The sequence below is a fragment of the Georgenia daeguensis genome (genome assembly GCF_039537705.1).
Lineage (GTDB): Bacteria > Actinomycetota > Actinomycetes > Actinomycetales > Actinomycetaceae > Georgenia > Georgenia daeguensis.
Genome location: NZ_BAABBA010000003.1, coordinates 113,095 through 169,669, shown reverse-complemented (window position 1 = coordinate 169,669; position 56,575 = coordinate 113,095). Strand labels below are relative to the sequence as shown.

At 71.6% G+C, this 56,575-nt stretch carries 52 protein-coding genes and 1 tRNA gene (2 of these 53 running past the window's edge); 24 read left to right on the top strand and 29 right to left on the bottom strand.

Annotated features, from left to right (window positions below):
* On the bottom strand, window positions 1–329 hold the 5' end (the start) of the coding sequence (hisF, locus tag ABD774_RS04135) for an imidazole glycerol phosphate synthase subunit HisF (RefSeq protein WP_345037981.1). 442 nt of this gene lie to the left of the window's left edge; only the first 329 of its 771 coding nucleotides appear in the window; it begins with the start codon at window positions 327–329; its stop codon lies beyond the left edge, outside the window.
* A 75-nt stretch (window positions 330–404) separates the two neighbouring features.
* Here hisF and ABD774_RS04130 point away from each other — a divergent pair, with 75 nt between their 5' ends.
* On the top strand, window positions 405–1,082 hold the full coding sequence (locus tag ABD774_RS04130; RefSeq protein WP_345037979.1) for a nucleoside/nucleotide kinase family protein: 678 nt from the start codon (window positions 405–407) through the stop codon (window positions 1,080–1,082).
* Window positions 1,083–1,220: 138 nt separating this feature from the next.
* On the opposite strand, the gene ABD774_RS04125 is transcribed toward ABD774_RS04130, so the two are convergent.
* The 8 genes from ABD774_RS04125 to ABD774_RS04090 form a co-directional block, all read right to left on the bottom strand.
* Window positions 1,221–2,204 carry an FKBP-type peptidyl-prolyl cis-trans isomerase gene (locus ABD774_RS04125; RefSeq protein WP_345037976.1) on the bottom strand — a complete coding sequence of 328 codons (984 nt, stop codon included), beginning with the start codon at window positions 2,202–2,204 and terminating at the stop codon, window positions 1,221–1,223.
* Between the two features lie 66 nt (window positions 2,205–2,270).
* Window positions 2,271–3,779, bottom strand: a complete 1,509-nt coding sequence (gene pafA, locus ABD774_RS04120) for a Pup--protein ligase (RefSeq protein WP_345037974.1) — start codon at window positions 3,777–3,779, stop codon at window positions 2,271–2,273.
* Window positions 3,776–3,967: a ubiquitin-like protein Pup gene (locus tag ABD774_RS04115; RefSeq protein ID WP_345037972.1), complete on the bottom strand. Its 192-nt coding sequence runs from the start codon at window positions 3,965–3,967 to the stop codon at window positions 3,776–3,778. The genes pafA and ABD774_RS04115 overlap by 4 nt, the downstream gene beginning before the upstream one ends.
* Before the next feature lie 93 nt (window positions 3,968–4,060).
* A complete protein-coding gene (locus ABD774_RS04110; RefSeq protein WP_345037970.1) occupies window positions 4,061–4,741 on the bottom strand; it encodes an SDR family NAD(P)-dependent oxidoreductase in 681 nt (226 codons plus the stop codon).
* Between the two features lie 72 nt (window positions 4,742–4,813).
* Window positions 4,814–6,451, bottom strand: coding sequence for a depupylase/deamidase Dop (dop, locus tag ABD774_RS04105; RefSeq protein WP_345037968.1), 1,638 nt, complete (start codon window positions 6,449–6,451; stop codon window positions 4,814–4,816).
* Window positions 6,452–6,467: 16 nt separating this feature from the next.
* Window positions 6,468–8,195: a proteasome ATPase gene (gene arc, locus ABD774_RS04100; protein ID WP_345037966.1), complete on the bottom strand. Its 1,728-nt coding sequence runs from the start codon at window positions 8,193–8,195 to the stop codon at window positions 6,468–6,470.
* A gap of 414 nt (window positions 8,196–8,609) precedes the next feature.
* Window positions 8,610–9,716 (bottom strand): tRNA (adenine-N1)-methyltransferase, encoded by a 1,107-nt coding sequence (locus ABD774_RS04095; RefSeq protein ID WP_486327268.1) that lies wholly within the window; start codon window positions 9,714–9,716, stop codon window positions 8,610–8,612.
* 56 nt (window positions 9,717–9,772) lie between these two features.
* Window positions 9,773–10,915, bottom strand: a complete 1,143-nt coding sequence (locus ABD774_RS04090) for a site-2 protease family protein (RefSeq protein ID WP_345037964.1) — start codon at window positions 10,913–10,915, stop codon at window positions 9,773–9,775.
* 102 nt (window positions 10,916–11,017) lie between these two features.
* On the opposite strand from ABD774_RS04090, the gene ABD774_RS04085 reads away from it, so the two are divergent.
* The gene (locus ABD774_RS04085; protein ID WP_345037961.1) at window positions 11,018–12,076 is read left to right on the top strand and encodes a RecB family exonuclease; all 1,059 of its coding nucleotides are present in this window, start codon (window positions 11,018–11,020) and stop codon (window positions 12,074–12,076) included.
* Between the two features lie 9 nt (window positions 12,077–12,085).
* Here ABD774_RS04085 and ABD774_RS04080 read toward each other — a convergent pair whose 3' ends face one another.
* Both ABD774_RS04080 and ABD774_RS04075 read right to left on the bottom strand, forming a co-directional pair.
* Complete coding sequence (locus ABD774_RS04080; RefSeq protein WP_345037959.1) at window positions 12,086–12,826, bottom strand: GAP family protein; 741 nt, start codon at window positions 12,824–12,826, stop codon at window positions 12,086–12,088.
* Window positions 12,827–12,958: 132 nt separating this feature from the next.
* Window positions 12,959–13,660 carry an HAD family hydrolase gene (locus tag ABD774_RS04075; protein WP_345038264.1) on the bottom strand — a complete coding sequence of 234 codons (702 nt, stop codon included), beginning with the start codon at window positions 13,658–13,660 and terminating at the stop codon, window positions 12,959–12,961.
* Between the two features lie 38 nt (window positions 13,661–13,698).
* On the opposite strand from ABD774_RS04075, the gene ABD774_RS04070 reads away from it, so the two are divergent.
* Window positions 13,699–14,637, top strand: coding sequence for a PAC2 family protein (locus tag ABD774_RS04070; RefSeq protein ID WP_345037957.1), 939 nt, complete (start codon window positions 13,699–13,701; stop codon window positions 14,635–14,637).
* A gap of 129 nt (window positions 14,638–14,766) precedes the next feature.
* Here ABD774_RS04070 and ABD774_RS04065 read toward each other — a convergent pair whose 3' ends face one another.
* Window positions 14,767–15,756: a Gfo/Idh/MocA family protein gene (locus ABD774_RS04065; protein ID WP_345037955.1), complete on the bottom strand. Its 990-nt coding sequence runs from the start codon at window positions 15,754–15,756 to the stop codon at window positions 14,767–14,769.
* 543 nt (window positions 15,757–16,299) lie between these two features.
* On the opposite strand from ABD774_RS04065, the gene ABD774_RS04060 reads away from it, so the two are divergent.
* Window positions 16,300–17,358 (top strand): YeeE/YedE family protein, encoded by a 1,059-nt coding sequence (locus tag ABD774_RS04060; RefSeq protein WP_345037953.1) that lies wholly within the window; start codon window positions 16,300–16,302, stop codon window positions 17,356–17,358.
* Window positions 17,359–17,399: 41 nt separating this feature from the next.
* A complete protein-coding gene (locus tag ABD774_RS04055) occupies window positions 17,400–17,624 on the top strand; it encodes a sulfurtransferase TusA family protein (protein WP_486327267.1) in 225 nt (74 codons plus the stop codon).
* 12 nt (window positions 17,625–17,636) lie between these two features.
* On the opposite strand, the gene mshC is transcribed toward ABD774_RS04055, so the two are convergent.
* Window positions 17,637–18,908 (bottom strand): cysteine--1-D-myo-inosityl 2-amino-2-deoxy-alpha-D-glucopyranoside ligase, encoded by a 1,272-nt coding sequence (gene mshC, locus ABD774_RS04050; RefSeq protein WP_345037950.1) that lies wholly within the window; start codon window positions 18,906–18,908, stop codon window positions 17,637–17,639.
* 110 nt (window positions 18,909–19,018) lie between these two features.
* A complete protein-coding gene (locus ABD774_RS04045; RefSeq protein ID WP_345037947.1) occupies window positions 19,019–19,903 on the bottom strand; it encodes an undecaprenyl-diphosphate phosphatase in 885 nt (294 codons plus the stop codon).
* Window positions 19,904–20,057: 154 nt separating this feature from the next.
* Between ABD774_RS04045 and ABD774_RS04040 the strand changes: the two genes are divergently transcribed.
* From ABD774_RS04040 to ABD774_RS04030, 3 genes are all read left to right on the top strand, one after another.
* Complete coding sequence (locus ABD774_RS04040; protein ID WP_345037945.1) at window positions 20,058–21,035, top strand: aldo/keto reductase; 978 nt, start codon at window positions 20,058–20,060, stop codon at window positions 21,033–21,035.
* A gap of 130 nt (window positions 21,036–21,165) precedes the next feature.
* Window positions 21,166–22,638, top strand: coding sequence for a serine hydrolase domain-containing protein (locus ABD774_RS04035; protein WP_345037943.1), 1,473 nt, complete (start codon window positions 21,166–21,168; stop codon window positions 22,636–22,638).
* Window positions 22,616–24,145, top strand: a complete 1,530-nt coding sequence (locus ABD774_RS04030) for a serine hydrolase domain-containing protein (RefSeq protein WP_345037941.1) — start codon at window positions 22,616–22,618, stop codon at window positions 24,143–24,145. The genes ABD774_RS04035 and ABD774_RS04030 overlap by 23 nt, the downstream gene beginning before the upstream one ends.
* Here the strand turns inward: ABD774_RS04030 and ABD774_RS04025 are convergent.
* Complete coding sequence (locus tag ABD774_RS04025; RefSeq protein ID WP_345037939.1) at window positions 24,058–24,336, bottom strand: DNA primase; 279 nt, start codon at window positions 24,334–24,336, stop codon at window positions 24,058–24,060. The two genes, ABD774_RS04030 and ABD774_RS04025, sit on opposite strands and share 88 nt — an antisense overlap.
* Window positions 24,337–24,440: 104 nt before the next feature.
* On the opposite strand from ABD774_RS04025, the gene ABD774_RS04020 reads away from it, so the two are divergent.
* The gene (locus ABD774_RS04020) at window positions 24,441–24,680 is read left to right on the top strand and encodes a DUF5703 family protein (RefSeq protein ID WP_345037938.1); all 240 of its coding nucleotides are present in this window, start codon (window positions 24,441–24,443) and stop codon (window positions 24,678–24,680) included.
* 22 nt (window positions 24,681–24,702) lie between these two features.
* Here the strand turns inward: ABD774_RS04020 and ABD774_RS04015 are convergent, their stop codons facing one another.
* Window positions 24,703–26,046, bottom strand: coding sequence for a M20/M25/M40 family metallo-hydrolase (locus ABD774_RS04015; RefSeq protein WP_345037937.1), 1,344 nt, complete (start codon window positions 26,044–26,046; stop codon window positions 24,703–24,705).
* Between the two features lie 183 nt (window positions 26,047–26,229).
* Between ABD774_RS04015 and ABD774_RS04010 the strand changes: the two genes are divergently transcribed.
* Together ABD774_RS04010 and ABD774_RS04005 are read left to right on the top strand one after the other, a co-directional pair.
* Window positions 26,230–27,660, top strand: coding sequence for a sensor histidine kinase (locus ABD774_RS04010; protein WP_345037935.1), 1,431 nt, complete (start codon window positions 26,230–26,232; stop codon window positions 27,658–27,660).
* Window positions 27,654–28,301 (top strand): response regulator, encoded by a 648-nt coding sequence (locus ABD774_RS04005; protein ID WP_345037932.1) that lies wholly within the window; start codon window positions 27,654–27,656, stop codon window positions 28,299–28,301. Before ABD774_RS04010 ends, ABD774_RS04005 begins: the two co-directional genes overlap by 7 nt.
* Before the next feature lie 139 nt (window positions 28,302–28,440).
* On the opposite strand, the gene ABD774_RS04000 is transcribed toward ABD774_RS04005, so the two are convergent.
* The 4 genes from ABD774_RS04000 to ABD774_RS03985 form a co-directional block, all read right to left on the bottom strand.
* Window positions 28,441–30,192, bottom strand: a complete 1,752-nt coding sequence (locus ABD774_RS04000; protein ID WP_345037930.1) for a PxKF domain-containing protein — start codon at window positions 30,190–30,192, stop codon at window positions 28,441–28,443.
* 134 nt (window positions 30,193–30,326) lie between these two features.
* Window positions 30,327–30,992: a hypothetical protein gene (locus ABD774_RS03995; protein WP_345037927.1), complete on the bottom strand. Its 666-nt coding sequence runs from the start codon at window positions 30,990–30,992 to the stop codon at window positions 30,327–30,329.
* A 55-nt stretch (window positions 30,993–31,047) separates the two neighbouring features.
* Window positions 31,048–33,165, bottom strand: coding sequence for a M3 family metallopeptidase (locus tag ABD774_RS03990; RefSeq protein ID WP_345037925.1), 2,118 nt, complete (start codon window positions 33,163–33,165; stop codon window positions 31,048–31,050).
* Between the two features lie 49 nt (window positions 33,166–33,214).
* Entirely contained in the window at window positions 33,215–34,294 is a 1,080-nt protein-coding gene (locus ABD774_RS03985; protein WP_345037923.1) for a GNAT family N-acetyltransferase, read from the bottom strand.
* A 78-nt stretch (window positions 34,295–34,372) separates the two neighbouring features.
* Between ABD774_RS03985 and ABD774_RS03980 the strand changes: the two genes are divergently transcribed.
* Window positions 34,373–35,233 carry an SDR family oxidoreductase gene (locus ABD774_RS03980; protein WP_345037921.1) on the top strand — a complete coding sequence of 287 codons (861 nt, stop codon included), beginning with the start codon at window positions 34,373–34,375 and terminating at the stop codon, window positions 35,231–35,233.
* A gap of 139 nt (window positions 35,234–35,372) precedes the next feature.
* Window positions 35,373–35,458 (top strand) — tRNA-Leu (locus ABD774_RS03975).
* Window positions 35,459–35,523: 65 nt separating this feature from the next.
* On the opposite strand, the gene ABD774_RS03970 is transcribed toward ABD774_RS03975, so the two are convergent.
* Window positions 35,524–36,174 (bottom strand): TetR/AcrR family transcriptional regulator, encoded by a 651-nt coding sequence (locus ABD774_RS03970; RefSeq protein WP_345037918.1) that lies wholly within the window; start codon window positions 36,172–36,174, stop codon window positions 35,524–35,526.
* A gap of 414 nt (window positions 36,175–36,588) precedes the next feature.
* Between ABD774_RS03970 and ABD774_RS03965 the strand changes: the two genes are divergently transcribed.
* The 9 genes from ABD774_RS03965 (at window position 36,589) to ABD774_RS03925 (ending at window position 44,334) form a co-directional block, all read left to right on the top strand.
* Window positions 36,589–36,828: a Flp family type IVb pilin gene (locus ABD774_RS03965; RefSeq protein ID WP_345037916.1), complete on the top strand. Its 240-nt coding sequence runs from the start codon at window positions 36,589–36,591 to the stop codon at window positions 36,826–36,828.
* A gap of 83 nt (window positions 36,829–36,911) precedes the next feature.
* Window positions 36,912–37,280 (top strand): TadE/TadG family type IV pilus assembly protein, encoded by a 369-nt coding sequence (locus ABD774_RS03960; RefSeq protein ID WP_345037913.1) that lies wholly within the window; start codon window positions 36,912–36,914, stop codon window positions 37,278–37,280.
* Entirely contained in the window at window positions 37,268–38,302 is a 1,035-nt protein-coding gene (locus tag ABD774_RS03955; protein WP_345037910.1) for a pilus assembly protein TadG-related protein, read from the top strand. The genes ABD774_RS03960 and ABD774_RS03955 overlap by 13 nt, the downstream gene beginning before the upstream one ends.
* Before the next feature lie 7 nt (window positions 38,303–38,309).
* Window positions 38,310–39,119 carry a Flp pilus assembly protein CpaB gene (gene cpaB, locus ABD774_RS03950; RefSeq protein ID WP_345037908.1) on the top strand — a complete coding sequence of 270 codons (810 nt, stop codon included), beginning with the start codon at window positions 38,310–38,312 and terminating at the stop codon, window positions 39,117–39,119.
* A complete protein-coding gene (locus ABD774_RS03945; protein ID WP_345037905.1) occupies window positions 39,116–40,312 on the top strand; it encodes a CpaE/TadZ family protein in 1,197 nt (398 codons plus the stop codon). Before cpaB ends, ABD774_RS03945 begins: the two co-directional genes overlap by 4 nt.
* On the top strand, window positions 40,312–41,823 hold the full coding sequence (locus tag ABD774_RS03940; RefSeq protein WP_345037903.1) for a TadA family conjugal transfer-associated ATPase: 1,512 nt from the start codon (window positions 40,312–40,314) through the stop codon (window positions 41,821–41,823). The genes ABD774_RS03945 and ABD774_RS03940 overlap by 1 nt, the downstream gene beginning before the upstream one ends.
* The gene (locus ABD774_RS03935) at window positions 41,820–42,764 is read left to right on the top strand and encodes a type II secretion system F family protein (RefSeq protein WP_345037901.1); all 945 of its coding nucleotides are present in this window, start codon (window positions 41,820–41,822) and stop codon (window positions 42,762–42,764) included. The genes ABD774_RS03940 and ABD774_RS03935 overlap by 4 nt, the downstream gene beginning before the upstream one ends.
* Before the next feature lie 26 nt (window positions 42,765–42,790).
* Window positions 42,791–43,687 (top strand): type II secretion system F family protein, encoded by an 897-nt coding sequence (locus ABD774_RS03930; protein ID WP_345037899.1) that lies wholly within the window; start codon window positions 42,791–42,793, stop codon window positions 43,685–43,687.
* Window positions 43,684–44,334, top strand: a complete 651-nt coding sequence (locus ABD774_RS03925; RefSeq protein ID WP_345037896.1) for a prepilin peptidase — start codon at window positions 43,684–43,686, stop codon at window positions 44,332–44,334. The genes ABD774_RS03930 and ABD774_RS03925 overlap by 4 nt, the downstream gene beginning before the upstream one ends.
* A gap of 4 nt (window positions 44,335–44,338) precedes the next feature.
* Here the strand turns inward: ABD774_RS03925 and ABD774_RS03920 are convergent, their stop codons facing one another.
* The 6 genes from ABD774_RS03920 to ABD774_RS03895 form a co-directional block, all read right to left on the bottom strand.
* Entirely contained in the window at window positions 44,339–45,499 is a 1,161-nt protein-coding gene (locus ABD774_RS03920) for a cation:proton antiporter (protein WP_345037894.1), read from the bottom strand.
* A 10-nt stretch (window positions 45,500–45,509) separates the two neighbouring features.
* Window positions 45,510–45,995: a cation:proton antiporter regulatory subunit gene (locus ABD774_RS03915; RefSeq protein WP_345037892.1), complete on the bottom strand. Its 486-nt coding sequence runs from the start codon at window positions 45,993–45,995 to the stop codon at window positions 45,510–45,512.
* Between the two features lie 68 nt (window positions 45,996–46,063).
* Window positions 46,064–47,215, bottom strand: coding sequence for an NAD(P)H-dependent flavin oxidoreductase (locus ABD774_RS03910; RefSeq protein WP_345037890.1), 1,152 nt, complete (start codon window positions 47,213–47,215; stop codon window positions 46,064–46,066).
* A gap of 2 nt (window positions 47,216–47,217) precedes the next feature.
* Window positions 47,218–48,210 (bottom strand): hydroxymethylglutaryl-CoA lyase, encoded by a 993-nt coding sequence (locus ABD774_RS03905; protein ID WP_345037888.1) that lies wholly within the window; start codon window positions 48,208–48,210, stop codon window positions 47,218–47,220.
* Window positions 48,207–50,258 carry an ATP-binding protein gene (locus ABD774_RS03900; protein ID WP_345037886.1) on the bottom strand — a complete coding sequence of 684 codons (2,052 nt, stop codon included), beginning with the start codon at window positions 50,256–50,258 and terminating at the stop codon, window positions 48,207–48,209. Before ABD774_RS03900 ends, ABD774_RS03905 begins: the two co-directional genes overlap by 4 nt.
* Before the next feature lie 5 nt (window positions 50,259–50,263).
* Window positions 50,264–51,841 carry a carboxyl transferase domain-containing protein gene (locus ABD774_RS03895; protein ID WP_345037884.1) on the bottom strand — a complete coding sequence of 526 codons (1,578 nt, stop codon included), beginning with the start codon at window positions 51,839–51,841 and terminating at the stop codon, window positions 50,264–50,266.
* A gap of 472 nt (window positions 51,842–52,313) precedes the next feature.
* On the opposite strand from ABD774_RS03895, the gene ABD774_RS03890 reads away from it, so the two are divergent.
* Window positions 52,314–53,600 (top strand): glycosyltransferase family 87 protein, encoded by a 1,287-nt coding sequence (locus ABD774_RS03890; RefSeq protein ID WP_345037882.1) that lies wholly within the window; start codon window positions 52,314–52,316, stop codon window positions 53,598–53,600.
* A gap of 88 nt (window positions 53,601–53,688) precedes the next feature.
* Window positions 53,689–54,270 (top strand): SACE_7040 family transcriptional regulator, encoded by a 582-nt coding sequence (locus ABD774_RS03885; RefSeq protein WP_345037880.1) that lies wholly within the window; start codon window positions 53,689–53,691, stop codon window positions 54,268–54,270.
* A 10-nt stretch (window positions 54,271–54,280) separates the two neighbouring features.
* Here ABD774_RS03885 and ABD774_RS03880 read toward each other — a convergent pair whose 3' ends face one another.
* Both ABD774_RS03880 and ABD774_RS03875 read right to left on the bottom strand, forming a co-directional pair.
* Window positions 54,281–56,182 (bottom strand): SpoIIE family protein phosphatase, encoded by a 1,902-nt coding sequence (locus ABD774_RS03880; RefSeq protein WP_345037878.1) that lies wholly within the window; start codon window positions 56,180–56,182, stop codon window positions 54,281–54,283.
* Between the two features lie 307 nt (window positions 56,183–56,489).
* Window positions 56,490–56,575, bottom strand: the 3' portion of a protein-coding gene (locus ABD774_RS03875; protein WP_345037876.1) for a hypothetical protein. 406 nt of this gene lie beyond the right edge of the window; 86 of the gene's 492 nt are visible here — the last part of the coding sequence; its start codon lies off the right edge, out of view; the stop codon is at window positions 56,490–56,492.

Below are 56,575 nucleotides of genomic sequence, written 5' to 3'. Positions count from 1 at the left end.
CGGGCGATCGCGGCGGTGTTGACGCCCACCTTGTCAGCCCCGGCCTTGAGCAGGCGAGAGACGTCCTCCACGGAGCGCACGCCGCCGCCCACGGTCAGCGGCACGAAGACCTGCTCGGCGGTGCGCGAGACCACCTCCATCGTGGTGGCCCGGGCCTCGGCGGAGGCGGAGACGTCGAGGAAGGTGATCTCGTCCGCGCCCTCGGCGTCGTAGCGCCGCGCGAGCTCGACGGGGTCGCCGGCGTCGCGCAGCCCCTGAAAGTTCACGCCCTTGACCACGCGCCCGTCCGCCACGTCCAGGCAGGGGATGACGCGGACCGCGACAGTCATCAGTTCCTCCTCCGCGGCCACCTGACCCTCACGCGCCGCACGGTAGAGGCTATCCGGCCGGTAGCGTCGACCGTCATGACCGCCCACGAACCGCGACGAACGCCACGTCCCGACGGCGAGACCGTCGTCCCGCTGGTGCGTGCGGCGCTCGCGAGGCGCGCGAGCCGCGGCGGCGCCGCACCCGACTCCCACGGCGCGGGTGGTCCGGCCGTCGGGGCGCGGCGCGGCCCCGTCGTGGTCGCGATCGACGGCCGCTCGGGGTCGGGGAAGTCCGACCTGGCGGCCGACCTGGCCGGCCGGCTCGCCGCCGAGCCCGGGCTGGGCGCGCCGGGGGCCGTCGTCGTGCTCGCGCTGGAGGAGGCCTACCGCGGCTGGCACGGCCTCGCCGTGGGGCTCGGCGCCGTGGCCGCCGGCGTCCTGGAGCCGCTCTCGCGCGGCCAGGCGGGCTCGGTGCGGCGCTACGACTGGCACGCCGGGCGCGTGGACGGGGTGCTCACGGTGCCCGCGCCGGGTGCGCCGCTGCCGCGCGTGCTGGTCGTCGAGGGCTGCGGCGCCGGCTCGGCGATCTGCGCGCCGTTCGTCGACGTGCTGGTGTGGCTCGAGGCGCCGGAGGACGTGCGCAGGGCCCGGGCCATGGCGCGCGACGCCGGCACGTGGGGGAACCTGTGGGACGAGTGGGCCGCCCAGGAGCAGGCTCTCCTCGTCGCGCGCGACGCGCGCTCGACCGCGGACCTGGTCCTCCGCACCGGCTGAGTGCCTCCTGCGGCGCATCCGCTGAGCGGCGCGCGCCCGGCGGGCTCAACGGGCGGGGCCAGACGTCCAGGGCCAGAAGCCCGGGGCCAGCCGCCCGGGCGTCCCCCGGGGCCAGCCGCCCGGCGTCCCCCGGCGAGGTCAGCCGGCGGGGGTCCCCTCCGCCGTCGGCCCCTCCGTCACGGGCCCCTCCGTCGCCGGCGCGGTTCCCTCGGCCCCGCCGACCACGGACCCCTCGTCCCCGCCGGAGGCGGCGAGGATGTCGACGACGAGCACGAGCGTGTCCGTGCCGTGCGCCTGCCCGGGCGGGATCACGAGCAGCACCTGGGACCCGACGGGCTGGTCGACCAGGCCGTCGCGCAGCCCGTCGATGGTCTCGTCCAGCCGGACGGTCTGCGGCACCTTGCCGCCCTCCCAGGTGGAGTCGTACGGCTCGCCGGACTCCCACTCGACCCCGGTGTACTGCACCGTCACGTCCTGCCCCGGCCGGACCTGCTGGCCCTCGCCCCGGATCAGCGGGGCCACGACGAGCGCGGCCGGCGGCTCGGCGTCCGGCACGGCGATCGAGGGGGCGCCGTCGTCGCCGAGGGTGACCGCGGGCAGCCCGTCGCGCGGCGCGACGGCCTCCCCGCGGGCCTGCGTGTACAGCGCGTCGAGGACGAGGACGAGCATGCGCTCCTCGCCGTCCTCCTCGATCGGCTGCTGCACGAGGAGCCGGCTGCCCTCCCGGGCGCCGGAGAGCACCGGGAAGAGATCCTCGCCGACGTCCTCGGGGGTGAGCATCAGGGTCCGGGCGATGCCGACGTCGCGGCCCTCCACCAGGCCGCCGTCGTCGCCGTCGTAGGCGGTCAGGCTCAGCAGGATGGGTGCGCCCTCGACGAGCTCGCGCCCGTCCCCCTCGATCAGGGTCTCGACCGTCGCGTCCTCCAGCGGCAGCGGCGGGTCGAAGGTCACCACCGGCACGGACCCGAAGGCGCCGGAGACGGTCACCCCGGCGACCTCCTCCTCGTTCTTGACCGGGTCCTCGGTGCACGCGACGAGGAGCACCGACGTCAGCAGCAGCGCCACGAGCGCCGCGATCCGGCTCCGGGCTCCGCGCCGGCGGTTCGTCAGGTCAAACTTCACCCCAGCAGCCTACGTCGAGCCCGGCGGGCGCCCCGCGCTCCCCCGCCCGGGACGGCGGCGCGCCGCTCAGACGCGCAGCGCGGCCAGCAGGGCGTCGACGCGCTCGTCGACCGGGGAGAACGGGTCCTTCAGCACCACGGTGCGCTGGGCGGCGTCGTTGATCTTCAGGTGGACCCAGTCCACGGTGATGTCGCGGCGCCGTTCCTGCGCGGCGGCCACGAACTCCCCGCGCAGGCGCGCGCGTGTGCTGGCCGGCGGGTTCACCACGGCGTCGGCGATCTCCTCGTCCGTGGTGACGCGGGCCATGAGCCCGCGCCGGGCGAGGGTGGTGGCCAGGCCCCGCTGCGGCGAGATGTCGTGGTACGCCAGCGACAGCCGCGCCACACGCGGGTCGTCGAGGCCGAGGGTGTGCTTGGAGCGGTAGCGGTCCAGGAGCCGGCCCTTGATCGCCCAGTCGAGCTCGGTCTCGACCAGGGTCGGGTCCTGCTCGCGCAGGGCGCGCAGGCCCCGTTCCCACAGCTCCAGCACCCGCCGCTGGACGTCCGTGAGCTCCGCCGTCTGCCCGGTCGAGTCGAGGTAGGCGGTGACCCGGGCGAGGAACTCCTCTTGCATCTGCAGCGCGCTCATCCGCCGGCCGCTGGCCAGCTCGACGGGACTGGTCGCCGTCATGTCGTGGGAGATCTCACGGATGGCGCGCATCGGCTCGGCCAGCGCGAGGTCCCGCACGCGCACGCCGTCCTCGAGCATGCCGAGCAGCAGATCGGTCATCCCGACCTTGAGCATGGTCGTCGTCTCCGCCACCGAGGAGTCGCCGACGATCACGTGCATGCGGCGGTACAGGTCGGCGTCTGCGTGCGGCTCGTCGCGGGTGTTGATGATCGGCCGGGACCGGGTGGTCGCCGAGCTCATGGCGTCCCACATCTGGTCGGCACGCTGGGAGAACGCGTAGGACGCGCCCCCGCCTGCCCGCGCCCGGATGTGGCCGGCGCCCGTGAGGATCTGCCGGGTGATGAAGAACGGGATCAGCGCCTCACCCATGGCCTGGAAGTCGCGGCGACGGCGCACGAGGTAGTTCTCGTGGCAGCCGAAGGAGTTGCCGGCCGAGTCGACGTTGTTCTTGAACAGGTGGATGGTTCCCGGCACCCCCTCCTCGGCGAGGAGTGCGTTGGCGTCCTCCGTCATCTCATCAAGGATCGCCTCGCCGGCACGGTCGTTGGCCACGAGCTGGCGGACGTCGTCGCACTCGGCGGTGGCGTACTCCGGGTGGGACCCGACGTCGAGGTAGAGCCGGGCGCCGTTGCGGAGGAAGACGTTGGAGGAGCGGCCCCACTGGACCACCTTGCGGAACAGGTAGCGCGCGGCGTCGTCGGCGGTGACGACGGCGGGTGGTCCGCCCGCGGGCCCCGCGCCACCGTCCCGGGCGCCCTCGGCACCCTCACGTGCCCCTGCGGCGCCGTCCGACGACGGAGGAGCGTCGGAGATTCCGGCGCCGCTCACGCCTGCGCCCCGCCCGGCGGGCGGGGCGCAGGTGATGCCGTACTCGGTCTCGACGCCGAAGATCCGCCTGGCCGTCACTGCCCGCCCTTCTGCACGAAACCCTGCACGAAGGTCTCGGCGTTGGCCTCCAGGACGGAGTCGATCTCGTCGAGGAGGTCGTCGACCTCCTGGGTGCGGACCTGCCCGGCGGCGGCCACGGGCGGGCCGAGGGGCTCGGCGCCCGGGTCGTCGCGACGGGTGGTACGGCGCTGCTCCTGCTCTGCCATGTCGTGCTCCCCTCCTTGGTGTGATCCGATCCTAGAGCGTCTGCCCCGACTCGTCGGGAAGTCATCGGTCGCCGGCCCCCGAAGTTCTGACCGTCACATCGAGGTGACTCCGCGCACGCGGTGGCCGACGGCGATCGACTCCCCGGAGACGGCCCCGGCGATCGGGGAGACGAGGAACGCGATCAGAGCCGCGACGTCGGCGGGGCTCACCTCCCCCGCCCCGGCGCTCTGCACCTCGGGGCTCGGGTCCTCGCGGACCGTGCCGGGGCTGACGGTGTTGACCGTGACACCGGTCCCGGCGACGGAGTCGGCGAGGTTCTTCGCCGCGATGATCAGCGCCGCGTTGCGCACCGCACCCGTGACGTTTCCCGTGAGGAAGGCGTTCTGCCCGGAGACCCCGACGATCCGGCCGTAGCCGGACGCGGTCATGACCGTCAGCGCGGCGTTCGCGACCCTGAGGAAGGTCAGCGCCTTGGCGTCCACGGCCTCGAGCACCTGCGCGGGCTCCGAGCTGCGCGCGGGGTCGAGGGTCTGCGCGCTCGGCGCCGCCGTGACGACGACGCCGTCCAGGCGGCCGTGCTCGTCGAGCAGCGCCGAGATCCCCGTGGAGACGGACGCGTCGTCTCGCGCGTCCAGGACGGCACCGCCGGTCCCGCCGCGCGAGGCCGCCACCGCCACGGCCCCCTCCGCACGGAGGCGCTCCACGACCGCGGCGCCGATCAACCCGGTCCCTCCGACGACGAGCACCACACGTCCCGCCAGCTGCAGATCCATGCCGCCACGGTAGCCCGCACCGGCTCGGTCAGATCGCTGGTGACGACGCGAGAGACGGTCGTCGCCGGCGAGCTAGGAGGCCGGCGGCGCCGTCAGGTTCTCCAGCAGCTCGGCGGCCGTGGCCGACCGATCCAGGAGCGCCCCGACGTGCGCGCGGGTGCCGCGCAGCGGGTCGTTCATCGGCACCCGCACGAGGTGCTCGTTCTCCGGCACGTCCAGGACCACAGACTCCCAGCTCGCACCGGCCACCTGACCGGGGTAGCGGGAGACCACCTGGCCCCGGAACCAGGCCCGGGTGTCCGCCGGCGGGGTGTGCTCGGCGGCCGCGACGTCGGCATCCGGCACGAGGCGCTCGACCCGGCCGGCCGCGGCGAGGCGCCCGACGATCGAGCGCTCCGGGCGCAGGTCGGACCACTGCAGGTCGAACGCCTGGAGCTTCGGGTGGTCCCACGGCAGGGACTCGCGGCGGCGCATGCGCTCGAGCAGCTGTTTCTTGGCCACCCACTCGACCTCGGCGGCCGCGCTCGCCGGGTCGGTGGCGAGGCGGTCCAGCACGCCGCCCCAGCGCTCGAGCACGTCCGCCGTCGCCGGGTCCACCCCGGTGGCGGGCGCGGCCTGGCGGACCGCGTCGGCGACGACGGTGAGGTACTGGCGCTGGATCTCCAGCGCCGTCATCTCCCGCCCGTCGGAGAGGGTCAGCCGGTGGGTCAGCGTCGTGTCGTGGCTGACCTCCCACGTCTCCCCCACCGGGTTGGCGATCATCAGCGCGTCGAGGGACATCGGCACCGCGCCCGCCTCGAGCAGCCAGAGCACCAGCGAGGTGGTGCCCATCTTCAGGTAGGTGGAGACGTCGAAGAGGTTCGCGTCCCCGCCGATGACGTGCAGGCGCCGGAACCGGTCGGCGTCGGCGTGCGGCTCGTCGCGGGTGTTGATGATCGGCCGGTTGAAGGTGGTCTCCAGGCCGACGTCGTTCTCCACGTAGTCCGCGCGCTGGGACATCTGGAAGCCCGGGATCTGGCTGCGCTGCCCGATGCCCACGCGGCCCGCGCCGCAGAAGACCGGCCGGGTGACGAAGAACGGCGTGAGGTAGCGGATGATGTCGCCGAAGTTCACGGACCGCTCGACGAGGTAGTTCTCGTGGGTGCCGTACGCGGCCCCCTTGCCGTCGACGTTGTTCTTGTACAGCACGACGTCGGGGAGCGTGGGCACCTCGCGCAGCGCGTCCATGGCGCCGCGCATGACGAGCTCGCCGGCCCGGTCCCACCGCACCGCGTCGAGCGGGTTGGTGACCTCGGGGCTGGAGTACTCGGGGTGGGCGTGGTCGACGTAGAGCCGCGCGCCGTTGGAGAGGACGGCGTTGTGGGCGGTCGGCAGCGCCGCCTCCGCCTCGCTCGGGCGGCGCACGTGGGTGGTCCGGACACCGGGCGCGGGGGGTGCGCCGTCGTCGGCGGAGGGGGCCGGGGCGTCCGGGTCGTCGGTGAGCTGCGACGGGTGGGCGGCCGCGCGGTCGAGGCGGAACCCGCGGGCGTCGGCCAGCGGGTCCTCACCGGCGTAGTCCCACCGCACGTGGCCGCCGCGGCCGGCGCTGCCGGGGTGCGAGGCGTACGCGGCGACCACGTGAGTGGACAGCACCATCGGGTTCGCATCCGGGTTGCCGGGTTCGATGAGGCCGTACTCGGTCTCGATGCCCATCGGGCGGTGCACGCTCACGAAACTCCCTCGCGCTCTACAGGTACCCGGGGACCGGGGTGATCGTCTCGATGCCGTCCTCCGACATCTCCCCGCCGAGCGCGACGACGCCGGTGCGGTGCCCGGCGGGCGACGGCGCGGCCGAGCCTCCGGCGTCGCGGCCGAGCGTGCGCAGGTAGGTGATGCGCTCGCCCTTCTTCCCGCTCACGCGGGCCCAGTCGTCGGGGTTGGTGGTGTTGGGCAGGTCCTCGTTCTCGCGCATCTCCGCGGCGAGAGCGGCGAGCAGGTGCTCGGTGCGCAGGCCCCGCCCGCCCGAGGCGAGCAGGTCCTTGATCGCTCGCTTCTTCGCGCGGTCGACGATGTTGGCGATCATCGCGCCGGAGGCGAAGTCCTTGAAGTGCAGGACCTCCTTGTCCCCGCTGGCGTAGGTGACCTCGAGGAACTCCGTCTGGGCGGTCGTGGCGTACAGGGCCTCGACCACCGTGTCGATCATCGCCTCCACGGTCGCGGCCGGGTCGCCGTCGTGCCGGGCCAGCTCGTCCTCGTGCAGCGGCAGGTTCGTGGTGAGGTACTTGGCGAAGATCTCCCGCGCCCCCTCGGCGTCGGGCCGCTCGATCTTGATCTTCACGTCCAGGCGGCCCGGTCGCAGGATGGCGGGGTCGATCATGTCCTCGCGGTTGGAGGCGCCGATGACGATGACGTTCTCGAGCTTCTCCACGCCGTCGATCTCGCTGAGCAGCTGCGGGACCACCGTGGTCTCGACGTCGGAGCTCACGCCCGTCCCGCGGGTGCGGAACAGGGACTCCATCTCGTCGAAGAAGATCACCACAGGGATGCCGCGGGAGGCCTTCTCGCGGGCACGGGCGAAGATCACCCGGATCTGCCGCTCGGTCTCGCCCACGTACTTGTTGAGCAGCTCCGGCCCCTTGATGTTGAGGAAGTAGCTGCGCGGGGCGTCCGCCCGCCCGGCCGCCGCGTCGCCGTCGCGCTCGGTGCGGCGGGCCTCCGCCGTCGTCGCCAGGGAGGTGGCCACCGCCTTGGCGATGAGCGTCTTGCCGCACCCGGGCGGGCCGTAGAGCAGCACCCCCTTCGGCGGCTTGAGGCCGTGCTCGCGGTAGAGGTCGGGGTGGAGGAAGGGCAGCTCGACGGTGTCGCGGATCTGCTCGATCTGCGGGCCGAGGCCGCCGATGTCGGAGTAGTCGGTGTCCGGGACCTCCTCCAGGAGGAGCTCCTCGACCTCGGAGCGCACCACGCGCTCGGAGACGAAGCCGGTGCGGAAGTCCGCGGTCAGGGCGTCGCCGATGCGCACGCCCGACGTCAGCAGCGGGCCGGCCAGGCGCATGACGCGCTCGTCGTCGGCGCGCGCCAGGACCAGGACGCGGTCGCCGTCGAGGATCTCCTTGACGGTGACGATCTCCCCGGTGGACTCGTACGAGCCGGCGCCGATGACGAGGAGCTGCTCGTTCAGGCGCACCTCCTGGCCCGGGTGCAGGGCGCCGAGCGGGACGGCGGCGGAGACGGCCAGGCGCATCTTGCGGCCGCCGACGAAGACGTCGGCCTCGCGCTCGTCCAGGTGCGCGCCGAGGAACGTGCCGTAGGAGCCCGGCGGCTTGGAGATCGAGTCGAGCTGCTCCTGCAGCTGGACGAGGCGTTGGCGCGCGGTGTCGAGCGCCTGGGCGAGCCGCTCGTTCTTGCTCGCGAGCGAGATGGCCTGCTGCTCGAGCTCGCGCGCACGACCCTCGCTGAAGCGGTCGGCCTCTGCCATGACGGTCCCTCCGTTGATCGACGCCGACCAGCCTATGCGCTGGCGCCGACACGGCGATCGCGGCGCCCGGGTGACGGCGCTCTCAGGGACGGCGTCCGGCGTCCGGCCCCCGCGCCGGCGCGCAGGGCCCCCGCACCGCGCCACCCCGCCCCGGCACCGCGCCACCCGGCCCCCGCACCGCCGCACCCCGCCCGCGCACCGTTCCCGCCGGCCCCTCCGGGCGCCCGCTCGCCCGTGGCGTCACTCCGTCAGGGACACCCGTACGAGACGACGCCACAGGAGACCGCGAGGCGCGGCCGAGGCGCGGACAGGCGGCCCGACAACCGTGCGGCGTCACTCCGTCAGGGATACCCGTACGAAGTGACGCCGCAAAGGTGCGGACGGCCCGGGCCACCGCCGTCGGGCCGTGGCAGGTCAGTCCTCGGGGTGGCTGAGCAGCTCGCTCGCGTCCTGGCTCACGGCCCGCTCCTCGTCGGGCCGCGGCCCGGGCCGGGACGCCATCCCGGTCTGCTCGATCTCCGCGCGGCGGTGGATGTCCCGGCGCACGCGGCGGATCTTCTTCTCCGAGATCGCCCGCTCCCCCACGTCCTCCGGCGTCCAGTCGCTCTCGGTGGGGTAGGCGCCCTTCGCGGGGCGGCGCGTACGCTGCTGCGGGGTGTTTCCCGGCGCGAGCCGCCGGGTGGTGACGAGGAACCCGGTGTGCCCGATCATCCGGTGGTCCGGCCGAACCGACAGCCCCTCGAGGTGCCAGGTGCGCACCATGGTCTCCCACGCCTGCGGCTCGGTGAACGCCTCGGTGGCGCGGACGTCCTCGGCGAACCGGCTCAGCTGCGTGGTGGTGGCGACGTACGCGGTGAGGACCCCGCCCGGCGCCAGGGCGTCCGCGGCGACGCCGAGGTTCTCCCAGGGCGCCAGCATGTCCAGCACCATGCGGTCCACCGAGCCGGGCTCGACGGCGTCGGGCAGGACGTCGGCGAGGTCGCCGGTGCGCACCTCCCAGGCGGGGTGCGGGCCGCCGAACCACGACTCGACGTTGCCGATGGCGATGTCGGCGAAGTCCTCGCGCCGCTCGACCGAGATCAGGTGGCCCCGCTCGCCGACCGCGGAGAGCAGGCTCATCGACAGCGCCCCGGAGCCGACGCCGGCCTCGACCACGGTGGCGCCGGGGAAGATGTCGCCCATCTGGACGATCTGGGCGGCGTCCTTGGGGTAGACGACGGCGGCGCCGCGCGGCATGGACAGCACGAAGTCGCTGAGCAGCGGCCGCAGCGCGAGCAGCTGGTGCCCGGTGGCGGTGGTCAGGACCGTGCCCTCGGGCTTGCCGATGAGCTCGGTGTGGCGGAAAGAGCCGCGCTGGGACTGGAAGTACCCGTCGACGGTGAGCAGGATCGTGTGGAGGCGGCCCTTGGTGTCGGTCAGCTGGACGCGTTCGCCGGCGCGCAGCGGGCCCCGGCGCCGCGCTGGGCCGCCGGGCAGGTCCGCGGCCTCGGCGCCGTGCGTGGAGGGTGGCTCGGCCGCGATGGCGTCCGGGACGGTGGTCGGCTGGGTGTCGGGCTCGCTGGTCACGACGGGCGAGTCTACGGTCGGGGCGCGCGCACGGCCCGCGCCACCGCGGCGACCTCGACCACACCGAGGACCGTGGCGCCGTCGTGCAGGACGACGACGGGCCCGTGGTGCTGCGCCGCGCTCACCGCGGCGAGGGCGGGGGCGCCCGTCGTGGCGGTGATCACCTGCTGGGGCGCGAGGGTGCGGGCGACGGCGCCCACCCGCGTCGTGGCCCGGGCCTCGTAGGGCACCTGGAGCACGGCGTCGGGGTCCAGGAGGGCGACCGGCCGGCCGGCCCGGACCAGGACGACGGCGGCCGAGCGCCCGCCGAGGCCTGCGTCGAGCTGGGCGACGGTGGCGGTGTCCTCGAGGACGAGGGTCGGCACGGCGAGCTCGCGCAGGTCGAGGCTGGCGGCGGCGCGGCGGACCTCGACGCTGCGCAGCGCCTGGCCCGTCCCGGACCACAGGAACATGCCGAGCAGCAGGATCCAGATGCCGGTGCCGAGGTCCGGCTGCCGTCCCTCGAGGAGCGGCCGGCCGAGGTACCAGAACAGCACGGCGACGACGACGACGCGCCCCGCCCACGCGGCCACGACGGTCCCGCGCGAACGGTCGCCCGTCACGGCCCAGACGAGGGCCTCGAGGATCTGCCCGCCGTCGAGCGGGAGGCCGGGCAGGAGGTTGAACCCGGCGACGAGCGCGTTGGAGACCATCGCGCCCCACAGGATCACCGCGCCCGGCCCGCTGGGCTCGAGCGCCACCTGCGCGCCCCACGCGGCGAGGGCGAGCGCGGCGTTGGCGAGCGGCCCGGCGGCGGAGACGACGGCGGAGGAGCCCGGTCCGGGCAGCTCGGTCTCGAAGGAGGTGTGCCCGCCCCAGAAGGTCAGCACGTACTCGCGCGGGCGGGCGCCGAGGCGTTGCCCCGTCAGGCCGTGGGCGAGCTCGTGGACCAGCACCGAGACGAACAGCATGACCACGAACGCCAGGGTCGTCAGCACCACGGTGCCCGTGCCCAGCGTCGGGACGAGCCGGCGCACGAGCGGGAAGTACAGCGTCACCAGGATCGCGGCGACGAGCACCCAGGAGGGCGCCAGCACCACGGGGATGCCGCTCACCCGGCCGATCACCCAGCCCGAGCGCGTGCGTCTGCCGACGGGCGTGCTGGAAGGGGTCATCTCCCCAGCCTATGCGGGACGCAGTCCTCGGCCGCGCCACGCCGTCCACAGCCGGCGGTGCCTTCACCGGCGGTGTCGGTGCCCGGGGTTAACGTGGCCGGCATGACGCAGACGACGACGCAGCACCAGGCCGCGCCGGTGCCCGGACTGACGGACCGGGACGCCGGGACGACGTTGGAGCCGGCCCTCCGGGAGGCCACCGCCGTCGTCCCCGACCGGGTCTCCCCCGCCGGTGCCGTTCTCCCCGGGGCCTCCCCGGACGTCCTGACGCCCGACGCCCCCAGCCCGGACGCCCCCACCCCCGACGCCGCGACGCCGGAGGAGGCGGCCACGCCGGCCCGTCGTCGTGCGGCGATCTCACCCTCGCGGGCGAAGGACTTCCGCCAGTGCCCGCTGCTCTTCCGCTACCGCGCGGTCGACCGGCTGCCCGAGCCGCCCAGCCAGGCCGCGGTCAAGGGCTCGCTGGTCCACGCCGTCCTCGAGCACCTCTTCGACCTGCCGGCGGCGGGGCGCACCGAGCAGGCGGCCCAGGAGCTCCTGGACCCGCAGTGGCAGGAGCTTCAGGCGTCGCGGCCCGACGTGCTGGGCATGTTCGCCGGCCCGGAGGATCTCGGCGCCTGGCTGGCGGAGGCGCGCAGCCTGCTGACCCAGTACTTCCGGATGGAGAACCCGACCCGGCTCGAGCCGGCCGAGCGCGAGATGCTCGTGGAGACGGAGCTCGCCTCGGGGATCCTGCTGCGCGGGTACGTGGACCGGGTGGACGTCGCGCCGAACGGCATGGTCCGGGTGGTCGACTACAAGACGGGCCGCTCGCCGAACCCGCGGTTCCAGGACGAGGCGCTGTTCCAGATGCGCTTCTACGCCCTCATGCTGTGGAAGCTGCACGGCCGGGTGCCCGCGCGGCTCCAGCTCGTCTACCTCGGCGACGGCCGCACCCTGACGCACGACCCGGTCGAGGAGGAGCTCGTCGCGCTGGAGCGGGACCTCGAGGGCCTGTGGGAGTCGATCGCGGGCGCCGCCCGCGCCCGGGACTTCACCTACCGGACGTCCAAGCTGTGCTCGTGGTGCTCGTTCCAGTCGCTGTGCCCGGCCTTCGGCGGCGAGGTGCCGCCGCTGCCCCCGGAGGGCGTGGAGCACCTGCTCACCGTCCAGGGCGCGTGACGGCTGGCCTCAGCCGATCCCCAGGGCCTGCACGGCCCCGCCGGTGAGGTAGAGACCGAGGAGGAACAGCACCCAGGCCAGCGCCTCGCGCGAGTTCCTGGACAGCCAGGCCTCCAGCCTGGCCAGGGCGGGCGAGACCCGCTCGTGCAGCACGACGCGGAGGACCAGCAGCACCAGCGCCGGCGCGATCATGACGAGGCAGTAGCCCGCCAGGACGACCGCCCCCTCGCCCACGGACGCCCCGGACGTGGACAGCAGACCGATCGCCCCGAGGTACGGCAGCATCGAGCCGAGCTCCACCGTGGTGGCGGTCAGGGCGAGACCGACGAGACCGCGGACCGAGCCTTCCCCCGATCCCGCACGCGCGCGCCATCGCTCGACCCGGCCCGGCCCCTGCTCCGCCCGCCGCGCCGCCCGCCGGGCCGCCCTCCTGGCCTTGCCGGCCTTCGTCAGCGGCTCCACGGTCAGCCCGAGCACGAGCAGCACCACGCCGACCACGAGCTGCACCACCCGGGCGCCGGGGCTGTCGAGGCCCTCGCCGAGCTGGTCGAGGAAGGCGAGCGCGCCGCCCAGAAGGGCGACGCCCACGACGAGGTAGAAGGCGGCCACGGTGGCCAGGAAGCCCAAGATCCGGCCCGGCCTGAGCCTCCCGGGCGTCAGCATGAGCCACAGCGGGATCAGGAGGGTGCCGAAGCTGGTGCTGTCGATCAGCGCCAGGACCACCAGCGGCGCGAGCAGCTCGCCGCTCATCGACGCCCTCCCGGACGACGGATGCCATCAGTCATGCGCAGGAGTTTCACCCATTCGCGCGGCCGAAACATCCACCTTTGGTACCGGTTCGAGGCCGTCAGGACCCTCGACCGGTGAAGCGCGATGCCTTCGTCAGCGCCTCGCGCGTGCCGCCGTCGCCAGCTCGTCCACGACCTCGCCGTCGAGGATCCGCGCCAGCAGGTCCAGGTCCGCGCCCTCGAGCGAGCGCAGCCGGCTCAGCCTGTCCTGCGCGGCCACCTCGACCATGAGCGGCACCGCGATGGTCCGGGCCCCCGACGCCAGCGCCGCGGTGACGCCCACGGTGGAGTCCTCGATAGCGACGCAGCGGGTGACGTCCACGCCGAGCCGCTCGGCGGCCGTCAGGTACGCCTCGGGATGCGGCTTGCCGCGGCTCACCTGGTCACCCGTCACGACCGCCTGGAACGTGCCGGCCGGGGCGGCCTCGACGACCGCGCCGGCGAAGCTCTCGTAGGACATCGTCACCAGGGCGCACGGCACGCCCGCCGCGCGGAGCTCGCCCAGCAGCTCGAGCGCCCCGGGTCGCCACGGCGCCCCGTTCTCCCGCACCCGGGCCACCACCCCGGCGAGGATCTCCTCGACGAGGTCCTCCGGCGCGCCGCCGATGCCGGTCTGCTCCTGGATGATCCGGGCGGAGGTGATCAGGTCGTTGCCGACCAGCTGCAACCCCTGCTCCTGCGTCCACGTGCCGCCGTGCCGGGACACGACCGCGGTCTCCGCCGCCATCCAGTAGGGCTCGGTGTCGACCAACGTGCCGTCCATGTCCCACAACACGGCGTCCGGTAGCTGCCTCATGCTCACCCGAGCACCATAACGACGCCTAGGGTTGCTGCATGACCAGCACGGATCCGAGCAAGCAGGGGCCCGCCGGCGAGAACCGGCCGGACGAGGCTCCCGAGGGGAAGGCCGCGGGCAAGGAGCTCCCGCCCGCCATCCTGCTCGCCTCGTTCGAGGGCTGGAACGATGCCGGCGGTGCCGCGACGCAGGCGCTGGACATCGTCGCCGAGGCGTGGGACGCGCAGGTGGTCCACGAGCTCGACGCGCAGGACTACCACGACTTCCAGGTCAACCGCCCGCACGTGGGGATGGGGCCGGACGGCACGCGTGAGCTGACCTGGCCCTCGACCACCGTGTCGGTGGCGCGGGCGCCGATCTCGGGACGCCGGGTGGTGCTGGTCCAGGGCGTCGAGCCCTCGTTCCACTGGCGCGACTACTGCGAGGAGATCCTCGAGGTCGCCCGCGGGCTCGGCGTGGGCACGGTCGTCGGCGTCGGCGCCCTGCTCGCCGACGTGCCGCACTCCCGGCCCATCCCGGTGCAGACCAGCTCCAACGACCCCCAGGTCCAGGCGCTGCTGGGCGTCGAGGGTTCGGAGTACGAGGGCCCCTCCGGCATCGTCGGCGTGCTCACCCACTTCGCCGCCGAGCAGAACCTGCACACCCTCAGCGTGTGGGCGGCGGTGCCGCACTACGTCGCCCAGCCGCCCTCACCGAAGGCGACCCTGGCCATCCTGCTGCGCCTGGAGGAGCTCGTCGGCGAGCCGCTGCCGGTGGGCGACCTGCCTGAGGACGCCCGGGCGTGGCAGGCGGGGGTCGACGAGCTCGCCGGCCAGGACCCCGACGTCGCGGAGTACATCCAGCAGCTCGAGGAGGTCAAGGACACCGCCGACCTGCCCGAGGCCTCCGGCGAGGCGATCGCGCGGGAGTTCGAGCGGTACCTGCGCCGTCGGGACAGCCGGGGCGACAAGGGCGGGCCGGGCCCCACCGGGCTCTGAGCGCCGGCGGGCCGCGCCCACCGGGCTCCAGCCCCCGGCGGCCTCGGCCCACCGAGATCCGCCCCCCTGGCACGCATCGGCCCCACCGAGTCGACCGCGACTCGGGCAGACCCGGGCAGACCCGCGGAGCTACAGCACCGAGGAGGCCGTCTGTCCCGCGGCCGCGGCGATGCGTTCCAGCGTCGCCGCCGTGCGGGCGGTGAGCGCCGTACCCGCGGCGTCCTCGACGCCGTCCGCGACGCGCCGGGCGAAGGCGGCCACCTGCTCGCCGTACTGGTCGCCCTCCACCTCGACGACGGAGACGTCGCCGTCCCGCTCGACGCGGATCCGGGCGGTGCCGCCGCGCTGGTCGGCGCGGAAGACGTCGGGGAGCTCGATGGTGCCGGTGGTGCCGATGAGCCGGGCCTCGGCGCGGAACGGCGCGTCGAAGGAGCAGTGCAGGGTGGCGGTGACGGCGCCGTACCGGGCGGCGACGGCCGTCCTCGTGTCGGCTCCGTCGGGCGTGTCGCGGTGGGCGACGACGCCGAGGTCGTCGGGCTCGGCGCCGGTGAGCCAGCCGAGCAGGTCCACCGGGTAGCAGCCGATGTCCCGCAGGGCCCCGCCCCCGAGGTCGCGGCGCAGACGGATGTCGGGCGGCTCGGACCGCGGCAGCGTGAAGTGGAAGGACGACTCGACCGTCACGAGGTCGCCGATCGCCCCGGCGTCCAGCAGCTCGCGCAGGCGCCGCAGCTGGGGGTGGTGGCGGTACATGAAGGCCTCGGCCAGCTGCACGCCGGCGTCCGCGCAGGCGGCCGTGACCTCCTCGAGCTCCGCGGTGCCGAGCACGATCGGCTTCTCGCACAGGACGTGCTTGCCGGCCCGGGCCGCGGCGAGGATCCACCGCATGTGATGGGCGTTGGGCAGGGCGATGTAGACCGCGTCGACCCCCGGGTCGGCGAGCAGCTCGTCGTAGCCGGCGTACGCCCGCGGGATGCCCACCTCCGCGGCGTAGCGCTCGGCGTTGCCGCTGGCCGAGGCGACGGCGACCACCTCGCCCGCCCCGGCGCGACGGATCGCCGGGATCACCTGCTTTCGCGCGATCCGCGCCGCACCGAGCACGCCCCACCGGATGTCAGACACAGCAGCCTCCCCGTCGTGAACCAGGGCCCCAGGCTATCCAGCCCCTCCCCTTCCGCCCCGGGACCCGTGCTCGCATCCGCGCAGGACTCCCGGAGATCCTCCGGGGGCTCCAGGTCGACCCGGCCGCACCGGCACGGCGCAACCCCTGTCCGGATCGCGAGACCCGCTCAGCGTCGTGTCCGAAAGCCGGGACGACGGCGGCAATCACGGAATCGGGTCTCGACCGCTCCCCCGGTCGTCCGTAACGTCGCCGCCGCGCGTCCGCCGCACGGCGGCCGTGCAGGATCCAGCCCACGGACGACGAGAGGAGACTCTGGTGCACCACCTGTGCGCCGCGGCGCTCATGCTGCGCTCCCGCCGTCACGTCGACCTGATGCGGATCTCCTCCGCAACGTGTCGGGCCTGATCCCGCGGCCCTGACCGGCCGCTGCACCGCCCCTCCGGGGCGCCCCTCCCGTTCCGCACCTCCCCTCCGGCGCGCCCGCGGCGCGCGGACCACGCACGCCTCGACAACCCGGCGTGCCCAGGCAGACAGGACCTTCCATGCTCCTCACCGGGCTTCTCCTCGGCGCAGCGCTCGGCTTCGCCATGCAGCGCGGACGCTTCTGCGTCACCGGCGCCTTCCGCGACGTGTTCGTCGCGCGCAGCACGCGGTGGCTCACCGCGTTCCTCATCGTCATCGCCATCCAGGCGGTCGGGATCGCCGCCATGCAGGGCATGGGCGTCATCGGCCCCGCCGACCAGCCGCTCGCGCTGCCCGCCACCGTGGTCGGCGCGCTGATCTTCGGCTTCGCCATCGTGCTCGCCGGCGGCTGCGCCACCGGCACCTACTACCGCTCCGGCGAGGGCCTCGTCGGTTCCTGGTTCGCGCTGATCTTCTACGCGCTCTCGGCCGGCGTGATGAAGAACGGCGTCCTGGGCGACTTCACCGCCTGGGCCCGCGGCATCACCGTGCCGGCCACCACGATCCACGAGACCCTGGGCGTCAGCTCCTGGTTCCTCGTCGCCGCCCTCGGCGCCGGCGTGCTGTACCTCGTCCACCGACACCTGTCCGTGCGCACCCTGAAGGTGGCCACGCTGCCGCCGCGCCGCACCGGGCTGGCGCACCTGCTCTTCGAGAAGCCCTGGGGCGCGTTCTCGACGGCGGTCGTCATCGGGATCATCGCGATCCTCGCGTGGCCGCTCAGCACGGCCACCGGCCGTGAGGCCGGGCTCGGCATCACCACGCCCTCCGCCAACGCGGTGACCTTCCTCGTCACCGGCGACGCCGAGCTCGTCGACTGGGGCGTGCTGCTCGTGGCCGGCATCCTGCTCGGCTCCTTCATCGCCGCCAAGGGCTCCGGCGAGTTCCGCGTCCGCGTCCCCGACGCCACCACCACCGTCCGCTCGATCGTCGGCGGTGTCGGCATGGGCGTCGGCGCGGCGCTCGCCGGCGGCTGCACCATCGGCAACGCCATGGTGGCGACCGCCCAGTTCTCCTACCAGGGCTGGCTCTCGTTCGCCTTCATGCTCCTGGGCACGGGGATCGCCACCAAGATCTTCGTCCTGCGCGGCCCCCGCACGGCCGCTCGATCCACCGTCCCGGCGACCGCCGGCGTCTGACTCCCACCACGCCCACCACAGAGAGAAGGACCACCATGCCCATCAAGACCGTGCTCGAGACCGACGGCCAGGTCTGCCCGTTCCCGCTCGTCGAGGCGAAGGAGGCCATCGCCGCCCTGGAGGTGGGCGACGAGCTCGTCATCAACTTCGACTGCACGCAGGCCACCGACTCCATCCCGCGCTGGGCGGCGGAGAACGGCTACCCGGTCACCGAGTTCGACCGCCGCGGCGACGCCAGCTGGTCGATCACCGTGCAGAAGGCCTGAAGCCCGTAGGACCTACAGCGCCACGCCGAGCAGCGCGTCGACGGTGCGCCGGACCAGCTCCGGTGCGCCGTCGACCTGCTCGGCGTCGTGCGCGAGCGCGCGGGCGGCCCAGGCGTCGACGGCGGCCAGCGCGGCCGGCGCGTCGAGATCCCGGGCGAGGGCCTCGCGGACCTGCTCGAGCACCGGCTCGGCCGCGGGGCCCGCCGTCGCGGAGGTCGCGCGGCGCCAGGTCGCCAGCCGCTCGGCCGCCGCGCCGAGGTCCGCGTCGGTGTACTCCCAGTCAGACCGGTAGTGGTGGCCGAGAAGGGCGAGCCGGACGGCCATGGGGTCGGCCCCGCCGTCGACGAGGCGGGAGACCAGCACGAGGTTGCCGAGCGACTTGCTCATCTTCTCGCCGTCGTAGGCCACCATGCCGCCGTGGCTGTGCACCATCACCGGGGCGGGGACGTTGCGCAGCACCCGCAGGTGCGACTCGCTCATCTCGTGGTGCGGGAAGACGAGGTCGCGCCCGCCGCCCTGCACCTCGATGAGCTGGCCGAGGAACTTCCCGGCGATGCACGAGCACTCGATGTGCCAGCCCGCCCGGCCGCGGCCGAGGCTGCGCCCGTCCCAGTCGGGCTCGCCGTGGCGGGTGCGCCGCCACAGCAGCGGGTCCAGCGCGTGGCGCTTGCCGGGCCGGTCCGGGTCGCCACCGTTCTCGGCGAAGACCTTCACCATCTCGTCGGGATCGAGACCCGCGCCCGTGCCGAAGAGCGGGTCGGCGCTGAGGTCGGCGTAGACGTCGCCGAGCTCCGGGTCGTCCCCGCCGGCCCCCTCGGGTACCGGCACGCGGTAGGCCGTGCCGTCGGCGAGCATGCGCTCGACGGCGGCCACGACGAGGTCCATGGCCTCCACGACGCCGACGTAGTGGTCCGGAGGCACGACCCGCAGGGTCTCCATGTCCGAGCGGAACAGGTCCGTCTGGGACTGGGCGAGCTCGCGCCAGTGGACGTCGGTCTCGTCGGCGCGCTCGAGCAGCGGGTCGTCGACGTCGGTGACGTTCTGCACGTAGGTCACCCGGCGGCCCGCGTCGCGCCAGGCGCGCAGGAGCAGGTCGAAGCCGACGTAGGTGTTGGCGTGGCCCAGGTGCGTGGCGTCGTACGGGGTGATGCCGCAGACGTAGAGGGTGGCGGGCTCCTCGGCGCCGCGCGTGGGGGTCAGCGCCCCGGCGGCGGTGTCGTGCAGGTGCACGGTGAGGCCCTGACCGGGCAGGGAGGGGATGTCGGGCGCGGACCAGGAATGCACCAGGTGATGCTAACCGGCGGCGAGCGTCCGGCAGATCGGCCGTCCACGCGCCCGGTGATGCCGCGGGAGATTTCCCGACGACGCAGCCGAGGCTCCGCCGTCGGAAATCGTCAGCCGGCCGAGGGCGACCCGGCGGGCACGGCGTCGATGACACCGGCGATCACGAGCGCCACGACCAGGACCGCGAGCACCAGCCGGTAGACCACGAACGGGGTGTAGCTGTTGGTCGAGACGTAGCGCAGGAACCACACGATGACGGCGTACCCGACGAAGAACGCGACCACGGTCGCCAGCGCGATCAGCGCGCCGGGCACCTGCGCGGTGCCGGGGGCCGGCTCGCCGAAGATGACGTCAGAGAACAGCTTGTAGAAGCCGGAGATCATCACGGCGGGGATGGCGAGGAGGAACGCGTACCGGGCGGCCGCCTCGCGGGTGTAGCCCAGCAGCAGGCCGGCGGTGATCGTGCCGCCGGACCGGGAGACGCCCGGGACGAGGGCGAGCGCCTGGGCCAGGCCGAAGATCACGGCGTCCTTGAGGCTCATGTGGTCCAGCGTCTTGGTGCGCCGGCCGACGCGGTCCGCCCAGCCCAGCAGGAGGCCGAAGATCGCCAGCATCGCGGCGGTGATGTACAGGTGGCGCAGGGTGTCGTCGATGGCGTCCTCGAAGAGGAGGCCGAGCAGGCCGATGGGGATCGAGCCGAGGATGACAAACCAGCCCATGCGGGCGTCGGGGTCGCTGCGGGGCACCGTGTTCTTCCACGGCCCGACCGGCAGGGCCCCGAACCAGGCCTTGATGATCCGCCAGATGTCCTTGCGGAAGTAGATCACCACGGCGGTCTCGGTGCCGATCTGGGTGATGGCGGTGAAGGCGGCGCCGGGGTCGGCACCGCTCGGGAGCAGCTCGCCGACGATCCTCAGGTGCGCACTCGAGGAGATCGGGAGGAACTCTGTCAGGCCCTGCACGAGGCCCAGGACGATTGCTTCCCACCAAGTCACGGTCGGCAACGATAGGCCACCGACCTGGCCGGGCCATCCCCCGACAGGCGGAGCGTGCGCAGGCTCACGTACGACCGAGGCCGGACCCGTTGCCCCTGCGCCGTGCCCCTGGAGGCAACGCGAACGGACGACGCACGCCCACTACGGTGACTCCATGCAGCAGCGCAGGGTCGGCCGGACGGGCCTGACGGTCTCCAGCATCGGGCTGGGCACCATGACGTGGGGCCGGGACACCGACGAGCACGATGCCGCCGAGCAGCTCGAGGTCTTCCTCGAGGCCGGGGGGAACCTGCTCGACACCGCCGCGACCTACGGCGACGGCGCCTCCGAGGCGCTCATCGGACGGCTGCTCGGGGAGTCCGTGGACCGCCAGGACGTCGTCCTGGTCTCCAAGGCCGGGGTGCGCTCCCGCCGCACGCCCGACGGCGGTGGCGTCGTCGACGCCTCCCGCGGCTCGCTCCTGGACACCCTGGACGACTCCCTCGACCGGCTCGGCACCGACCACCTGGACCTGTGGCTCGTGCAGACGCCCGACCCCGCCACCCCCCTCGAGGAGACGCTCGGCACGCTCGAGCACGCCGTCGTCACGGGCCGCACCCGGTACGTGGGCCTGTCGAACTACCCCGCGTGGACGACGGCGCAGGCCGCCACGCTGCTCGCGCCGCCCTCCGGGCCAGGGCTGGCCGCGGTGGAGGTCGAGTACTCGCTGCTGCAGCGCGGCGTCGAGCGCGAGCTCCTGCCCGCGGCGGACGCGCTGGGCGCCGGGGTGCTGGCGTGGTCACCGCTCGGGCGCGGGGTGCTCACCGGCAAGTACCGCGCGACGGTCCCCGCAAGCTCGCGGGCGGCGTCGCCCCACCTGCGCGGGTTCGTCGAGCCGTACCTCAACGACCGCGCCCACGGCGTGGTGGAGGCGGTGACGACGGCGGCCGCCGGGCTGGGGCGCACGGCCCTCGAGGTGGCCCTGGCCTGGGTGCGCGACGCCCCCGGGGTGAGCTGCGCCGTCGCCGGGGCGCGGACGGTGGGGCAGCTGCGCGGGGTGCTGGGCGCGGCGGACCTGGAGCTGCCAGACCCGATCCGGTCGGTGCTGGACGAGGTCACCGCGCCGGAGATCGGTTACCCCGAGCGGTTCTGACCAGCTCCTCCTCCAGGCCGGCGGGTGCGCGCGCCAGTCCGTCCCCCTGCGCCCGAGGGACCAGGGGCCCTTCCGTGGCCGCGACCGCGGGGCGCACCATGGAGGTCGGGGGCTGGACCGAGGAGGAACCTTGCCCACCACCGAGGAGACCGCCGTTCGCACGCGGGTGGGCGAGATCCTTCACCGCAGACCTGCGGTGGGATTCGCGCTGGGGGTGGTGCGCGCCGGCGGGCTCGAGTCGTTCAGCGCCCACGGGGTCGCCGACATCCCCTCGGGCCGGCCGGTCACGGCGGACACCGTGTTCCGGGCCGGCTCGATCACCAAGACGTTCACGGCCGTCGCCGTCATGCAGCTGCGCGAGCAGGGGCTGGTCGAGCTCGACGCCCCCGTGAACGACTACCTGCGCGCGTACCGGCTCGACCCCGCCGACGCTGCCCACCGGCCCGCCACGGTGCGCCACCTGCTCACCCACACGGGCGGGATCAGCGAGCAGGTCCCGCGCTCGGGCCTCCTGCGGCCGAACTTCGGTGAGACGGTCCCGGCCGGGCAGCCGCTCCCCACCCTCGCCGAGTACTACCGCGGCGCCCTGCGCCTCGCCGCCGAGCCGGGCACCCGGTTCCGGTACACCGACCACGGGCCGGCGACGCTCGGGCAGCTGGTCGCGGACGTGAGCGGGACGCCCCTGGACCGGTACCTGCGCGAGCGGGTGTTCGACCCGCTCGGCATGACGGACACGACGATGCTGCGCTCGGAGGTGGACCGGTCGCGACTCGCCACCGGGTACCGGCTCGGCCGCCACGGCCCGCGCGAGGTGCCGGAGTTCGACTACGTGCCGGCCGGGGCCGGCGCGGCCTTCTCCACCGTCCGGGACATGGCGCGTTACGTCGTCGCCCTCCTCGACGGCGGCGGCAACGAGCACGGCTCGGTCCTGCGCCCGGACTCCCTCGCGGAGATGTTCGCCCCGCAGTACCGGCCCGACCCCCGCCTGCCGGGGCTCGGTCTCGCGTTCTGGCGGGCGGACGCCGGCGGGCACCGGGTGGTCGAGCATCAGGGCGTCATCCCGCCCTACTTCGCGCAGATCTTCGCCGCCCCGGACGACGGCGTGGGTCTGGTGGCCCTCACCAACGGCACCCGCGGCGGCGCCACATGGCTCGCCGCCGAGACCGGCGCCCTGCTCGACGCGCTCCTGGGGGTGCCCGAGCCGACCGTCCGCACCGACGTGCCCCAGCGTCCGGAGGTCTGGTCCGAGCTGTGCGGGCGGTACGCCCTGCCGGGCCCGGTGACCCTCACGGACGTGCGCGTGCGGGGCGTCGTCGGCGCCGGCTTCGAGGTGCGCGTGCGCCGCGGGCGGCTCGTGCTGCGGTCGCTGTCGCCGGTCCCGGCGCTGTACCGCGGCTTCGTCCTTCATCCCGACGACGACGCCGACCCCTACGCGTTCCGCGTCGAGCTTCCCGAGGGGGTCGGGAGCCTGCGGGTCGTGTTCTCCCCCGCCTCCCCGACGGGCACGGCGACCCTCCACCTCGACGGCATGCCGCTGACAGCCCACCGGCCCTTCGGTCGGCGCAAGGAACGAGGCAGCGATGGAACGATCCGACACCCGTGAGCTGATCGCCGCGGTCAGCACGGCTCTCGGTCGCTGGCCAACCGCCGGGATGGCCATCACCGTCGTCCGGGACGGCGAGCTCGTGTGGACCCACAACCACGGGTACGCCGACGTCGCCGCTCGCGCCCCGGTCGACGAGGACACGGTGTTCCGGGTCGGGTCGGTGACCAAGACGCTCACCGCGGTGGCGGTGATGCAGCTGTGGGAGCGCGGGCTCGTCGACCTCGACGCCCCCGCGGCCAGGTACCTCCGCGCCTTCCCGCTGGTGCCCGCCCGCCCGGCCCTTAGGCCGGCGACGCTGAGGCACCTGCTCACCCACACCGCCGGGGTCCGCGCCGTCCGCGGCCCCGCCGACCTGCTGCGCCCGGCGCTCGGCTGGGGCGCCCCGGTGGGCCGCGCGCCGTCGCCGGCCGAGTACTACCGCGGCGGGCTGCGCATCGACGTCGAGCCCGGCACGAAGTGGGCCTACACGAACCACGGGTTCACCGCGCTCGGCCAGATCGTCGCCGACGTCACCGGCGTGCCGTTCGCGGCCTACCTGCGCGAGCACGTCCTCGGCCCGCTGGGCATGGAGGACTCCGACCTCGTCCGGACCGACCGGCTGCTGCCCCGCCTGGCGACCGGCTACGAGGTTCGCTCCGACGGCCTGCGGGCGGTCGAGGATCTCGAGGTGGTCACCGCGGGCGGAGGCGGGCTGTACTCGACCGCGCGCGACATGGCCCGCTACGCGGTCGCTCTGCTGGGCGGCGGCGCGAACGAGCACGGCCGGATCCTCCGCCCGGAGACCCTCGCCCTCATGTTCCAGCCCCACCACCGGCCCGACCCGCGCGTGCCGGGCGTCGGCCTGGGCTTCTACCCCGGCGACGTCGGCGGCCACCGCACCGCGGGGCACGACGGCATCTGGAAGGGCTTCCTCGCCGATCTCCTGCTGGCCCCGGACGACGGCGTGGGCGTGGTCGCGCTCGGCAACACGAGCGCGTTCGACCCGCGCGGAGCGCCGACCCCGACGGCGGAGGCGCTGCTCCGCCTGATCCTCGGTGTCCCCGAGGAGCGGGTGCGCGCCGACGTTCCCCAGCGCCCCGCCACGTGGGGCGACCTGTGCGGCCGGTACACGCTCGGTCCGGGGCCGCTGCTGGACCCGCAGCCGCGGATGGTGCTCGGGTCCGCGATCGACGTCCTGGTCCGGCGCGGCCGGCTCATCACCCGCGGCCGCCGGCCGATCCCGGCCGTACGCCGGGGCCTGCCGCTCCTGCCCGACGCCGAGGACCCGGATCTCTTCCACGTCGACCTGACGGACATCGGGCCGGGCGTGGTACCGGTCGCCTTCGGCCGCGGTCCCGACGGCCGGGTGACGGCGATGCACACCGGCCTGCTGGGGACCTCGTACCCGAGGGTGCCCGACCGGCCTCGGCGAGGGTCTCAGGCCTCCTCGTACTCCTCGTCGTCCTCGTCCTCGTACTCGAGGTCGTCGTCCTCGTCGTCGTCCTCGTCATCGTCGTCGGTGTAGATGTCGAACGGAGTATCGACCCCGAAACCGGTGAACAGCGCGTCGTCGTAGGTGTCGAATGCATCCATGAGCGTGTTCGCAGCCGCCACGACCGCCGGTGCGTCGCTGTCCCGCGCCGCCGAGACGGCGTCGTAGTGTGCTTCGAACGCAGCGATGAGTCGGTCGAGCGCAGCCCGCGGGTCGTTAGCCATGGCATGAGCCTAGCGGTCCCGTGGAGGTGGCACACCGCCGGTTCTGACCTGCGGCGATACGCCGGATTTTGTGTTTGACGGACGAGGCGAGGGAGCATAACGGGATGCCCGGTAAGAACCACGAGACCGCCGTCGCGAAGCGCCGAGCCGGTGCGAGCGCCGCCTACTACGAGTACCGGACCGTCACGCTGCCGCGAACGATCAGCCGCGGCGACGTGCGCAAGCTCCTGACCGACGAGGCCGAGTACGGCCGCTGGGAGCTCGCCCGGACGCGCCTGTACATCGGCGGCATGCGCAAGGTGTGGCTGCGCCGCCGGGCGATGCGGGTGGACAGCACGCTCTGAGCTCGGGGCGGGCTCGCCCCGCTCAGCAGGTGCGCAGCATCCGCTCCAGCACTCGGCAGCCGAAGCGCAGCGCGTCCGTGGGCACCCGCTCGTCGACGCCGTGGAACATGCCGGCGAAGTCGAGGTCGGCGGGCAGGCGCAGCGGCGCGAACCCGTAGCCGGTGATCCCCAGCCGGGACAGCGCCTTGTTGTCGGTGCCGCCGGAGAGCATGTACGGCAGGACCGTGGCGCCGGGGTCCTCGGCGTCGATGGCGCCGATCATCGCGTCGACCAGGTCGCCCTCGAACGGCACCTCGAGCGCGGTGTCGCGGTGGATGTCCTCGAACCGGACGCCGGGGCCGGCGAGGCGCGCGAGGGTGTCCATGACCTGCTGCTCCTCTCCCGGCAGGAACCGCACGTCGACGGCGGCCGTCGCGGAGCCGGGGATGACGTTGGCCTTGTACCCGGCGCCCAGCTGCGTGGGGTTGGCGCCGGTGCGCAGGGTGGCGCCGACGAACTTCCGCGCCGGGCCCAGCTTCTCGACGAGGCGGTCGATGCCCTCGGGGTCCTCCGGGTCGAAGGTGGTGCCGGTGAGGTCGGCGACGCCGGAGAGCAGCTGGCGCACGGTGCCCGTGAGGTGGAGCGGCCAGGCGTGCTCGCCGATGCGGTGCACGGCGCCCGCCAGGCGGGTGACGGCGTTGTCGCGGTTGACCTGCGAGCCGTGCCCGGCGGTGCCGTCGGCGAGCAGGCGCAGCCAGGCCAGCCCCTTCTCCGCCGTCTGGAGCAGGTAGACGCGGCGGCCGTCGATCTCGACCGAGTAACCGCCCACCTCGCTGACGGCCTCGGTGGCGCCCTCGAACACGTCGGGCCGGTGGGTGACGAGCCAGTGGGCGCCCATGACGGAGCCGGCCTCCTCGTCCGCGGTGAACGCGACGACGACGTCGCGCGGCGGCCGCCAGCCGGTGCGGCCCATGTCCCGCACCACCGCCAGCATCATGGCGTCCATGTCCTTCATGTCGACGGCGCCGCGGCCCCAGATCATGCCGTCGCGCTCCTCGGCGCCGAAGGGGTCGACGGACCAGTCGTCCGCGGCGGCGGGGACGACGTCGGTGTGGCCGTGCAGCACGAGGGCCGGCCGGGTGGGGTCGGTGCCCGGGATGCGCAGGATCACGCTGGCCCGCCCGGGGGCGGACTCGATGAGCTCGGGGTCCCAGCCGACCTCGGTGAGCAGCTCCATGACCAGCTCGGCGGCGGCCCGCTCCCCCGGGCCGGAGCCGTCCCCGTAGTTGGACGTGTCGATGCGGATGAGGTCGCGGCACAGGCGCACCACCTCGTCCTCGGGGCGCACGGCGGAGGTGTCGGCGGAGGCGGCGGGCTGGGTGGTCATAGTCGCAGGCTACCCAGGTGACGGGCGCCGTCGTCGTCGCCCTGCTGACGACGGCGCATCCACGTGCCCAACTTGGCCCCGGACCTGTCCGAACCGCGTGCCGATCCGGGCGAGAAGGGTTCGCGCCGACCGCCGTCGCCAACCGCCGGATACGGACCCCTCGGCCCACCTACACTCCGGGGCATGGGGTCACCGGGGACCGCCCGACGCCGCCGAGGGCATGTCTTCCAGGCGCTGCCCAGCGGTGCCATGACGGCGGGCGGCTGGGGCGTTGGCCTCGTCGTCACCGCCTTCATCCTGGGCACGCCGTACCTCGTGTTCGGCTTCCACAGCCCCTCCCTGCATCTTGTGCTGGACACGGTCGACGGCTGCGTCGCCCTCCTGCTGGCGTACCTGCTGCACGGGCGTTTCGTCCGCACGGACAGGCTGCAGGACCTCCTGCTCGCACAGGGCATGTTGCTCCTCGCCCTCGCCGGGCTGGGGCTGACGCTCCTGCTCGACGCCTTGCCGGCCGCGCGACCGGACACCCTCGGCGTCTGGCTGCCGCTGAGCCTGCGGCTGCTGGGGGCGCTGTTCATCCTGGCCTCCGCCCTCACCGGCGACCGCACGGCCGGCTCCAGGATCGCCGTCTGGGGGCGCGCGATGCCGTGGCTCCTGCTGATCGCCGCCTTCGCGCTGCTCGCTCCGAACCGCGACCTGCTGCCCCCCGCCCTGGCCGCGAGCCCTCCACCGTCGGCACAACGGCCGGTCATCACCGGTCACGCGCTGATGCTCGTCTCGCACGCGCTCACGGCCCTGTGCTTCGGTGTCGCGTCCGTCGCGTTCGCCGTCCAGGCGTCTCGCCGGCATGACGAGCTGCTCAGATGGGTCGGCCCCGCCCTCGCCCTCGGTGCCTGCGCCCGCGTCAACTACTTGCTCTTCCCCTCTCTCTACAGCGACTGGCTCTACACCGGTGACCTGCTCCGGACGGGCTGCTACCTGCTGCTCCTGGTCGGTGCCGGCCGGGAGATCCGGGAGTACTGGGCGTCCCAGGCCCGGGCGGCGGTGCTCGAGGACCGCCGGCGGCTCGCGCGTGAGCTGCACGACGGGGTCGTCCAGGAGCTCGGGTACATCCGGGCCGAGGCGCGCGGGGGGCTCCGCGACCCCCGCACCGCCGACCGGATCGTCGCTTCCACAGACCGGGCGCTCGACGAGGCGCGCGCGGCGATCGACGCCCTGGGCCACGGCGTCGACGAGCCGTTGGCCGCGATGCTGCAGCGGGCTGCGCGACAGGTGTCCGAACGGCACGGCGGCCGTCTCGAGGCCGAGCTGGACCTCTCCGTCACCGCCGACGCCGAGCAGCGCCACGCCCTCGTCCGGATCACCCGGGAGGCGGTGTCCAACGCGCTGCGGCACGGCCGGGCCCAGCAGGTCGTGCTGACGGTGGCACGCGGCGAACGGGGCCGGCGGCTGGCGGTTCGTGACGACGGGCTCGGGTTCGACGTCGAGGCGGCCCGACGGGAGGCCCGCGGATACGGCCTGACGAGCATGCACGACCGGGCGCTGGCTCTGCCCGGGACCCTGATGATCGAGTCCGGCCGCGGCAGGGGCACGGAGGTGTCGGTGAGATGGTGAGTGAAGGCCGGCTCGACGTCGTCGTCGCCGACGACCATGCGCCGACACGGGCATCGGTGCGCCGGGCCCTCGAGGGCGGCGGCTGCACCGTGGTCGGGGAGGCGGCCTCGGCGGACGGGGCCGTCGCCCTGGTGACGGAGCACCGGCCGGACGTCGCCCTTCTCGACATCCAGATGCCGGGCAGCGGCATCCGGGCGGCGCAGGCTATCGGCCAGACCGCGCCGGAGACCGCCGTCGTGATGCTGACGCATTCCACCGCGGACGGAGACCTCTTCGACTCCCTCCGTGCCGGTGCGGCCGGCTATCTGCTGAAGGACGCCGACCCGCACACGCTCGCCGACGCCCTCCGCGGCGTGCTGGCCGGAGAGGCCGCCATGCCGCCGCGGCTCGTCGCGCGCATCCTCGACGAGTTCCGTGCGCCGGCCAAGCGCCGGTTCTGGCGCGACTCCCCCGCAGCCGGCAGGCTCAGCGCCCGTGAGTGGGAGGTCATGCAGCTGCTCGGCGAGGGGTTGTCGACGGAGGAGGTGGCCGCCAGGCTGTTCCTCTCGCCGACGACGGTGCGGGTCCATGTGTCCGCCGTGCTGCGGAAGCTGCGGGTGACCGATCGGGACAGCGCGCTCAGGGTGCTGCGCGGCGAATAACGGTCCGCTCGGGTGTGCGGCCGACGGTCGGCCGACTCCCCCGACCCATGTGCTGCCCGGCGGAGTTTCGCAGTGCACAAGGAGATCCCCGCCGGAGTACCGGCGGGGACCTCCTCGCTGGCCGTCGCTCGGCTGTCCGTTACTTCAGCTGGAAGTTGGCGGTGATCGCGGAGCCGTCCTGGGTGGTCATGGTGACCACGTAGCACGTGCCCGGCTTCTTCGGGGTCTGCCAGTTCTGCACGAACTGGCCGGCGGTGGCGTCGTAGCGCAGGCTCGTCCCGCCGGTCGTCACCAGCTCGATCTCGTCGACCGTCGCGCTGCTGCCGGGGCAGCCGACAGTCTTCTGGGTGAAGCTCTTGACGACCGACGTGGACGTCAGCTCCGTAGCGGCGAACACCTCGAACTTCAGCGGCACGGTGCTGCCGCCCTTGACGGTGTTCCAGACGCCGCCCATGTTGACCGGCGAGGTGAAGCCCTTCAGGTTCCACGCCAGGACGTCGTAGGTGAGCGTCGCGGTGGAGGTGTGACCGGCGTTGTCCTTGGCCGTCGCGGTGTAGGTGTGCGTGCCCACGGACGTCCCGCCGCCGCTGATGTCGCAGGAGGCCAGGCCGGACACCTCGTCGGTGGCGGTGCAGGTGGGAGCATCCGGGCCGGTGCCGTAGTAGTAGTCGCCGGTCGGGCCGCCGATGAAGGTCGGTGTCGCCGGGGCGGTCTTGTCGACGTTGTAGGTCTGCGTCACCGCCCCCAGCGGTGTGGTGTTGCCGGCGACGTCGGAGAAGGCAGGGCTGGTGAGCACGACCTCGCCCTCGCCGCTCGTCGTGGCCGCCTGGCTGGTGGTTGCCGGGCCGGAGAGGGCGTCAGTGGCGGTGAATGTTCCCGTCACGTCCGAGGTGTACCAGCCGTTCTGCCCCTGCGTTCCGGAGACGTCACTGAGAGTGATGACCGGGCCGGTGGCGTCGCGCTTGATGGAGACCGTCTGGAGTTCTGCCTTCCCGCCCGCGCTCGTGGCCGCGCAGGTGTAGTCGGTGGCCGCTTGGTCCGAGGTGATCTCTTGGGGCTCGCACCCGGTCAGCTCGAGCGAGCTGGGAGACTCCGGCTCGTCGACCTGCCAGGTGACCGAGACGTCACCGGTGTACCAGCCCTCGTTGCCGTCCGGCTCGGCGGGGCTGAGCACGGCGGTGATCACTGGCGCGCTCGGGTCGACGATGCCGTAGGTCTCGGAGGCGACCACCTTGAGCCCGCCCGCGTCGGTGTAAGAGCAGCTGGCAGTCTGCTCGCCGATGCCGTCGGCCGAGTGCGGCCCGCTGACGTCGCTCACGGTGGCGGCGAACGTCGTCACACCGTCCTCGGCGTCGGTGACCATGCAGGTGGCGGCCGGGACGGCACCCTTGGCGTAGCTGGCGCCGCCGGTGACGCCCTCGATGACGATCTGCGGTGCCGTGTTGGCGGGCGGGGCGACCTGAACCGTGAACGTGGCGGGTGCCAGGTTGAACGTTCCGCCCGTCGAGTTGGAGACCTGGCGGACGGAGATCGTGGCGGTTCCCGCGGCGATCGGCGTCACGGTCAGCGTCTTGGAATCGTCGCAATTGGTGAACGTTACGGAGCCGGGCAACACCGTGGCCACTGCAGCGTCGGAGGAGGTCACGTCCAGGCTGAGTGTGGTGCTACCCGATAGGTTGCACCCGTTCTTCCCGTCACCATTGGCTGGCTTGACGTACAAGGCGGTGGTTCCGTTGACGCGACCGACGTTCAAGGCCATGGTCTCGGCCGTCGCGTCGATGCTTGCGTCGAGGCTGTTGAAGATGTCGTCGGCCATGGCGGAGCCGGCCATCCAGCCGAGGAGGAGGGGAACCGCCGCGGCTGCGGCGACAAGGCGTCGTGTCCTGCGCATGGGGGGAGTCCTTCGTCGTCGAGAGGGCCCGGAGGTAGGGCGCATCTCGACGCTAGGTCGTCAGCATCAGGCCACACGGCCTTTCAAGCGTTCAACGTCCTAAACGAGGATGTCGTCGCAGGCCAGCGAGGCGTTCAACGCCCCGACGGCCCCGCCAGACCGGACTCGAACGCCTCCCGCAGCAGCTCCGCCGTCGTCCGGGCGTCCTTGAGAGCGGCAGCCGAGCACACCACGACGCCGGGCTCCACCGACCGCCACCAGACGCCGCCGACGAGAACAACCAGCACGATGCCGTTGACCCGGTCCGGCGAGACGCCGTACCGCCCGATCGTCTCCTCGGCGATGGTGCGCGTGAGCTCGTAGCGCGAGTCTGGCTCGCGGTCGCCGTCTGCTCGACCAGGCCAGCGCCTCGCTTCTTCGTGGAGCGCCACGACCACCTGCTGCAGTTCCGGACTGCCGGCCAGCACCGCGAAGTCGGGCGCCGTTCCGACGGTACGAGCCTCGTCCTCCTCGCGGGCAGCCACCCAACTCCGCAGATCCGAACCTGATGCTGCGCGGCGCCACCGCGTCTCGAACGCCAGGGCGGCCCGCCACCATGCAGCCCACTGCCGGGCGACCTCTGTGCGCGACTGCCCGTCGAGCAGGTCGCTGTGGTCCGGCGGCCGGGACGCAAGCGGTGGCGGCGCCAACGGGTCGTCAGAGGTGTCCAGCCCCACGGCGTCGCGAACGAACAGCGCCAGGTCGAGCGTGGCCGCGTCCGAGACGCTGAGGCTCCACGACGGCGATCCGGACCTCCGCACGCGCGCCTCCTTGGTCGGCCCGTCGGCGCGCCGCTGCCCGGCCGCCGTCGTCCGGTCAGTCCGTCAGCCGCCGCCGCGCGAGCAGCGGATCGATGCGGGCGTCGCGGCCCCGCAGGTCGCGGAACGACTGCAGCGCGTCCTGCGAGTAGCCCCGCGAGAGCAGCGTGTCACGGAACCGCTGCCCGGCGGTGCGGTTCAGGCCTCCGTCGCCGTCGATGTCGCCCTCGGTGGTGAACCACTCGACGGTGTCGGCGTCGAGCACCTCGGACCAGATGTAGGAGTAGTACCCGGCGTCGTAGCCGCCCCCGAAGGTGTGGTTGAAGTAGGTGGAGCGGTAGCGCGGCGGCACGAGCTCGAGGCCGACCCCGGCGCGCTGGAGGGCCTCGCGCTCGAAGGCGGCGACGTCGTCCACCTCGGTGGGCACCTGCTCGGGCGTGACCTGGTGCCACGCCTGGTCCAGCAGCGCGGCGCCAAGGTACTCGGTGGTGGCGAAGCCCTCGCCGTACCCGGCGACGGCGAGCACCTTCTCGAGCAGCTCGGCGGGCAGGGGCTCGCCGGTCTCGTGGTGGCGCGCGAACCGGCCGACGACGTCGGGGTTCGCCATCCACATCTCGTTGACCTGCGAGGGGTACTCGACGAAGTCGCGCGGCACCGAGGTGCCCGAGAGCGTCGGGTACCTCACGTCCGAGAACAGGCCGTGCAGCGCGTGCCCGAACTCGTGGAAGCAGGTGCGCACCTCGTCCCACGTGAGCAGGGTCGGCTCGCCGGCGGGCGGCGGCGTGAGGTTGAGGTTGTTGACGACGACCGGCTTTCGGCCGGTCAGGTGGGACTGGTCCACGAGATTGTGCATCCACGCCCCGCCCCGCTTGCCGACGCGGGCGTAGTAGTCCCCGACGAACAGCCCGAGGCCGGTGCCGTCCTCCTCCTTGACCTCCCAGACGCGCACGCCGTCGGCGTAGCCGGCCAGGTCCGCCCGCTCGTGGAAAGTGATGCCGTAGAGCCGGTTGGCGGCGTAGAAGACGCCGTCGTCGAGCACCCGGTTCAGCTCCAGGTAGGGCGCGAGGACGGAGTCGTCGATGCTGTAGCGCTCTTTGCGGAGCCGCTCGGAGTAGTACGACCAGTCCGCGGCGCGCAGGGTGGCGCCGGCCGGGACGTCGGGGTCGGCGTCGAGCAGCTCCTGCAGCTCGTCGGCCTCCTTGCGGGCGTTGCGCGCGGCCGGGGCGGCGAGCCGGGCGAGCATCTCGTTGACGGCCGGCGTGGTCGCGGCGGTGCCGTCCTCGGCTATGTAGGCCGCGTGGTGGTCGTAGCCGAGCAGCCGGGCTCGCTCGGCGCGCAGGCGGGCGACCTCGAGGATGATGGCGCGGGTGTCGGAGTCGGCGTCGACGCCGGTCCCCCGCTGCTCGGAGGCGGCCAGCAGCTGGGCGCGCAGCTCGCGGTCGGTCAGGCGCGTGAGCAGCGGCTGCTGCGTGGGCAGCATGAGGGTGACGAGGTGGTTGACGGCGACGCCGCGGTCGGCGGCGTTGCGGGCCAGCCCCGCCAGGGTGCCCTCATCCAGGCCCGCGAGCCGGGCGGGGTCCTCGACCTCGACGGCGCCGGCCTCCATGGCCTTGACGACGCGCTGGGAGAACTCGGTCTCCAGGGTGACCAGGCGGGAGTTGAGCTCGCGGAGTTGGTCCATGCCGGCGTCGTCCAGGCGGATGCCGGCGCGGACGAAGTTCTTGCGGTAGTTCTCCAGCAGCCACGTGGTCTCGGCGTCGAGGTCGAGCAGCGGGGTGGCGCTGGCGAGCGACTCCAGGCGCTGGTAGATCCGGCGGTCGAGCCAGAACGCGTCGCCGTGGGCGGCGAGCTGCGGGGCGATCTCCGACTCGATCTCGTGGATCTCGTCCCCGCCGACCGACGACGCCAGCGTGTGGAAGACGACCAGCACCCTGCGCAGCAGCTCGCCCGAGCGTTCGAGCGCGTCGAGGGTGTTGACCACGTCCGCCACGGTCGGGTCCGTGGCGACGGCCTCCCACTCGGCGCGCTGCGCGGCGATGCCGGCCGCGACCGCGGGCCGGAAGTGCTCGATCCGCACGGCGGCGAAGTCGGGCAGCCCGTAGGGCAGCGACGACGGCGCCGCGAACGGGTTGGCGGGATCGAGCTTGGTGTCGGCCAGGGCCGTGACGTCGGACATGCGGAACATTGTGCCGCCTGTCACCCCCATCGTCCGAAAGGACGGCTGCTCAGGATCGCGACGGCGGGCGGTAGCCGTGCCGGGCGAGCACGCCGGCGATGTCCGGCGGGAAGAAGCCCGGCCCCTTGAGCACCTTGCCGTCCTCGCGGTAGATCGGCTTGCCGTCCTCCCCCAGCTTGGACAGGTTCGACGCCTGGATCTCGGCGAGCACGTCCTCCAGCGGGATGCCGCACTCCAACGCCATGCCGTAGATGACGTACGTGAGGTCCCCCAATGCGTCGGCCGCCTCGACGGTGTCGCGCGTGCCGTCGTCGGCTGCCACGGCGCGGGTGAACGCCGCGGACATCTCCGCGCCGGCCGCCTCCCCGTACACGGCCTCGACGAGCTCGGCGAGCTCCTCGGCCACCAGGGCCATGCGCATGTGGACGCGGTCGCGGTCCACGCTCGGCGGGTCGCTGACCACGGGGAGGGCGTAGGTGTCGTGGAACTGGCGCACCAGCGCCTCCGGGTCCCGCGACGAGGGCGACGCGACGGCGGCCGCCGGTTCCGCCGTCGTCTCCGGGCCGTCCCACGGCGCGACGGGGGCGCGGGGGTCTTCCTTGTGCAGGGAGCCGATCCAGGCGTCCTTGAGCTCCTCGCGGGTGACGTTGAGGCCGCGGACCGTGCCCTCCTTGCGGAAGCCGTGCCGCCAGACGGCGCGCCACGAGGCCCAGTTGCCGACGTCGGCGCGCCAGTGGACCAGCACGAGCCCCAGCCGGCCGAACGCGACGTCGAGGACGAGCTCGATCGCGCGTGAGAGGTGACCGTTGCCGCGGGCATCGGGCGCCATCCAGTACCCGATCTCTGCCCGGCCGTGGGCGACGTCGTGCAGGTCGACCATGCCGACGAGCCGGTCCCCGCCATCGGCCACCGTGCGGATGGCCCAGGTCGGGGCGCCCTTCTGCCAGCCCTCTGGCACCACGCTGGTGACGAAGGTGGCGGCGTCGCCGCGCGTGTAGGGGCTGGGGACGGTGGTGAACCGCTGGATCTCCGGGTCCACGCAGATCTCGGCGATGCGGTCGATGTCTGCGGAGGTGGGGGCGGAGAGCACGAGGGTGCCGTCGGCCGAGCGGAGATCGAAGCGGTCCATGGGAGACGACCGTACTTGGTGCCGCCGACGTCCCGGCTCGGCGTGCGGAGCGCGGCGGGCTGCACCAGCCTGGGGACCATGGACGTGGACACCGAGTCGATCAAGAACCTGCCCGAGCAGAGCCAGGAGTGGCCCGGCCGCACGGACGCGTTGGAGCCCGTGCCGGACCACGGCGAGACGTCGTACAAGGGACGCGAGCGCCTCGTCGGCAAGAAGGCGCTGATCACCGGCGGCGACTCCGGCATCGGACGCGCCACCGCGATCGCCTTCGCCAAGGAGGGCGCCGACGTCGCCATCGCCTACCTCCCCCAGGAGCAGGACGACGCCGAGGAGACCAAGAAGCAGGTCGAGGCCGCCGGCCGGACGTGCGTCCTGTGCCCCACCGACCAGCGCACCGAGCAGGCCAACATCGAGCTCGCCGAGGCGGCCGTCAAGGGCCTCGGCGGGGTCGACATCCTGGTGAACAACGCCGGCTACCAGATGGCGCAGGAGGGGCTCGAGAAGATCAGCGAGGAGCAGATCCGCCAGACGTTCGAGACGAACATCTACTCCATCTTCTTCCTCACCAAGGCGCTGCTCCCCCACCTCAAGAAGGGGTCGAGCGTCATCAACTGCGCGTCCATCCAGGCGTTCCAGCCCTCGGAGACGCTGCTCGACTACGCCTCCACCAAGGCCGCCATCAACAACGCGACCGTGAACCTGGCTGCGGAGCTTGGCCCGCGTGGCATCCGGGTCAACGCCGTGGCGCCGGGGCCGATCTGGACGCCGCTGCAGCCGGCGACCAAGCCGAGCGTGAAGGACTTCGGTATGGACACCCCGCTCGGTCGTCCCGGGCAGCCGATCGAGGTGGCGACGGCGTTCGTGTACCTGGCGAGCGACGAGGCCAGCTACGTCTCCGGCACGGTGCTCGGGGTGACCGGGGGCAAGCCGGTGTTCTGAGGTGTGGCTTCGCTCACGAACGACGCCGGAGCGGCCCTCCGTGGTCGAGGAGCGCCTCTCCCCCGTGCTATCTTTTTCGTCGTTGCCCAGCCGGGTGAACGACGCCGGAAGGCCGAGTTCGCGAGGCGAAGCACCACCTGTCCGGGTGGCGGAATAGGCAGACGCGCTAGCTTGAGGTGCTAGTGCCCTTTATCGGGCGTGGGGGTTCAAGTCCCCCTCCGGACACTCGTTGAGACAGCGACGACGAGCCCCTGGTTCCGCGGAAACGCGGCCAGGGGCTTTGTCGTTCTCTACTTCAGCGCCTTGGATGCCGGCGCTTCGGTGCCCGAGGTCGGCGCGGGCAGCCCGGCCGCGATCTGGTCGAAGGCGCCCTCGATCTTCTCGATCAGCCGGACCCGGGCCGCGGTGGGCCTCCCCCATAGCCGCGTGGTGGTCTTGATGATGTTGACGGCTGCTGCAGCGGCCAGCCACGGGTAGAGGTCGCTCGCTACGTTCGTGCCGGTGCGCTCGGCGATCGCCCCGCGCAGCGCTTCCTCGAGTTGCTCGTACTGCGCCATCCGGAACGGTCGCAGCGTGGGGTACTGGTCCTCCAGCTGGACCCGCTCGACGTACGCGCGCAGTTGCTGGCGCGACTGCGACCGAGCGAGGTCGACCAGGACGTGCCGGAGGGAGTCGAGCGGCGGCTCGTCCGCCGGCCGCCGCGCCAGGTCGGCCACGACCTCGTCGGTGTAGTGGTCGTCCGCGGCCACCACCGCCTCCTCCTTGCAGGAGAAGTAGTTGGAGAACGTCCGGGGCGAGACGAACGCCTGCTTGGCGATCTCGTCGATCGTGACGTGGTCCAGCCCCTTCTCGAGCGTGAGCTTGAGCGCCGCTTCAGCGATGGCCTCGTGGGTCATCTGCTTCTTCAGCGCTCGAAGACCCATCTCTGCGGAGTCGCTCATGGGAGTCCTCACGGGTGGAGTTTCGGTATCGGCACTTCTCCTCGGCACCCGAACTGGGCGTCTCCCCCGGGACTGAGAGAGCCCTAAGTCCTCGTTACGGCCGCTGTTGCGTTCGTTACACAGGCCCTCTCCAGACAACCTTCTTACCAGAGGGATCAGGACGCTGTCTGGGCTCCGGAACCGCGAGATTGAGCGGATGAAGGATGGGCTCGACCGGGTGATCAAGGGTGAGGCGAGGGTGAGGCCCGTAGCAGACCGTGCATCATCCGCAAGTTCACACGCCCAAAGTGGTTGCAGGATACGAAAAGTTCTGCGAATCTCAATCAGCACGCCGGTTCATCCCCCTGCTCCGAGCGTGTGCCCCCTGGCTCTGGACCCCCTCCGGAGCTGACCAACCTCATAGGGAGTTCAGAAATGAACCGTGCAGCCGCATTCTTCACCACCCTGTTCACAGTCATAGGCGACCGCTTCGAGGGTCGCAAGGACCGTGGCGCCACCGCCGTCGAGTACGGCCTTCTCGTCGGCCTGATCGCTGTCGCGATCATCGTTGCTGTCGCCCTGCTCGGCACCCAGCTCGATGCCCTCTTCGACAAGATCACCGGGCAGCTCGCCGTGCCGTCGGGCCAGAGCGGCACCACCACCACCACCACCTGATTCGTTCACCGAACAAGCACCACAGGCGCCGATGCGGTGATCAGTCGGTCTCCGCGTCGGCGCCTTTTCGGAGGTGGTCAGTGGTGAACAGCCAGCGAAGTGACCGGGGCGCGGCAGCCGTTGAGTTCGCGCTCATTGTGCCGATTCTCCTGTTGCTCGTTCTTGGCATTACCGAGTTCGGTCGCGCGTACAACGTCCAGACCACGCTCTCGGACGCCGCTAGGGCGGGGGTTCGCACCATGGCAATCCACAACAGTGTCTCTGAAGCGAAAGAATCTGCGAAGGCGGCAGCGGCATCACTTCCACTCGCCGATGCCCAGATCACGGTCGAACCATTGACGTGCGATGGCTCAACGGAGCCTGCGAGAGTATCCGTAGAGCACTCGGTCGATCTTATCTTCTTCCCCGATGTCACCCTCACCGGCAAAGGAACCATGCGATGCAACGGTTGAAAGGTGAGCGTGGGGCCGTCGCGGTTGTTGTCGCGCTCTTGATGATTCCCCTGATCGGCTTCGGCGCGATCGCGATCGACGTTGCCGCGGTTCACGCTGACCGTCAACAGCTCCAGCTCGGCGCGGACGCGGCGGCGCTCGCGATCGCCCAGGACTGCGCGGTTGGTAGCTGCACGGCGGACCCGAATGCCGTTGCGCAGGACTTCTCTGACGCCAATAAGAACGATGGCGACACGGAAGCGCCTGTTGTGACGCTCGAGCCGAACGCCGGAACTGTCACCGTCGAGACTGCCGGTATCCGTCAGCATTGGCTCGCACCCGTCCTTGGCTTCGAAGAGAGTGATGTGGTGGCACGTGCCACCGCCGCCTGGGACGTCCCAGGCGGCGCTGACACACTGCCTCTGATTTTCTCCGTCTGCGAGATCGACAAGCTCGCCCAGGCGGCCGGGACTTCCTTCATCGTTGACCCACTTACTGGTGAGTACACGTTCCAGAACACGTCCGCGATTGTCCAAATCTATCTCGACCATCCTTCTTCGTCCGGTGCTCCGAAGGATTACAGCTGCACACCGGAAGGTGCCTCGAGCTCCCTGACAATGCCGGGTGGATTCTCTTGGATTACGGATGGCACAGACTCCGGGGTCTGCAGTGTGTACACGACGGTGGGCGAACCTGTCTCGAACAATCCGGGTAACCCCGGTCCCTCCGAATGCACGACGGAGTACCTCACCGGCCTCATCGGCAAGACCGTGGCGCTCCCGGTCTACAACTTCGCCGAGGGCGGCGGGGCGCCTGGCGTCTACACCGTTTATGGCTACGTCGGTTTCAAAGTCGTAGGCATGTGGTTGATGATCCAGGGAGAGCAGACCGTCAAGCTCGGAACGGGAACGAGCGGCTGCAACAACGGCAACGGGCAGTGCATAGTCGGGCAATTCACGGAGGTGAGCGACCTCTCGGGTCAGCCATCGTCCGACCCCGACGCCGCGGACCTTGGTGCCAAGTCCGTGCACCTCACAGATTGAGACCACAGTGAATCGTCGTGTCCTTGCCGCCCTTGCTGCCGTTCTTCTCGCAATTTTGGGAGGAACCCTTCTCATCGGTTACGTCGGTCGGGCCGACGCCCGCGCTGTAGCCGCTCTCGAGCCGGTAGAGGTGCTCGTCGCGTCCGTGCCGATCGGCGAAGGCACCAGCGCCGAGGCTCTGACCGAGTCAGTGACCGTGAAAAGCATTCCTGGCTCTGCGGTCGCCCCAGGCGCCCTGACCACGCTCGACGATGTGGCCGGCATGGTCACCGCCGGAGAACTGGTCCCGGGCGAGCAGCTCGCCAGCCATCGGTTCGTCACTGCGGAAGTTGCCGCAGCGCGAACGGCGGTCGAAGTCCCCGCGGGCCTTCACCAGGTCACCGTTCAGCTAGACCCAGTCAGGGTGCTGGGCGGCCACCTCACTGAGGGCGACACGGTCGGCGTTTTTATCTCCCTTGCGGCGGAGGCGGCCGGAGCCGAGGGTGAGGCAGCTACGCCGGCGCCAGGGGAAAGCGGCAATCAAACCCATCTGGTTCTTCACAAGGCGCTGGTTACACGGGTGCAGGGCGCGGTCGCGCCCGCTACGCCGACGGCCGACTCTGATGAGGTCGCCCCTGCGGCTTCGACAGAGGCCGCTCAGGCTCCGGCCGAATCCGTCCCGACGGCGCAGATCATGGTCACGCTCGCGCTAGGCGCCCCCGATGCCGAGAAACTGGTTTACGCGGCAGAGTTCGAGCAGATCTGGCTCTCCATCGAGGACGACGAGGCGAGTGTCGACGGCACTCGAGCCGTGACGAGGGAGAACGTCTACCAATGACACGAATCGTCCTTTTCGCAGACTCTGCTGAGTTCGAGCAGCGCTTCCGCGAAGCGACCGGCGGCGCCTTCCTCCTCCTGCCGCCCGGGCCGATACCCACCAACCCGGAACAACTCGTCCGTCTCCTGCACGGTGCTGCCCTCCCGGACATCATCGTTATCGATGCGGGATCGGCGGTCCGCGGTGCGCTCGAACTCACGGAGCGGCTCCGTGACAAGTTCCCGTCGATCGCCGTTCTGCTAGTGAGCGACGCCGAGCAGGAGATCGGACTGGCCGCCCTGCGCGCCGGGGTACGGGATGTTCTTCATCCGCAGGCGGACGTGGTAACGATTCGCGCGGCGATCGACCGAGCTGCGGCCCTGCCAACCAACCCCTCCGACATCGTCGCCGTGCCGTCGACGCTGGTCTCAGGCCGCGTACTTAGCGTCGTCTCTCCCAAGGGCGGCGTGGGGAAGACGACGCTAGCAACGAACCTGGCGGTGGGCCTGGCCCGCGCAGAGCCGGGCTCAACCGTGCTGGTGGACCTCGACGTGCAGTTCGGTGACGTCGCTACCGCACTGAACCTCACCCCGGACTACTCGCTGCTCGACACTGTCCGCGGTCCTGCCAGCCGCGACACGATGGCCCTGAAGACGTTCCTCACGTTGCACCCCACAGGGTTGTATGCGATCTGTGCGCCCGAGTCCCCGGCCGCGGCCGACACCATCAGCGGGGACGAGGTCAGCCGCCTTCTCGAAATGCTCAGTTCCCAGTTTCGGTATGTCGTCGTCGACACAGCACCGGGTCTGTCCGAGCACACTCTCGCCGCCATGGACCGGACTACCGACCTCATCCTCATCACGAGCATGGACGTGCTGGGAGTACGCGGTCTGCGCAAGGAACTCGACATCCTCGCGGAGCTCGAGCTGCAGACCGACACGCGTACCGTCGTGATCAACTTCTGCGACCCCCGTGGCGGGCTGACCATCGCCGACGTCTCGTCCACCATCGGGACTTCGGTCGATCACGAGCTCCCGGTCTCCCCGATCGTCCTGCCCTCGCTCAACCAAGGCGTTCCACTGCTCCAAAAGAGCGGCAGAGACCCCATGGTCAAGAAGCTCGAGAAGATCGTCACCCAGTTCACCGCCGCGGAAGTCACGAAGAGCAGCGGTCGTCACGCGGGCATCGGTCGCCTGAAGAAGGTGCGTGTCTGATGAAACTGTCCGAGCGGCTTCGCGCGGCCCAATCGCCGGAGATTGCCGCCCCGCCATCGGCGCCCCCTGCGCCGGCCACGCCGGTCAGCGTGCCGATGGCGGCAGACGCACCCGTCCCGCCAGCAGATTCGCGTCCGTCGCTGACGTCGGCACTTGACCGTCGGCGCAGCGCCTCGACAACGCCCCCTGCTGCGGCCGGGGTAGGCGAGACATCGGACGGCAGCGGCGGTGATGCCTTAACGAAGCTCAAGGACCGGGCATCAACCGCGCTTTTCGAGCGCATGGGTGCCCGATTGAACGACACCTCTCTGAGCGAGCAGCAGTTGCACAAGCTGGTGCGCACGGAACTGAACCACGTCGTTGAGGAAGAAAAGGTTCCACTATCCGCCGAGGAGCGCCTCCGCCTCATCCGTGACGTGCAGGACGACGTCCTTGGTCACGGTCCCCTCCAGCGGCTGCTCGATGATCCGGAGATCACCGAGATCATGGTCAACGGCCCGGAGATGGTCTACGTCGAACACAAGGGCAAACTCACACGCAGCGATGCCCGCTTCGCCTCCGAGGAGCACCTGCGCCGCATCATCGAGCGCATCGTGTCCCGGGTCGGACGTCGCATCGACGAGTCGTCGCCGCTGGTCGACGCCCGCCTCCCCGACGGCTCCCGTGTGAACGCGGTTATCCCGCCCCTCGCCTTCAGCGGCTCGTCGCTGACCATCCGCAAATTCTCCAAGGATCCGTTCAAGGTGGCGGACCTCATCAACTTCGGCACCCTGACGCCGGAGATGGCCGAGCTTCTGCACGCGTGCGTGGAGGCCCGGCTCAACGTCATCGTCTCCGGTGGTACCGGTACCGGTAAGACGACCCTGCTCAACGTGCTTTCGTCGTTCATCCCCAACGACGAACGGATCGTCACGATCGAGGACGCGGTCGAGCTCCAGTTGCAGCAAGAGCACGTGGTGCGTCTGGAGAGCCGCCCGCCCAACATCGAGGGAAAGGGCGAGATCAGCATCCGCGACCTGGTGCGAAACTCCCTGCGTATGCGCCCCGACCGCATTGTCGTCGGCGAGGTCCGTGGCGGAGAGAGTCTCGACATGCTGCAGGCGATGAACACAGGCCACGACGGATCGCTCTCCACGGTGCACGCGAACTCTCCGCGTGACGCGATCGCGCGGCTAGAGACGCTCGTCCTCATGGCAGGCATGGATCTACCGCTGCGCGCCATCCGGGAGCAGATCGCCTCGGCCGTCGATGTCCTCGTCCAGCTCACCCGCCTCCGGGACGGCACCCGGCGGGTCACCGCCGTCACCGAGGTCCAGGGCATGGAGGGGCAGACCGTCACGCTTCAGGACGCGTTCCTGTTCGACTACTCGGCCGGCGTGGACGCCAATGGTCGGTTCCTCGGAACTCCTGTCCCGACCGGGATCCGGCCCCGGTTCACGGACCGGTTCCAGGAGCTCGGAATTCATCTCTCCCCCCGAGTGTTCGGTACTCCCACCGGGACCTTCCGATGATCGGTCAGCTCCCGCCGACCGTCGTCGTCGGTCTGGGATCAGGCGCGCTCGCACTCGCCATCACGGTCTACCTGCTGCTGGCCCCCCGCCCAGTTCGCCTACCCGCTGATCGACGGCGCCCGTACGCGGGTGAGTCGTCAGGTCCGCTCGCTCGCGGGGCGAGCGTGGCCACAAGCGCGATCGGCCGATTGATGGGCGTACGTGCATCGGGGCTCGGCTCGGTGCTCGAGCAGGCTGGTGTGAAGGCCCGGTTCCAGGACTTCGTTTTTCTCGTCGTTGTCGCCTGTCTGGTCGCAGGAGCCCTCGGCACTCTTGTCGGCGGTCTCCTCCTCGGTGTGCTCTTTGCCGTGATGATCCCGATCGGCGCCAGGGTCGTCCTCTCCATCAAGGCGGACCGCCGTCGCGCGGCGTTCGCCGATCAGCTCGACGACTCGCTGCAACTCATGGCGAGCTCCCTCCGTGCTGGACACAGCATGCTCCAGGCGCTCGACTCCGTGGCTCGCGAGGCCGAGGAGCCCACCTCGGAGGAGTTCGCCCGGATCATCAACGAAACACGGCTTGGGCGCGAGGTGAACGCCGCGCTCGAGGAGACGGCAGCCCGGATGGGAAGCGAAGACTTCGTCTGGGTGACCCAGGCTGTCGCGATCAACCGGGAGGTTGGCGGCAACCTCGCTGAAGTGCTCGACGGAGTCGGGAACACGATCCGGGAACGCAACGACATCCGTCGACAGGTCAAGACGCTCGCCGCCGAAGGGAAGCTTTCCGCATACGTGCTCATGGCACTACCGTTCGGCATCACCGGCTTTCTCAGCGTCGCTAATCCAACATACATTGGGAAGTTCACGGATAGCCTTGTCGGATACGGCCTAATCGTACTTGCGATCGTCCTCCTCATCGTCGGTGGGATCTGGATGCGCAAAGTCGTTCAGATCAGATTCTGACCGACCGAGACGAGGAGGATCTTTTCGTGCCAGTCTCTGTGGCGGTCGGTATTGCCACCATCAGCGTCGCGTTAGGGCTGCTGATCTGGACACTCGTCGTGGGACCCGACCGGAATCGCCAGCGCGCGCTGTCCAATCTCCACCGGGGTCTGGACCAGGTCGTTCTCGGGCAGGAGGGTGACGTCGCGCCCCAAGCTCGTTCAAGCCTGGAGTCGCTCGCCCGACGGCTGACCGCTCCCGGTATGGTGCGCTTCCTGGAGAAGCTGCACGCCCGCGCCGGCCGCCCCGCTACCTGGTCGGTGGACCGACTGCTGGTCCTCAAGCCCGCTGCCTCGGTTCTCGCGGCGTTCCTGACGTTCCTCCTCGTCAGCTCGTCCGCGAGCCCCCTGATCGTGCTGACCGGCGGCCTCGCCACTGTCGTCTGCTACTTCTTGCCCGAACTCCTTCTGTACAGCCGCGGCATCGAGCGTAGCGAGAAGATCACGCTGGAGCTTGCTGACACTCTCGACCAGATGACCATCGCGGTGGAAGCCGGGCTGGGCTTCGACGCCGCCATGGCCCGCGCAGGCAGGAATGGCACCGGACCGCTGGCCGAGGAACTGGTGCGCACCCTGCAGGACATCCAGATGGGTCAATCGCGCCGACGGGCTTTCGAGGCCCTGGCGAGTCGGACTGACGTCCAGGACCTTCGACGCTTCATCCGCGCCGTGATCCAGGCGGACACCTATGGGATAGCCATCGCCGACGTGCTGCGCACACAGGCCTCGGAGATGCGGCGGAAGCGCCGCCAGCGCGCCGAGAAGAAGGCGATGGAGATTCCGATCAAGGTCATCTTCCCCCTGATGATGTGCATCCTCCCGGTGCTCTTCATCGTGCTCATGGGTCCTGCGGCCATGGACATCGTCGAGGCCTTCAGCGGGTGAGCGGGGTGTGGCTCGGGGCCACCGCCGCATTCGCCAGCGCGGGCGGCGCCGTCGTTTTGAAGAAGAGCGTCAGCGGGCACGTCCGACCGTCGTCTTGGTCCTCGTCGCTCATCGTCGTCGTGCTCGCGGCCGCCGGCGGTGCGGGCGCTGCCATCATAGGGACTACCTGGGCTGAGATGCTGGCGTTCTCCGTCCTGTCAACGGCGTGTGCCGTCCTCATCGTCATCGACCTCGCCGAGCATCGACTCCCCGACGTGGTCGTCCTCCCGATGTACCCGGCCGTGCTGGTTCTTCTGACCCTGGCCGCCGCCGTCAATGGGCAATGGAGCGATCTGGGCCGCTCTGTGGTCGCTGGAGCCGTGCTGCTTACCGTGTACTTCGCGATGGCTTACGCCTATCCCGCCGGCCTCGGCCTCGGAGACGTCAAGCTTTCAGGAGTCCTCGGGATGTTCCTCGGCTGGTTCGGGTGGCCACACGTCGTCCTTGGGACATTCGCTGCCTTCGCCATCAACGCGATCGTCGTCGTCGTCCTGCTCGTACTGCGGAAGGCGACACTGAAGTCCGACGTACCGTTCGGACCGCCGATGATCGCCGGCGCTGCGGTCGGTGCAGCGTGGGGTCCGGTCGTCTTCCCCGGAGTCGCTTGAAGTCTTATCCAGTCTTGGTTCGCGCCGGCGATGGACCCGCCGTTGCTGTACGTGCGAGCACGGGACCGAGGACCGCGAGCGCGAGCACATACCCGGCGGCGACGGGTCCCACCTCAGCCAGTCCAGCCGACGCCGCGAGCCCCGCGATCACGATGGAGAACTCACCACGCGCGACGAGTGCCGTACCTGCACGCAGACGGCCACGTCGCCCGACACCATCGCGGCCGGCGGCGTACCACCCGGTTACCACCTTCGTCGCCGTCGTGACTACGGCCAGCACGAGGATCGCCGGCAGCACCGGCAGCACGCCTCCTGGGTCGACCGAGAGGCCGAACGCAAAGAAGAAGATGGCAGCGAACAGATCTCGAAGCGGTCGGAGGATCATCCGCGCACGGTCGGCGAACGACGCCGGGACAGCGATCCCAACCAGGAAGGCCCCGATTGCGGCCGAGGCACCGACCGCCTCCGCAAGGCCAGCCACCAACATGGTCAGCGCGAACAACCGCAGCAGGACCTGCTCGTCGTCCGGATGGGCAAGCAACCTCCCGAGCCGATGACCGTGCCGGTGCGCCGCCGCGAGCACGATCAGCACGGTCCCCACGGCCAGGGCGACCGCGGCGACCGCCCGCAACGGACCGGTACCCGCCAGGGCGACTGCGAGCAGCGGCAGAAACAACGCCATCGCGATGTCCTCCAGCACCAGCACGGACAGCACCGCCGGCGTCTCTCTGTTGGCTAGTCGACCGAGGTCGTCGAGCAGCCGGGCGACGATGCCCGAGGACGAGATCCAGGTGACGCCGGCCAGCGCCATCGCCCCCTCCCACGGCAGCCCGATGACGAGACCGACCACCAAGCCCGGCGTGGCGTTGAGAACAAGATCGACGAGCCCCGAGGGCGCATGACGCCGTAGGGACACCACCAGCTCGGTGGACGAGAATTCCAGCCCGAGCGCGAGCAGGAGGAGCACCAAGCCGATCTGAGCCGCCCCCTCGACGAACGGCCCGGCCTCCGTCAGCGCAGCGGCTCCGCCCTCGCCGAGGACGAGCCCCGCCACCAGCGTGAGCGGGATGGTTGAGAGGCCGACGGCGCGCGCGAGCAGGCCGAGCAACGACAGCAGGAGGAAGACCGCACCGAGCTCCAGCAGGAGCACGGCGGTGCCGTCCACGGCATTCTCCTCAGCCCTGCACGCTGAGGAGCGAGCTGAGTTTCTCCAGGCCCGCCTCCGACCCCACCGCGACGAGCACGTCGCCCTCGAGCAGCGGCTCATCAGGGCCAGGGCCCGGGACGATCTCCGAGTCACGGACGACGGCGACGATCGAGCAGCCGGTCAGCGTGCGTGCCCGCGTCTCTCCCAGGGCCTTCCCGGCGTACGGGGAGCCCGGCCTCACGCTCAGTCGTGCGGAGCTAAGGCCGGGCACCTCGCGGGAGAGGTCGGCGAACCGGTGCGCCATCCGTGGCGCTCCAAGGATGTCGGCGACGGCGTCCGCCTCGTCGGTGTTCAGGTGGACGACGGTCCGGGCCTGATCGGGATCGTCCGAGTCGTACAGCGCGATCTCGACCGGTCCTTCCCGCTTGACCACGATGCCGATGAGCAGGCCGGAGCGGGTCCTGAGCTCGTACTTGATGCCCACGCCGGGCAGCAGCGTCTCGACCACGTCCATGCAGAGATGGTCCCACCGTGGGTGCGTCCGGCGGTGGTGAACGCCCTGGTTGGCAGTGCCAGCCAGTCTCAGCTCCGGACGGGCTCCACCAGCCGACCGATCTCCCGCAGGCGCGCCTCGCAGCCCTCGACGATGTCCCGCACAATCTCCGCCGTCGGCCGCAGCTCGCGGAAGCTGCCGACCACCTGACCGACGAAGAACGACTCGAGCTCCCGGGCCGGCTCGCTCCCCTTCTCGGCGGTGACGTCGATCCGCTCCCACGCCTCCCGCACGAGCATCGACTGCAGCGGCATCGGCAGGGGCGACGGCGCCCCCTCCGCCTGCCACTCGTCGAGCCAGGCGCTGCGCAGCTGCCGGGCGGACTTCCCGGTTCGTGTCGGCGAGACGATCGTGTCCGAGCTCGACGCCGCGAGCAGCTTCTCCTTGATCACCCGGCTGGCTGCGTCCTCGTGGCTCGAGAGCCACACCGACCCCGCCCACCCGCCGGCGGCTCCGAGGGCGAGCGCCGCCGCCAGCTGCGGCCCGCTCGCGATCCCGCCGGCGGCAAGGACCGGTACGTCGCCGGCGATCTCGACCACCTCGGGCGTGAGCACCATCGTCGCCACGTTCCCGGTGTGCCCACCGGCCTCCGTGCCCTGCGCGACGATCAGGTCGACGCCGGCGGCCAGCTGCTTCTCCGCGTGCTCCCGCTTCCCCACCAGGGCGGCGATCGGCACGCCCTGCGCCTTCGCGCGCTCGAGCATCGCCGCCGGCGGGGTGCCGAGCGCGTTGGCCACCAGCGCGATGCGGTGGGAGAAGGTGACGTCGAGCAGCTCGGAGACGACCGCGGCGTCCATGTTGGTCTCGAGGCTGGCGTCGATCCGGCCGAGACGATCGAGCGCGTCGTCCTCGCTCACCGGCGGGATGCTGTACTTCGCCAGCAGCCCCTCGACGAACCGCCGGTGGCCCTCGGGGATCTGGCGGCGCAGGTCGGCCACCAGCTCGCCGACATCGCGTTGAGTGGTCCTGGCGGGGACCAGCAGGTCGACGCCGTAGGGACGCCCACCGAGCTGCTCCTCGATCCAGGTCAGCTGCGCGTCGAGTTCTTCGGGCGTGTACATGGTGGCGCCGAGGACGCCGAGCCCGCCCGCGCGGGAGACCTCGACGACGACGGCGGGCGTGCGGTTGAACCCGGCGAGCGGGTGCTCGACGCCGACAAGCTCGGTGAACGCGGTACGCATGGTCACTCCTCGCTGGACGGTGCGGCCGGGGCCGCGGTGGATGAGCTGGCGAGCGCCCGGACGGCGCGCGACGGGCTGGGCCGGCGGAGTCGCTCGGACAGCCACACCGAGGTGCGCACGAGCGCCTCAAGATCGATGCCGGTCTCGATGCCGAGACCATGGAGCTGCCAGATAAGGTCCTCGGTGGCGAGGTTGCCGGTAGCGCTCCTCGCAAAGGGGCAGCCGCCGAGCCCGCCGGCGGCCGAATCCACGGTGGTGACGCCGCGCTGCAGCGCGGCGAGGGTGTTGGCGAGGGCCTGGCCGTAGGTGTCGTGAAAGTGCACCGCGAGGCGGTCGACGCCGAGCCCGGCATCCCCGAGGGCGTCGAGGAGGGCGACGACGTGGCCCGGGGTGGCGACGCCGATCGTGTCGCCGAGGGAGAGCTGCGTACAGCCGAGCTCCATCAGCCGCGTGGCGACGGCGACCACCTGCGGGATGGCGACCTGCCCCTCCCAGGGATCGCCGAAGCACATCGAGAGGTACGCCCGGACCGGCAGCCCCTCGTCGGTGGCACGGGCGACGACGGGCGCGAACATCGCGAGCGACTCGTCGACGGAGCGGCCGAGGTTCGCCCGGGCGAATGACTCCGTCGCCGAGCCGAAGATGGCAATCTCGCGAACGCCGCTCGCCAGTGCACGGTCGAGCCCGCGCTCGTTGGGCACCAGCACCGGGTAGCGCACTCCATCCACCCGGTTGAGTGCCGCGAGGAGCTCTTCCGCGTCCGCGAGCTGCGGCACGACGCCGGGCCGCACGAAGCTGGTCACCTCGACGGTGCGCAGGCCCGCCGCCACGAGCCTGTGCACCAGCTCGGCCTTCACCTCGACGGGCAGGACGGTGCCCTCGTTCTGCAGCCCGTCGCGCGGGCCGACCTCGTACACGTCCACACGAGCCGGGAGCCCTGCCAGTGGCACTGTCATCGGCGACTGCGACGACGAGGGGCTGGGCGGCGCGGTCATGGCTCCTCCCCCACGGTGAAGAGCGTCTGCCCGAGCGTCACCTGGTCGCCGGACCGCACCCGCACCTCGACGGCGCCCGCGTGCGGCGCCGTCAGCGCGGTCTCCATCTTCATCGCCTCCAGCACCCCGAGGACGTCGCCCGCCTCGACGTGCTGCCCCGCTCGCACCCTCACGTCCCGCACCAGGCCCGGCATCGGCGCGGTGACGAGGCCGTCGCTCAGGATCGCCCGCTCGTCGGTTCGCCGGTCCGGCATCACGAACCGGCGGGCCTGCCCCTCGTGGGCGACCCAGACCGCCCCGGGCTGGCCATCGTCTCGGGATCGAACCCCGTCCTCCCGTCGCGTGCCGCCCTCAACATCACCCACGACGTTATGGCTCACGCCGTCGACTTCCACGAGCCATCGCGTACCGGCGCCGGAGCGGTCGGGCGCAGACGAGCTGTCGTGGCCCATATTGTGGGGAGAGGTCAGCGCGAGTGGCGGAGCAACAAGCGCGCGCACCGACCAGCTCCGGTCCCCCACCGACACCCGCCCCGCGGCGCGCTCGACCCGCACCTCCTCCCGGACCCCGTCGTGCTCGAGCTCGAGGACCACCGGCGCGGGCGGCCCGCCCAGCCGCCAGCCATCGCCGACGCCGAACGGGTGCGTCTGTTCTTCTCGCCGCGAGCGGTGCGCGAGCACCCACGCGGCCGCACAGAGCGAGACGTCGTCGGACGGAACCGGGAACGCCCCGGGCGTGCGGTCGAGCCAGGCGGTGTCGATGGCGGCGTCGCGGAACTCGTCGGAGGCGACGAGCCGGCGCAGGAACCCGGTGTTGGTGGTCAGCCCGAGGATGGCGGTGTCGTCGAGGGCGGCCACCATCGCGCGCCGCGCGGCCTCGCGGTCCGGGCCGTGCGTGATGATCTTGCCGAGCAGCGGGTCGTACCAGGTGGTGACCTCCTGACCGCTCTCGAGCGCCGCGTCGACGCGCGCCCGCGACGGCCACCGCACCGTGGTCGCGGTTCCGGCCTGCGGCAGGAACCCGCTCGCCGGGTCCTCGGCGTAGACCCGCGCCTCGATCGCGTGCCCGCGCGCCACGACGTCGCCCTGCGTCAGGGAAAGCGGCTGCCCCTGCGCCACGGACAGCTGCAGCGCGACGAGGTCCAGCCCGGTGACCAGCTCGGTGACCGGGTGCTCCACCTGGAGCCGGGTGTTCATCTCGAGGAAGTACGCCTCCTCCCCCGCCACGAGGAACTCCACGGTCCCGGCGCCGACGTAGCCGACCTCACGGGCCAACCGCACCGCCCCGCTGGTGACCGTCTCGCGCACGGCGTCGGAGATCGTGGGTGCCGGCGCCTCCTCGACCACCTTCTGGTGCCGCCGCTGCACGGAGCAGTCGCGTTCGCCCAGGTGCAGCACGGTGCCGTGGGCGTCGGCGAGCACCTGGACCTCGACGTGCCGCCCGCGCTCGACGTACCGCTCGACCAGCAGCGTGTCGTCCCCGAACGCCGCCTTCGCCTCCCGTCGGGCGGCGGCCAGCGCCTCGGGGAGCGCGGCGGCGTCGCGCACGATCCGCATGCCCTTCCCACCCCCTCCGGCGGCGGCCTTGACCAGAACCGGGAGGCCGAGGTTCACCGTCGCCGCGACCAACGCCGCGTCGTCGCCCTCGACCGCCGGCAGCACCGGGACCCCGGCCGCAACGGCGAGGCGGCGCGCCTCGTCCTTGCGGCCCATCCGGGCCACCACCGCCGCCGGCGGCCCCACCCAGACCAGCCCGGCGTCCTCGACGGCGCGGGCGAAGGCGGCGTTCTCCGAGAGGAACCCGTACCCGGGGTGGACGGCCTCGGCACCGCTACTCCGGGCGGCGTAGAGCAGCGCGGGGACCGAGAGGTAGGAGTCCTCGGCGGGTGCGGGGCCGAGGCGGACGGCCGTGTCGGCGGCGTGCACGTGCGGGGACGCGATGTCGGCGTCGGAGTACACGGCGACGGTCCGCAGCCCGGCCGCGCGGGCGGCGCGCAGCACCCGCAGCGCGATCTCGCCGCGGTTGGCGACCAGCAGGGAGGTGAACACGGCGCTCACATCCGATACAACGCGGCGACGGGCCCGGGCACCGGCGCGTTCGCCGCGGCGGCGAGGCCAAGGCCGAGGACGCGGCGGGTGTCGACGGGGTCGATGACGCCGTCGTCCCACAGCCGGGCGGTGGAGTAGTACGGCGAGCCCTGGCGCTCGTACTGCTCGCGGATCGGGGCCCGGAACGCCTCCTCGTCGTCGGCCGACCACTTCTGCCCGGCGCGCTCGAGGCCGTCACGGCGCACGGTCGCGAGCACGGACGCGGCCTGCTCCCCGCCCATGACGGAGATGCGGGCGTTGGGCCAGATCCAGAGGAACCGCGGGTCGTACGCGCGGCCGGCCATGCCGTAGTTGCCGGCGCCGAAGGACCCGCCGATGACCACGGTGAGCTTCGGGACCACCGCGGTGGCGACGGCGGTGACGAGCTTGGCGCCATCCTTGGCGATGCCGCCAGTCTCGTAGTCCTTGCCCACCATGAACCCGGCGATGTTCTGCAGGAAGACCAGCGGGACGCCGCGCTGGTTGCACAGCTCGATGAAGTGGGCGCCCTTGAGCGCGGACTCGGAGAACAGGATCCCGTTGTTCGCGACGATCCCCACCGGGTAGCCCCAGACGCGGGCGAAGCCGCACACGAGGGTCACGCCGTAGAGGGCCTTGAACTCCTGCAGCCGTGAGCCGTCGACAATCCGGCGGATCACCTCGCGCACGTCGTACGGCGTGCGGGTGTCGGCGGGGACGACGTCGTACAGCCCCGCCGGGTCCTCGGCCGGCTCCTCCGGTGGCGCCTGCCGCAGGGACGGTTGCGTGGGCCGTTCCAGGGTGGCGACGACGGAGCGCAGGATCTCCAGCGCGTGCGCGTCGTCCTCGGCAAGATGGTCGACGACGCCGGAGCGGCGGGCGTGGATGTCTCCCCCGCCCAGCTCCTCGGCCGAGACGACCTCGCCGGTGGCCGCCTTCACCAGCGGCGGCCCGCCGAGGAAGATCGTGCCCTGGTCGCGCACGATGACGGACTCGTCGGACATGGCCGGGACGTACGCGCCCCCGGCGGTGCACGAGCCCATCACGGCGGCCAGCTGCGGGATGCCGCGGGCGGAGAGCTGGGCCTGGTTGTAGAAGATGCGGCCGAAGTGGTCGCGGTCAGGGAACACCTCGTCCTGCATGGGCAGGTAGGCCCCGCCGGAGTCGACGAGGTACAGGCACGGCAGCCGGTTCTCCGCGGCGATCTCCTGGGCGCGCAGGTGCTTCTTGACCGTGACCGGGTAGTAGGTGCCGCCCTTGACGGTGGCGTCGTTCGCGACGACGACGCACTCCCGCCCGGCGACCCGCCCGATCCCGGTGACGATGCCGGCGGCGGGGACCTCGTCGTCGTACATGCCGGTCGCCGCGAGCGGTGAGAGCTCGAGGAAGGGCGACCCGGCGTCGAGGAGACGGTCGACGCGGTCGCGCACGAGCAGCTTGCCGCGCTCGACGTGCCGCCTCCGGGCGCTCTCGCTGCCGCCGAGGCGCACGGCGGCGAGGCGCTCGCGCAGCTCCTCGGTGAGCTCGCGGAGGCCGAGCTGCCCGAGGCTCGCTCCGGCGGGCATGCGCACCTCCACGGCTGGGTGGTCGTCATCGACCCACTCGGAGGTTAGCCATCGTTAACCCTCGCTGTCTATCGATCTCTGTGAAGCGACCGGTTGATGACCCAAGCCGTCGGCGCCCCTCTGGGCTCTCATCCGCGACATCGGCGAGCAATCGCGACGATCGAGTCTTTCCGAGCGGTTGCAACACCGAGTCAGTGGAGTAGGAGACGCTCGGATGATAGGGATCACGAGGCTGGCTCCGGCCCTTGCCGACTCACCCGCCCCGTGCCCCACGCGCACTGGAGTAAGCCCATGACGCACTCTCAGCGTGGCGGAACGCCGGAGCGAGCAACATCACCACGCCCGCTAACGCTTGCGCGTCCGAAACTCGACGCAAGCGGGCATTAAGGGACTAACGTTGGATACAGGCAATGTAAGTGAAAGCCGCCCGGGCCAAGGACGAGCCGGGCCAAGCCCACAGGAGCAACACGGCATGTCGCACAAGCGGGCCCTTCTCTTGGAGTCAGCCAGAACCGGGGCATGGTTGGATCGCGAAAGGCTCCGCGCATATCCCGCGATATTTCTGGGTCTTTTTGTTCTTATCGGTGTCGCTGCTTTAGTAACCGGAGACGGTGTCCGCGACGGCTTCGGAAATAACCCACTCGGGACCGACTTTCTGAGCTTCTACGCCGCATCTGAACTGCTCATGGACGGACGCCCCGAGGCTGCCTATGATCACGCCGCACTGAAGGCGATCCAAGACTCGATCGCAGACGACTCACCCCTATACACATGGCTTTACCCGCCGATTGCCTTTTTCGTCGTCGCCCCACTCTCTCTCGTGCCATATCTGCCAGCGCTGTTGCTTTGGCTAGGAATCACCTTTTCGGCCTACGTTGCAGCCTTGTGGAAGATCCTCCCTGATCGCAGGGCACTTGTGCCCATGGCCGCCTTTCCCGCCGTGTTCCTCACCGTGGGACATGGGCAAAATTCGTTCCTATCAGCAGCCCTTCTCGGATGGGGCCTCGTACTACTGAGGCGCCATCCCTGGCTTGCCGGCTCCATCCTCGGACTCCTAATTTACAAGCCACAACTGGGCCTCCTTCTTCCGGTTGCGTTTATTGCTTCGAAGAACTGGCGTGCATTCCTCAGCACCGGAACCGCTGCGGCTCTCTGGTCCGCGTTAAGTTACTGGACCTTTGGCAAATCGGCATGGCAAGCGTATATGGACAAGTCGAGCTTCTCGTGGGAGGTGCTCGAACAGGGTCTAGTTTCCTGGTCGAAGATGGTGAGCGCATTTCCTGCAGTTCGACTGCTTGGCGGACCGATACCGCTCGCGTGGACTCTGCAAACGGTCGTTAGTCTTATCGCCGTGGTGACCGTCTGGAGGCTGTGGCACAGTTCCGCGTCGACGCCCCTTAAGATCGCGGCGCTTGCCACCGGAACACTGCTTGCCACCCCCTTCGCACTGGACTATGAGGCAACTCTCATTGGTCTTGCTCTTGCAGCCTATGTCAAAGATGGGTTAGACCAAGGCTTCCTGTCCTGGGAAAAGACGGTTCTGGCCGCGATATGGGTGCTCCCTCTGCTATGGCGTACCGTCGCCACAGGAACGTCAATTCCATTGGGAACCATCACCATACTGGCGCTCCTCCTGGCACTCATCCGTCGTTACAGTGTCCTCTCATCCCGGTCCTCCGGCCACCGTCCCGCTTCTCAGCGATTCTTTCTGGCGCGGCGTCCAGGCATCGCGGGAGCGCGCCGCACGACTAAAGGATGAAATGACTCGGGAGCGCTCAATCCCCCAAGGGCCGAACGCCAATTCGGGTTGTTAGTTGTCGTTAACCCTTTCTGCCTATCATTGCAGGATGACCGTCCCACCCTCGGCCGGCACCGCGGTCCCCCGCCGAGAGCAGATCCTGCGCGCGGCCGCGGAGCTCTTCGCTCGCTCGGGCTTCGGCGGGGTGTCGGTGGACGACATCGGGGCCGCGGTCGGCGTCTCCGGCCCCGCCCTGTACCGCCACTTCCCGGGCAAGGAGGCGATCCTGGCCGAGTTGCTCGTCGGTATCAGCGAGGAGCTGCTGCGGGAGGGCCGCGTGCGGGTGGCGGCGGCCGACGGCGAGGCCGACACCGCCCTAGAGGCGCTCGTGGACTGGCATGTCTCCTTCGCCCTGGACCACCCGGCGCTCATCACGATCCAGTCACGCGACCTCGACCGGCTCACGGAACCTGAGCGTGTCCGGGTCCGCCGCCTCCAGCACGACTACGTCGAGACGTGGGTCGACGTCCTGCGGCATCGCTCCCCCGGCCTGGCCGCCGACCGGGCCCGGGCGGCCGCCCACGCCGTCTTCGGGCTGATCAACTCCACTCCGCACAGCGCACGGCTGGACCGGCCGGCGATGGCCGCGTTGCTGCGTCGGATGGCGCTCCGGGCGCTGCTGGCGACCTAGCCAGCACCGCTTAGCGTGCGGCCGGCCGGGGCCGCACGGCGACGATGGCCATGTCGTCCTCGGGAGCGTCCGGCAGCAGCTGCTCGACGAGCTCGTCGCAAAGATCGTCGATCTGGTGCAGGTCGCGAAGCTCCCCGAGAGTCGCGCGCAGCCGGTCGAGGCCGGCGCGGAGCCCACCGGCGTCCCGGCGCTCGACGAGGCCGTCGGTGTAGAGCACCAGCGTGTCCCCGGCCGCCACGGTCATCGTCTGCTCCGTGCGAACCGTTCCCGGGCGGAGCCCGAGGAGAAGGTTCGTCCCGGTGAGGGTGACGACGTCGTCGTCGCCGCTGAGCAGCATCGGCGGAGGGTGGCCTGCGTTGGACCAGCGCACGACCACGTCGCCGCCGGGTCCCGGTGGCTCGAGGGTCATCACGACGGCGGTCGCGACCGACTCGCTCGCCACCGCGGCCATGGCTCGGTCGAGCTGGGCCAGGAGCGCGGCGGGGTGCGGTGGCGTCGTGGCGCCGATACCGCGGAGCATCGAACGAAGCTGTCCCATCGTGGCCGCGGCCTGCAGGTCGTGGCCGGAGACGTCCCCGATGACCACGATGGTTGGGCCGTCGGGGTGCTTGAAGACGTCGTACCAGTCGCCGCCCACCTTGGCCGCCTGCGCGGCCGGCACGTACCGCACGGCCACATCGAGGTCGTCGAGATGCGGCGGCGCGGTGAGGAAGGACCGCTGCAGCTCCTCGACGACGCCGCGCTGGCTGGCGTAGAGGTAGGCGTTGTCCAGCACGAGACCCGCACGGGAGGCGATGTCCTTGGCGGTGACGAGGTCGTCGCCGTCGAGCGCGGGCCGGTCCGCGCCGCTGAACAGGCTGATCGCACCGAGCGTGCGACCGCGCCCGCGGAGCGGCAGGACGGTCGCGGACTCCGGGGTGAGCTCGGTGATGAGCACGTGCGCGCGGCCGGGCTTGAGCACGCCGCGGATGCGGGCGGCCGCGTCCTCGGGAAGGCGCACGACGTCCGTGGTGCGCAGGGTGCGCAGCAGGAAGGACTCGTCGGTCAGCGCCCCCATCCGGTGACGGCAGTACTCCTCGACCAGCGGCCTCGCGCCGGGGTCGACGTGCCACCAGCCGACGTCGCGCATGGTCGCTGGCGTGCCGTGCCCGCCGGCGGGCACCTCGGCGTCGGCAAGAGTGACGACGCACCAGTCCGCCAGGCCCGGGACGAGTGTCCGTGCGAGAGCAGCGACGGCCTCCTCGGCGTCGAGAGTCTGCGCGAGGGAGCTCGTCACGGCGGCGGTGAGCTGGGCCCGGCGCGCGACGCGCTCCGTCTCCTCCTGGAGACGGTGACGCTCGGTCACGTCGAAGAAGTACACCGAGAGCCCCTCGGAGGTCGGCATGGCGCGAACCTCGTACCAGGCGTTCAACGGCACCGGGTAGTGGGCGTCGAAGTGCACCGGGTCGCCGGAGCTCATGGCGCGGCGGTAGTAGGTCTCGAACGCGTTGCCGAGCGCGGCCGGGTAGAGCTCCCAGATGTCGCCGTCGAGCAGCTCTCCGCGCGGACGGCCGAGCACCCGCTCCGCCTCAGCGTTGACGTACGTGAACCGCCATTCCCGGCTCAGGGAGAAGAACGCCGTCGGCAGCGCCTCGAGCAGCTCGGCCGCCCGGTGCAGCCCGGCGCGCAGCGACGGGAGGACGACACCGACGAGGCCCGTGACGTGCCCCGTGGCGTCGTCGCGAATCACCTGCCCACGGGTCGTGACCCAGCGGTCGGGGCCGTCGAGCACCCGGAACTCGTCCTCGAACCAGAGGCTCTCCGCGACGGCGGTGGTCACCACGCGGCTGAGTCGCGGAAGGTCGTGAGGGTGGATCTGGCGGGCGAGCGTGCCGGCCGGGACGGGTCCGATGTCGTGGGGCGTCCCGAGCACCGCGGAAGCCGACCGGTCCAACCAGACCACGGACGCTGGGACATCCATCCGGTACGCACCGATGCCCGCCATCGCCATCCCCGTGAGGGCCAGACCGTCGTCGGTCTGGGCAGCCTGGCTCGGCGCCGCGGCGCTGGGCGCGCCGCTGACGGTGCGATCGTAGGAAGTGGCGTCGTCGGTAAGCAGGGGTCCTCCACTCAGAGCTTTTCATCGTCGGGAGAACAACCCGGCCGCCTGGCGCAAGGGTATGGCATACGAGGGTGCGCCGGCCCTGTGTCTCGGCAACACGCCGCGGCGCGTGGCCGCCTCAGCGTCCGAAGAAGCGTCCCCAGTCCAGAGCGTCCCCCAGAGCCCGGTCGCTGAAGCCGGGGTGGGTCTGGCGCAGGTGGTCCA

Coding starts and splice junctions, on each gene's coding strand:
- ABD774_RS04115 (WP_345037972.1), bottom strand. CDS start 3,967: ATGGCAGAGCAGGAGCAGCGCCGTACCACCCGTCGCGACGACCCGGGC.
- ABD774_RS03910 (WP_345037890.1), bottom strand. CDS start 47,215: ATGCGTACCGCGTTCACCGAGCTTGTCGGCGTCGAGCACCCGCTCGCC.
- ABD774_RS04030 (WP_345037941.1), top strand. CDS start 22,616: ATGGAACGATCCGACACCCGTGAGCTGATCGCCGCGGTCAGCACGGCT.
- ABD774_RS03895 (WP_345037884.1), bottom strand. CDS start 51,841: ATGCCCGCCGGAGCGAGCCTCGGGCAGCTCGGCCTCCGCGAGCTCACC.
- ABD774_RS04070 (WP_345037957.1), top strand. CDS start 13,699: ATGACCAGCACGGATCCGAGCAAGCAGGGGCCCGCCGGCGAGAACCGG.
- ABD774_RS04130 (WP_345037979.1), top strand. CDS start 405: ATGACCGCCCACGAACCGCGACGAACGCCACGTCCCGACGGCGAGACC.
- ABD774_RS03935 (WP_345037901.1), top strand. CDS start 41,820: ATGATCGGTCAGCTCCCGCCGACCGTCGTCGTCGGTCTGGGATCAGGC.
- ABD774_RS04090 (WP_345037964.1), bottom strand. CDS start 10,915: ATGACCCCTTCCAGCACGCCCGTCGGCAGACGCACGCGCTCGGGCTGG.
- ABD774_RS04005 (WP_345037932.1), top strand. CDS start 27,654: ATGGTGAGTGAAGGCCGGCTCGACGTCGTCGTCGCCGACGACCATGCG.
- ABD774_RS03890 (WP_345037882.1), top strand. CDS start 52,314: ATGTCGCACAAGCGGGCCCTTCTCTTGGAGTCAGCCAGAACCGGGGCA.
- ABD774_RS04060 (WP_345037953.1), top strand. CDS start 16,300: ATGCTCCTCACCGGGCTTCTCCTCGGCGCAGCGCTCGGCTTCGCCATG.
- ABD774_RS03885 (WP_345037880.1), top strand. CDS start 53,689: ATGACCGTCCCACCCTCGGCCGGCACCGCGGTCCCCCGCCGAGAGCAG.
- ABD774_RS04000 (WP_345037930.1), bottom strand. CDS start 30,192: ATGCGCAGGACACGACGCCTTGTCGCCGCAGCCGCGGCGGTTCCCCTC.
- ABD774_RS03990 (WP_345037925.1), bottom strand. CDS start 33,165: ATGTCCGACGTCACGGCCCTGGCCGACACCAAGCTCGATCCCGCCAAC.
- ABD774_RS04020 (WP_345037938.1), top strand. CDS start 24,441: ATGCCCGGTAAGAACCACGAGACCGCCGTCGCGAAGCGCCGAGCCGGT.
- ABD774_RS04010 (WP_345037935.1), top strand. CDS start 26,230: ATGGGGTCACCGGGGACCGCCCGACGCCGCCGAGGGCATGTCTTCCAG.
- ABD774_RS03985 (WP_345037923.1), bottom strand. CDS start 34,294: ATGGACCGCTTCGATCTCCGCTCGGCCGACGGCACCCTCGTGCTCTCC.
- ABD774_RS03945 (WP_345037905.1), top strand. CDS start 39,116: ATGACACGAATCGTCCTTTTCGCAGACTCTGCTGAGTTCGAGCAGCGC.
- arc (WP_345037966.1), bottom strand. CDS start 8,195: ATGGCAGAGGCCGACCGCTTCAGCGAGGGTCGTGCGCGCGAGCTCGAG.
- ABD774_RS04075 (WP_345038264.1), bottom strand. CDS start 13,660: ATGAGGCAGCTACCGGACGCCGTGTTGTGGGACATGGACGGCACGTTG.
- ABD774_RS03905 (WP_345037888.1), bottom strand. CDS start 48,210: ATGACCGCGCCGCCCAGCCCCTCGTCGTCGCAGTCGCCGATGACAGTG.
- ABD774_RS04080 (WP_345037959.1), bottom strand. CDS start 12,826: ATGAGCGGCGAGCTGCTCGCGCCGCTGGTGGTCCTGGCGCTGATCGAC.
- ABD774_RS03955 (WP_345037910.1), top strand. CDS start 37,268: ATGCAACGGTTGAAAGGTGAGCGTGGGGCCGTCGCGGTTGTTGTCGCG.
- ABD774_RS03980 (WP_345037921.1), top strand. CDS start 34,373: ATGGACGTGGACACCGAGTCGATCAAGAACCTGCCCGAGCAGAGCCAG.
- ABD774_RS03940 (WP_345037903.1), top strand. CDS start 40,312: ATGAAACTGTCCGAGCGGCTTCGCGCGGCCCAATCGCCGGAGATTGCC.
- ABD774_RS03965 (WP_345037916.1), top strand. CDS start 36,589: ATGAACCGTGCAGCCGCATTCTTCACCACCCTGTTCACAGTCATAGGC.
- ABD774_RS03970 (WP_345037918.1), bottom strand. CDS start 36,174: ATGAGCGACTCCGCAGAGATGGGTCTTCGAGCGCTGAAGAAGCAGATG.
- ABD774_RS04015 (WP_345037937.1), bottom strand. CDS start 26,046: ATGACCACCCAGCCCGCCGCCTCCGCCGACACCTCCGCCGTGCGCCCC.
- ABD774_RS04040 (WP_345037945.1), top strand. CDS start 20,058: ATGCAGCAGCGCAGGGTCGGCCGGACGGGCCTGACGGTCTCCAGCATC.
- ABD774_RS03915 (WP_345037892.1), bottom strand. CDS start 45,995: ATGGACGTGGTCGAGACGCTGCTGCCCGGCGTGGGCATCAAGTACGAG.
- ABD774_RS04085 (WP_345037961.1), top strand. CDS start 11,018: ATGACGCAGACGACGACGCAGCACCAGGCCGCGCCGGTGCCCGGACTG.
- ABD774_RS04110 (WP_345037970.1), bottom strand. CDS start 4,741: ATGGATCTGCAGCTGGCGGGACGTGTGGTGCTCGTCGTCGGAGGGACC.
- ABD774_RS04025 (WP_345037939.1), bottom strand. CDS start 24,336: ATGGCTAACGACCCGCGGGCTGCGCTCGACCGACTCATCGCTGCGTTC.